The 54,815-nt window shown below is 37.4% G+C and carries 50 protein-coding genes; 23 read left to right on the top strand and 27 right to left on the bottom strand.

The window, feature by feature from the left end; all coding sequences use genetic code 11:
• Positions 1-106: 106 nt before the first annotated feature.
• The 3 genes from D0T56_RS05590 (at position 107) to D0T56_RS05600 (ending at position 5,208) form a co-directional block, all read left to right on the top strand.
• Positions 107-2,398 carry an NADP-dependent malic enzyme gene (locus tag D0T56_RS05590; protein WP_163319153.1) on the top strand — a complete coding sequence of 764 codons (2,292 nt, stop codon included), beginning with the start codon at positions 107-109 and terminating at the stop codon, positions 2,396-2,398.
• A gap of 231 nt (positions 2,399-2,629) precedes the next feature.
• Entirely contained in the window at positions 2,630-4,522 is a 1,893-nt protein-coding gene (locus D0T56_RS05595; protein WP_163319154.1) for a long-chain fatty acid--CoA ligase, read from the top strand.
• A 29-nt stretch (positions 4,523-4,551) separates the two neighbouring features.
• On the top strand, positions 4,552-5,208 hold the full coding sequence (locus D0T56_RS05600; protein WP_255491061.1) for a DUF1287 domain-containing protein: 657 nt from the start codon (positions 4,552-4,554) through the stop codon (positions 5,206-5,208).
• A 50-nt stretch (positions 5,209-5,258) separates the two neighbouring features.
• Here D0T56_RS05600 and D0T56_RS05605 read toward each other — a convergent pair whose 3' ends face one another.
• From D0T56_RS05605 to D0T56_RS05635, 7 genes are all read right to left on the bottom strand, one after another.
• Positions 5,259-6,899, bottom strand: coding sequence for a fumarate hydratase (locus D0T56_RS05605; protein ID WP_163319155.1), 1,641 nt, complete (start codon positions 6,897-6,899; stop codon positions 5,259-5,261).
• 84 nt (positions 6,900-6,983) lie between these two features.
• Complete coding sequence (locus D0T56_RS05610; RefSeq protein ID WP_163319156.1) at positions 6,984-7,901, bottom strand: hypothetical protein; 918 nt, start codon at positions 7,899-7,901, stop codon at positions 6,984-6,986.
• Positions 7,901-9,355 carry an MBOAT family protein gene (locus D0T56_RS05615; RefSeq protein ID WP_163319157.1) on the bottom strand — a complete coding sequence of 485 codons (1,455 nt, stop codon included), beginning with the start codon at positions 9,353-9,355 and terminating at the stop codon, positions 7,901-7,903. The genes D0T56_RS05610 and D0T56_RS05615 overlap by 1 nt, the downstream gene beginning before the upstream one ends.
• 15 nt (positions 9,356-9,370) lie before the next feature.
• On the bottom strand, positions 9,371-9,613 hold the full coding sequence (locus D0T56_RS05620; protein ID WP_163319158.1) for an acyl carrier protein: 243 nt from the start codon (positions 9,611-9,613) through the stop codon (positions 9,371-9,373).
• Between the two features lie 2 nt (positions 9,614-9,615).
• Positions 9,616-11,337: an HAD family hydrolase gene (locus D0T56_RS05625; RefSeq protein WP_163319159.1), complete on the bottom strand. Its 1,722-nt coding sequence runs from the start codon at positions 11,335-11,337 to the stop codon at positions 9,616-9,618.
• A 60-nt stretch (positions 11,338-11,397) separates the two neighbouring features.
• Positions 11,398-11,943, bottom strand: coding sequence for an OmpH family outer membrane protein (locus D0T56_RS05630; RefSeq protein WP_163319160.1), 546 nt, complete (start codon positions 11,941-11,943; stop codon positions 11,398-11,400).
• Positions 11,944-12,029: 86 nt separating this feature from the next.
• Positions 12,030-12,644: an OmpH family outer membrane protein gene (locus D0T56_RS05635; RefSeq protein ID WP_163319161.1), complete on the bottom strand. Its 615-nt coding sequence runs from the start codon at positions 12,642-12,644 to the stop codon at positions 12,030-12,032.
• Between the two features lie 192 nt (positions 12,645-12,836).
• Between D0T56_RS05635 and D0T56_RS05640 the strand changes: the two genes are divergently transcribed.
• The 4 genes from D0T56_RS05640 (at position 12,837) to D0T56_RS05655 (ending at position 17,210) form a co-directional block, all read left to right on the top strand.
• Positions 12,837-14,297 carry an aminoacyl-histidine dipeptidase gene (locus D0T56_RS05640; protein WP_163319162.1) on the top strand — a complete coding sequence of 487 codons (1,461 nt, stop codon included), beginning with the start codon at positions 12,837-12,839 and terminating at the stop codon, positions 14,295-14,297.
• 72 nt (positions 14,298-14,369) lie between these two features.
• Positions 14,370-15,095, top strand: coding sequence for a DsbA family oxidoreductase (locus tag D0T56_RS05645; protein ID WP_163319163.1), 726 nt, complete (start codon positions 14,370-14,372; stop codon positions 15,093-15,095).
• A gap of 30 nt (positions 15,096-15,125) precedes the next feature.
• A complete protein-coding gene (locus D0T56_RS05650; RefSeq protein ID WP_163319164.1) occupies positions 15,126-16,595 on the top strand; it encodes a choice-of-anchor Q domain-containing protein in 1,470 nt (489 codons plus the stop codon).
• 12 nt (positions 16,596-16,607) lie between these two features.
• Positions 16,608-17,210, top strand: coding sequence for a hypothetical protein (locus tag D0T56_RS05655; RefSeq protein ID WP_163319165.1), 603 nt, complete (start codon positions 16,608-16,610; stop codon positions 17,208-17,210).
• A gap of 8 nt (positions 17,211-17,218) precedes the next feature.
• Here D0T56_RS05655 and D0T56_RS05660 read toward each other — a convergent pair whose 3' ends face one another.
• From D0T56_RS05660 to D0T56_RS05670, 3 genes are all read right to left on the bottom strand, one after another.
• Complete coding sequence (locus tag D0T56_RS05660; protein ID WP_163319166.1) at positions 17,219-17,755, bottom strand: RsmD family RNA methyltransferase; 537 nt, start codon at positions 17,753-17,755, stop codon at positions 17,219-17,221.
• Positions 17,752-18,567 (bottom strand): DUF3822 family protein, encoded by an 816-nt coding sequence (locus D0T56_RS05665; protein ID WP_163319167.1) that lies wholly within the window; start codon positions 18,565-18,567, stop codon positions 17,752-17,754. Before D0T56_RS05665 ends, D0T56_RS05660 begins: the two co-directional genes overlap by 4 nt.
• A 332-nt stretch (positions 18,568-18,899) precedes the next feature.
• Positions 18,900-20,423 (bottom strand): peptide MFS transporter, encoded by a 1,524-nt coding sequence (locus D0T56_RS05670; protein ID WP_163319168.1) that lies wholly within the window; start codon positions 20,421-20,423, stop codon positions 18,900-18,902.
• 384 nt (positions 20,424-20,807) lie between these two features.
• Here D0T56_RS05670 and metA point away from each other — a divergent pair, with 384 nt between their 5' ends.
• Both metA and D0T56_RS05680 read left to right on the top strand, forming a co-directional pair.
• Positions 20,808-21,758 carry a homoserine O-succinyltransferase gene (metA, locus tag D0T56_RS05675; RefSeq protein WP_163319169.1) on the top strand — a complete coding sequence of 317 codons (951 nt, stop codon included), beginning with the start codon at positions 20,808-20,810 and terminating at the stop codon, positions 21,756-21,758.
• Positions 21,755-22,276, top strand: a complete 522-nt coding sequence (locus D0T56_RS05680) for a DUF4625 domain-containing protein (RefSeq protein ID WP_163319170.1) — start codon at positions 21,755-21,757, stop codon at positions 22,274-22,276. The genes metA and D0T56_RS05680 overlap by 4 nt, the downstream gene beginning before the upstream one ends.
• Here D0T56_RS05680 and D0T56_RS05685 read toward each other — a convergent pair.
• The gene (locus tag D0T56_RS05685) at positions 22,258-23,478 is read right to left on the bottom strand and encodes a hypothetical protein (protein WP_163319171.1); all 1,221 of its coding nucleotides are present in this window, start codon (positions 23,476-23,478) and stop codon (positions 22,258-22,260) included. The two genes, D0T56_RS05680 and D0T56_RS05685, sit on opposite strands and share 19 nt — an antisense overlap.
• A 142-nt stretch (positions 23,479-23,620) precedes the next feature.
• Here D0T56_RS05685 and D0T56_RS05690 point away from each other — a divergent pair, with 142 nt between their 5' ends.
• Entirely contained in the window at positions 23,621-24,112 is a 492-nt protein-coding gene (locus D0T56_RS05690; protein ID WP_163319172.1) for a hypothetical protein, read from the top strand.
• A gap of 45 nt (positions 24,113-24,157) precedes the next feature.
• Complete coding sequence (gene zupT / locus D0T56_RS05695) at positions 24,158-24,958, top strand: zinc transporter ZupT (RefSeq protein ID WP_163319173.1); 801 nt, start codon at positions 24,158-24,160, stop codon at positions 24,956-24,958.
• 116 nt (positions 24,959-25,074) lie between these two features.
• Here zupT and D0T56_RS05700 read toward each other — a convergent pair whose 3' ends face one another.
• Complete coding sequence (locus D0T56_RS05700; RefSeq protein ID WP_163319174.1) at positions 25,075-25,887, bottom strand: AraC family transcriptional regulator; 813 nt, start codon at positions 25,885-25,887, stop codon at positions 25,075-25,077.
• Between the two features lie 308 nt (positions 25,888-26,195).
• On the opposite strand from D0T56_RS05700, the gene D0T56_RS05705 reads away from it, so the two are divergent.
• The 4 genes from D0T56_RS05705 (at position 26,196) to fabD (ending at position 32,479) form a co-directional block, all read left to right on the top strand.
• Positions 26,196-26,972 carry a hypothetical protein gene (locus D0T56_RS05705; RefSeq protein WP_163319175.1) on the top strand — a complete coding sequence of 259 codons (777 nt, stop codon included), beginning with the start codon at positions 26,196-26,198 and terminating at the stop codon, positions 26,970-26,972.
• Positions 26,973-27,128: 156 nt separating this feature from the next.
• On the top strand, positions 27,129-30,812 hold the full coding sequence (purL, locus tag D0T56_RS05710) for a phosphoribosylformylglycinamidine synthase (RefSeq protein WP_163319207.1): 3,684 nt from the start codon (positions 27,129-27,131) through the stop codon (positions 30,810-30,812).
• 57 nt (positions 30,813-30,869) lie between these two features.
• Positions 30,870-31,571 carry a tol-pal system YbgF family protein gene (locus D0T56_RS05715; RefSeq protein WP_163319176.1) on the top strand — a complete coding sequence of 234 codons (702 nt, stop codon included), beginning with the start codon at positions 30,870-30,872 and terminating at the stop codon, positions 31,569-31,571.
• A 26-nt stretch (positions 31,572-31,597) separates the two neighbouring features.
• On the top strand, positions 31,598-32,479 hold the full coding sequence (fabD, locus tag D0T56_RS05720) for an ACP S-malonyltransferase (RefSeq protein ID WP_163319177.1): 882 nt from the start codon (positions 31,598-31,600) through the stop codon (positions 32,477-32,479).
• A 56-nt stretch (positions 32,480-32,535) separates the two neighbouring features.
• On the opposite strand, the gene D0T56_RS05725 is transcribed toward fabD, so the two are convergent.
• The 9 genes from D0T56_RS05725 to D0T56_RS05765 form a co-directional block, all read right to left on the bottom strand.
• On the bottom strand, positions 32,536-33,234 hold the full coding sequence (locus D0T56_RS05725; RefSeq protein WP_163319178.1) for a M48 family metallopeptidase: 699 nt from the start codon (positions 33,232-33,234) through the stop codon (positions 32,536-32,538).
• Between the two features lie 68 nt (positions 33,235-33,302).
• A complete protein-coding gene (locus D0T56_RS05730) occupies positions 33,303-34,061 on the bottom strand; it encodes a uroporphyrinogen-III synthase (protein WP_163319179.1) in 759 nt (252 codons plus the stop codon).
• Complete coding sequence (locus D0T56_RS05735) at positions 34,058-35,077, bottom strand: DUF4271 domain-containing protein (RefSeq protein WP_163319180.1); 1,020 nt, start codon at positions 35,075-35,077, stop codon at positions 34,058-34,060. Before D0T56_RS05735 ends, D0T56_RS05730 begins: the two co-directional genes overlap by 4 nt.
• A 105-nt stretch (positions 35,078-35,182) precedes the next feature.
• The gene (gene metK / locus D0T56_RS05740; RefSeq protein WP_163319181.1) at positions 35,183-36,451 is read right to left on the bottom strand and encodes a methionine adenosyltransferase; all 1,269 of its coding nucleotides are present in this window, start codon (positions 36,449-36,451) and stop codon (positions 35,183-35,185) included.
• 197 nt (positions 36,452-36,648) lie between these two features.
• A complete protein-coding gene (gene hisG, locus D0T56_RS05745; RefSeq protein ID WP_163319182.1) occupies positions 36,649-37,503 on the bottom strand; it encodes an ATP phosphoribosyltransferase in 855 nt (284 codons plus the stop codon).
• A gap of 141 nt (positions 37,504-37,644) precedes the next feature.
• Positions 37,645-38,085: a hypothetical protein gene (locus D0T56_RS05750; protein ID WP_163319183.1), complete on the bottom strand. Its 441-nt coding sequence runs from the start codon at positions 38,083-38,085 to the stop codon at positions 37,645-37,647.
• Positions 38,086-38,109: 24 nt separating this feature from the next.
• Positions 38,110-38,481, bottom strand: a complete 372-nt coding sequence (locus tag D0T56_RS05755) for a hypothetical protein (RefSeq protein WP_185153839.1) — start codon at positions 38,479-38,481, stop codon at positions 38,110-38,112.
• 78 nt (positions 38,482-38,559) lie between these two features.
• On the bottom strand, positions 38,560-39,108 hold the full coding sequence (locus D0T56_RS05760) for an RNA polymerase sigma factor (protein ID WP_163319184.1): 549 nt from the start codon (positions 39,106-39,108) through the stop codon (positions 38,560-38,562).
• Between the two features lie 35 nt (positions 39,109-39,143).
• Positions 39,144-40,205 (bottom strand): tetratricopeptide repeat protein, encoded by a 1,062-nt coding sequence (locus D0T56_RS05765; protein ID WP_163319185.1) that lies wholly within the window; start codon positions 40,203-40,205, stop codon positions 39,144-39,146.
• A 207-nt stretch (positions 40,206-40,412) separates the two neighbouring features.
• Between D0T56_RS05765 and serS the strand changes: the two genes are divergently transcribed.
• The 7 genes from serS to D0T56_RS05800 all read left to right on the top strand — a co-directional run bounded on the left by serS (position 40,413) and on the right by D0T56_RS05800 (position 46,458).
• Positions 40,413-41,684: a serine--tRNA ligase gene (serS, locus tag D0T56_RS05770; RefSeq protein ID WP_163319186.1), complete on the top strand. Its 1,272-nt coding sequence runs from the start codon at positions 40,413-40,415 to the stop codon at positions 41,682-41,684.
• 8 nt (positions 41,685-41,692) lie between these two features.
• Positions 41,693-42,082, top strand: coding sequence for a lipocalin-like domain-containing protein (locus D0T56_RS05775; protein WP_163319187.1), 390 nt, complete (start codon positions 41,693-41,695; stop codon positions 42,080-42,082).
• 261 nt (positions 42,083-42,343) lie between these two features.
• On the top strand, positions 42,344-42,862 hold the full coding sequence (locus D0T56_RS05780; RefSeq protein WP_163319188.1) for an SPOR domain-containing protein: 519 nt from the start codon (positions 42,344-42,346) through the stop codon (positions 42,860-42,862).
• 84 nt (positions 42,863-42,946) lie between these two features.
• Positions 42,947-43,705 (top strand): MBL fold metallo-hydrolase, encoded by a 759-nt coding sequence (locus D0T56_RS05785; RefSeq protein ID WP_163319189.1) that lies wholly within the window; start codon positions 42,947-42,949, stop codon positions 43,703-43,705.
• 80 nt (positions 43,706-43,785) lie between these two features.
• Positions 43,786-44,217 (top strand): dCMP deaminase family protein, encoded by a 432-nt coding sequence (locus tag D0T56_RS05790; RefSeq protein WP_163319190.1) that lies wholly within the window; start codon positions 43,786-43,788, stop codon positions 44,215-44,217.
• 23 nt (positions 44,218-44,240) lie between these two features.
• Positions 44,241-45,878: a S41 family peptidase gene (locus tag D0T56_RS05795; protein ID WP_163319191.1), complete on the top strand. Its 1,638-nt coding sequence runs from the start codon at positions 44,241-44,243 to the stop codon at positions 45,876-45,878.
• A 16-nt stretch (positions 45,879-45,894) separates the two neighbouring features.
• Positions 45,895-46,458 (top strand): 5-formyltetrahydrofolate cyclo-ligase, encoded by a 564-nt coding sequence (locus D0T56_RS05800; protein WP_163319192.1) that lies wholly within the window; start codon positions 45,895-45,897, stop codon positions 46,456-46,458.
• A gap of 59 nt (positions 46,459-46,517) precedes the next feature.
• Here D0T56_RS05800 and D0T56_RS05805 read toward each other — a convergent pair whose 3' ends face one another.
• The gene (locus D0T56_RS05805; RefSeq protein WP_163319193.1) at positions 46,518-47,702 is read right to left on the bottom strand and encodes a retropepsin-like aspartic protease; all 1,185 of its coding nucleotides are present in this window, start codon (positions 47,700-47,702) and stop codon (positions 46,518-46,520) included.
• Between the two features lie 197 nt (positions 47,703-47,899).
• On the opposite strand from D0T56_RS05805, the gene D0T56_RS05810 reads away from it, so the two are divergent.
• Positions 47,900-49,795, top strand: coding sequence for a recombinase family protein (locus D0T56_RS05810; protein WP_163319194.1), 1,896 nt, complete (start codon positions 47,900-47,902; stop codon positions 49,793-49,795).
• 69 nt (positions 49,796-49,864) lie between these two features.
• Here D0T56_RS05810 and D0T56_RS05815 read toward each other — a convergent pair whose 3' ends face one another.
• The 5 genes from D0T56_RS05815 to D0T56_RS05835 form a co-directional block, all read right to left on the bottom strand.
• Positions 49,865-50,134 (bottom strand): hypothetical protein, encoded by a 270-nt coding sequence (locus tag D0T56_RS05815; RefSeq protein ID WP_163319195.1) that lies wholly within the window; start codon positions 50,132-50,134, stop codon positions 49,865-49,867.
• A gap of 143 nt (positions 50,135-50,277) precedes the next feature.
• The gene (locus D0T56_RS05820) at positions 50,278-50,847 is read right to left on the bottom strand and encodes a hypothetical protein (protein WP_163319196.1); all 570 of its coding nucleotides are present in this window, start codon (positions 50,845-50,847) and stop codon (positions 50,278-50,280) included.
• 62 nt (positions 50,848-50,909) lie between these two features.
• Positions 50,910-51,968, bottom strand: coding sequence for a leucine-rich repeat domain-containing protein (locus D0T56_RS05825; protein ID WP_163319197.1), 1,059 nt, complete (start codon positions 51,966-51,968; stop codon positions 50,910-50,912).
• 405 nt (positions 51,969-52,373) lie between these two features.
• Positions 52,374-53,159: a DUF4145 domain-containing protein gene (locus D0T56_RS05830; protein WP_163319198.1), complete on the bottom strand. Its 786-nt coding sequence runs from the start codon at positions 53,157-53,159 to the stop codon at positions 52,374-52,376.
• Between the two features lie 525 nt (positions 53,160-53,684).
• Complete coding sequence (locus tag D0T56_RS05835) at positions 53,685-54,536, bottom strand: DNA adenine methylase (RefSeq protein WP_163319199.1); 852 nt, start codon at positions 54,534-54,536, stop codon at positions 53,685-53,687.
• Positions 54,537-54,815 lie beyond the last annotated feature (279 nt).

A 54,815-nucleotide genomic window follows, 5' to 3' on the forward strand; every position in this document is an offset into this window, starting at 1 on the left:
TCGATACTCTCAGGATGACAAAATTGAATAAAACGAAAAAGTCTAGACGGTTTCACAATATAAATTCTATTAGTCACATTAATCATACTTCAAAAATTGATGTTGTATGCCTAAAATAACAAAAGATGCGGCTCTCAATTACCATAGTAAGGGAAAGCCCGGAAAAATTGAGGTTGTGCCAACCAAACCTCACAGTACCCAAAACGACTTGTCATTAGCCTACTCGCCGGGGGTTGCCGAACCCTGTCTCGAGATAGAAAAAAATCCCGAAACAGTTTACGACTACACGGCAAAAGGCAATCTTGTAGCTGTTATCTCCAATGGCACGGCAGTGTTAGGATTGGGAGACATTGGCGCTGCTGCTGGGAAACCGGTGATGGAAGGTAAAGGTTTGTTATTTAAAATATTTGCGGGGATAGACGTCTTCGATATAGAAATAGACGAAAAAGACCCTGAGAAATTTATTCGAACGGTGAAAGCCATATCACCAACATTCGGAGGAATCAATCTGGAAGATATAAAAGCCCCTGAATGTTTCGAGATAGAGCGCAGATTGAAAGAAGAGTTGGACATTCCCGTCATGCACGACGACCAGCACGGAACTGCAATAATATCATCGGCAGCACTACTCAATGCTCTGATTATTGCCGATAAGAAAATAGAGGATATCAAAATCGTTGTAAACGGAGCCGGCGCATCGGCTGTTGCCTGCACTAAACTTTATATGAGTTTGGGAGCAAGGAAAGAAAACATCATTATGTGCGATAGCAAAGGTGTTATCAGCACAAGAAGAACAGACCTGAACGAGTCGAAAAAGCTATTTGCCACCGATAAAACAGCAAATACACTATCTGAGGCTCTCGTAAACGCAGATATGTTCCTCGGTTTGTCGGTTGCCAACGTATTGTCGGCAGATATGGTGAAATTGATGAACAAAAACCCCATCGTTTTTGCTTTAGCAAATCCTGATCCCGAAATACCATACGACGAGGCTATGGCTTCTCGCTCTGACATAATATTTGCCACAGGACGTTCCGATTATCCTAATCAGGTGAATAACGTGTTGGGCTTTCCTTATATCTTTCGAGGTGCGCTAGACGTCAGGGCAAAGGGAATAAACGAAGATATGAAACTGGCGGCAGTAAGAGCTATTGCCGACATTGTGAAGGAACCTGCTCCCGATGTTGTAAACTCGGCCTATGGACTTCAGAAACTTACGTTCGGACGAGAATATCTCATTCCAAAACCGCTCGACCCCCGGTTAATCACCAGCGTTTCTATGGCTGTGGCTAAAGCTGCCATTGATTCGGGCGAGGCTCGAAAACCAATAGAGGATTGGAGTGCATACGAAAACAAGTTGAGCGAAATGATGGGTTACAGCAACCGATTGATAAGACGTTTAACCTCTTTGGCAAAAAGTAACCCAAAACGTGTTGTGTTTAGCGAAGGCAACCACATCAACATGCTGAAAGCCGCTATTACAGCCTATAAAGAGGGTATCTGCATACCCATACTCATTGCAAATGTAGAGCGCATTAATAGGATTGCAGCAGAAAACGATCTTAGTCTTGATGGCATCGAAATCATTGACAACCGCAATGTAGAGGAAGACTCGACGCGTGACCGCTATGCCAAAATTCTGGCAAAAAAAAGGGAACGTCACGGATGGACATACATGGAGGCATTGGAAAAAATGAACGACCGCAACTACTTTGGCATGATGATGGTTGAAACGGGAGAAGCTGATGCCCTGATTACGGGAATATACAGCCAATTCCGTGAGTTTGGTCGCTCGGCTCTCGACATTATCGGGCTGGGTGAGGGTTACAAACATTTCTCGGCAATGCATATCCTGCAAACCAAGAAAGGGATATTCTTCATTGCCGATACGCTGATCAACCGTTGGCCTGCAACAGAAACCCTCATCGACATTGTGAAACAAACTCACGATGCCGTGCGTTTCTTCTCCACCGACCCTGTGATGGCAATGCTTTCGTTTTCCAATTTCGGAGCCGATCGTGATGGTAGTCCGCACGAAATAGCGATGGCTATACAACATCTACACGAACATAACCCCGAAATATGTATTGATGGCGAAATGCAAATAAATTTTGCATTGGATAAAGATCTGCGCGACAAGATGTTCCCGTTCAATAAGATCAAAGGCAAAGATGTTAACACCTTGATATTTCCGAACCTAAGTTCTGCAAATATCGTGAGTAAAATACTTATGGAGATGGGTATGTCGGGCGATACGATAGGCCCAATTCAAATGGGTCTGAACAAGCCTGTGCATTTCACAGATATGGAAAGTTCGGTACGTGATATCATCAACCTGACAACGGTGGCTGTGGTTGATGCTATTGTTCATGAAAAAACCGACACAAGAAAAATGTGATGTTATAAATATTCGCCGGTATTTGTCATCCTGAGCATAGCGAAGGATGGCAAATAATAGAAGTCATCTAGACTTTTTAAATTATACTTAATTTTTGAGTTTTTGTCATGTTGAACGTAGTGAAACATCTAAAAAACAGATCCTTCGATACTCTCAGGATGACAAAATTGAATAAAACGAAAAAGTCTAGACGGTTTCATAATATAAAAATAAACCAAGATTTAAATACTAATGAAAACTATTATCAACTTATTCAACGAAAGTGTAGAAAAATATAAGGATAAATCTTTTTTGTGGGAAAAGACAGCCGATCAATTTTCCCCGTTAACTTACGGACAGACAAAGCAAAAGGTCTATCAATTGGCATCAGGACTTCTCTCCTTAGGGATAAAAAAGGGAGATAAGGTTGCCTTATTGTCAGAGGGTAGAAACGATTGGATTATAACAGAGTTGGCAATACTACATCTTGGTGCTGTGAACGTTCCTTTGTCCATAAAATTGGAAGAAAGCAATGACCTGTTATTCAGGTTGAAACACTCGGAAACAAAATATATAATAGTATCGGGTGGTCAACTGAAAAAGATAAGGGCAATCATAAATGATTTACCCGACATTGTGAAAGTTGTAGTTTATGATATTAGCGCCGATCTGCAAGATAAAGAGATTTCATACACCGAAGTCTGCAAAATCGGCACGGATAATCTGGATAAAAACAGAGCACAAATAGAGGCTTCATCCCTGGATGTGAAAGGTTCGGATATTGCTAACATAAGTTACACCTCAGGAACCACCGCCGACCCGAAAGGAATACTGCTTTCGCATCGAAACTATACGGCAAATGTTGAACAAGCGATGTCGTTAATTAAAATTGACCCGGAAGACAGCAACCTGATAATTCTTCCGCTAGACCATTGTTTCGCACATGTTGCCGGGTTTTATACATTCATGGCATACGGCGCAAATGTGGCTACGGTTCAGAGGGGAAAAACTCCTGCCGAGGCATTGCGCAACATCCCTCTGAACATAAAAGAATTCAAGCCGACGGTTATTATGAGCGTTCCCGCTCTGGCTAAGAATTTCAGGAAAAATATAGAGGCAAACATAAAATCGAAAGGTGATTTTACGGTTAAGCTGTTCAATCATGCCCTTAAAACGGCTTATGCCTATAACAAGGAAGGATACAACAAAAAGAAAAATCCTTTCACAAAACTTTTGCTGAATGTTTATGACAAAATTCTTTTCTCGAAGGTGAGGGAAGCCTTTGGTGGTCGATTGAAATTTTTTATCGGAGGCGGAGCATTGTTAGATATTGAGTTGCAGCGTTTTTTCTATGCTATCGGTATACCCATGCTTCAAGGTTACGGACTTTCGGAAGCAACTCCTATCATCTCGGCAAATGCTCTGCATAGGCATAAGTTGGGTTCTTCGGGCTTTTTGGTAAGCAACCTTGAACTGAAAATATGTGACGAGGACGGAAAGGAACTTCCTCTGGGCGAAAAAGGGGAGATTGTAGTAAAAGGAGAAAACGTGATGCTTGGTTATTGGAAAAATGATAAGGCTACGGCTGATACCGTCAAAAACGGATGGCTATATACGGGAGATATGGGTTATATGGATAACGACGGATTCCTTTATGTATTGGGTCGATTCAAAAGCCTATTGATATCGAGCGATGGTGAGAAATATGCGCCTGAGGGCATCGAAGAATCTATTGTGGAGAAGACACCTTACGTTGATCAAATAATCTTGCACAACAATCAAGACCCATATACAGTGGCTTTGGCTGTTCCTAATGTTCCGAATCTGAAAGAAGCCGTAAAGAAAATACATCCTCATCTGGAGTGGGATTCTAAGGAAGCAAAAGAACAGGCTCTGATGTTGATACAAGAATCAATAGACAAGTACAAATCGAAAGGCGAATTTGCCGGGGAATTTCCCGAAAGATGGCTTCCTGCTGCCGTTGCCGTTTTGCCGGAACCATTTACCGAGCAAAATCACATGGTGAACAGTACAATGAAGATAGTGAGGGGTAAAGTTGAAGAAGTTTACAAAGATCGCATAGATTTTCTTTATACGCCCGATGGCAAAAAGATTATCAATGAGAAAAATATCAATAGCTTGTAAGATATAATTCTAAATCTAATAACTTCAATATGATGCGTTTACAGCTCTTTCTGTCTTTGATATTTGTTGCTCATTTCTCGTGTGCGCAAACTCCCAAAACGTTGAACGAACAGGAGGATATCCCGCCCACACAGAGCGATACTGTCATCGAGAAAGATTTTTATGCCAAGTTGTCTGATGCCGCATTGCAATTGACAAATGATTTTGTGATATACGATCCGGCATATTTCTCGATACCGTATCCGAACGGAGATGTTCCGGCAAACAAAGGTGTATGCACCGATGTAGTTGTCCGTGCATATAGGAAGTTAGGCATCGACTTGCAAAAAGAAGTACACGAAGACATAAAAAAGAATTTCAACTTATATCCCAGTCGCAAAAAATGGGGATTGACAAAACCTGACCGAAATATTGATCATCGCCGAGTGCCGAATCTTCAGGTATTCTTTTCCCGGTTTGGGAAGAGTCTGAAAGTAACTGATATAGCAGAAGATTACCTTCCCGGAGATATAGTAACATGGGATCTTGGCGGAGGCCCTGTTCATATAGGAATTGTTGTTGATCGAAAATCGAAAGACGGAAAACGATACGGCATCGTGCATAACATAGGAAGAGGTCAGGTTGCAGAAGACTGCCTTTTCAGCTGGAAAATAACAGGACACTACCGATATGATGGTAAGAAGTAAAAAAAAGCAGAATGATTTTCATTCTGCTTTTTTCATATTTATTTTTGATATTATCCGAAAGCGCAATTTCTTGGCTTCAATTGTTTGAAGAAGTCATTTCCTTTATCATCCACTAAAATAAATGCAGGGAAATCTTCCACTTCAATTTTCCAGATTGCCTCCATACCCAGTTCAGGATATTCCAAACACTCCAGACTCTTTATGTTTTCCTGAGCCAGAATAGCCGCCGGACCTCCTATACTACCCAGATAGAAGCCTCCATATTTATGGCAAGCATCGGTTACCTGTTGGCTGCGATTACCTTTTGCAATCATTATCAGGCTACCCCCATGCGATTGGAAAGAATCGACATACGAGTCCATACGGCCCGCCGTAGTTGGCCCCATCGAACCACTGGCATATCCGGTTGGTGTTTTTGCAGGCCCTGCATAATAGATAGGGTGATCTTTTATATATTGTGGTAAATCTTCGCCCCTGTCCAATCTTTCCTGAAGTTTGGCATGTGCAATGTCACGACCAACAATGATTGTTCCCGTCAAAGAAAGACGTGTTGAAACAGGATATTTGCTCAGTTCGTTCAAAATTTCTTTCATCGGGCGATTGAGGTCAATCTTCACGCCACCGTTTTCGCCGGCTTCACGCATTTCGGCAGGAATAAGGCGAGCCGGGTTATCTTCAAGTTTCTCCAACCAGATTCCATCTTTATTAATCTTTCCTTTGATATTCCTGTCAGCCGAACAAGAAACGCCCATCCCCACAGGACAAGATGCGCCATGACGAGGAAGACGAACAACACGTATGTCATGCGCAAAATATTTTCCTCCAAACTGAGCACCTAAGCCCAAGTTTTGTGCGGCTTCCAACAAACGGGCTTCCATTTCCAAATCACGGAAAGCACGTCCGCCCTCGTTTCCTGAAGTTGGCAAGCTATCGTAATATTTTGTTGATGCCAGTTTCACAGTCTTGAGGTTTGTTTCAGCCGAAGTTCCGCCAATAACAAAAGCTATATGATAAGGAGGGCACGCAGCCGTTCCCAACGATTTCATTTTCTCGATAAGGAATGGTTCAAGTTTTTCGGGAGTCAACAAAGCCTTTGTTTCCTGATACAGATAGGTTTTGTTGGCTGATCCCCCACCCTTTGCCACAAAAAGAAATTTATATTCATTTCCTTGTATAGCATACAGATCTATTTGAGCAGGAAGGTTACAGCCTGTGTTCACTTCGTTATACATATCGAGGGGTGCATTCTGAGAATAACGCAGATTGTCTTCGGTGAAGGTATTGTAAACTCCCTTAGAAAGAGCCTCTTCATCATTTCCGCCAGTCCACACGTTTTGACCTTTTTTACCCATAATAATGGCTGTTCCTGTATCCTGACAGAATGGAAGTATGCCCTTTGCCGAAATTTCGGCATTACGGAGGAAAGTCAATGCCACAAACTTGTCATTATCACTAGCTTGCGGATCAGACAAAATTTTTGCCACTTGTTCCTGATGTTCGGGACGAAGCAGAAATTCTACATCGTGAAAAGCATGTTGTGATAACAGGGTTAGTGCTTCCGGCTCAACTTTGAGGACTTCTTGTCCCTCAAAATTTGCGGTTGAGACGTAATCTTTCGATAATAAGTAATATTCTGTTGTATCTTTTCCCATCGGGAACGTTTCCTGATACTTGAAAGGAGGTGTTGCCATATATATTTATATTAAATAGATTAGTTGATACAATTGTGTGCAAATTTACAAAATATTCTCCGAAGCATTACTTTAATAACAAATTTAATCGGGTAGTGTGTGGATGATACTGTCTAGTCTCAGGCTTAGTTTTTTTGCTCCGTATTCATTCAAATGGTTACAATCTGCGAGATCATATTCGGTAAAGGATGTATCAGATAAATAATCATAAAAATAAGTATTATCATAGTCTTTTACCATTAGATTAGCAATATTCTTTGTCATCTCCCATTGGCTCTTATTCAGGTTTTCGTAATAACCCTTATGAGTAGGGGTTGTTACCAAAATCACTTTAATATCTTTACGCTTTGCATATTGAATAATATTCCGCAATATTTCTGTGTTTTCCCTGACACATTCAGGATCATCTATTGTATGTTTTTTAGCTATCCGTTTACCATCTTTCTCCAGGTTATTATTCAACTTGAAAGGCTTCTTTATCCAACCATTTTCTTCACAAGTAACAGGACTTTCATTGTTGAAAAAATACTTATACAGTCTTTTCAAATTTACGTCTAACTTATTGCCGGATACCTCCGTATAATCGGATATAGACTTTGCTTTTCCAACACGATAGTAGATCAGGTAATTTTTTATCCTCCACCACTCATCTATCGTTTCCAGCCTTTCGGTCATTGTACAATATGACATTGGCAAAATAATATATTTCAGATTATTCCACTGTTCATCATATTTCATCAGAATATCGTAATCAAAGTCTAAAGACTGAGAAACATAAGCAGCATTATAGCAATTATCGGAAAAAAACTCAGGATTAATCCCATACATAATATGGGATGCTCCCAACAAGAGCACCTCTATGTTCTGAGCATGTCTGTCTAAATATTCGGATTTATCTTTATAATCGTTGGGTATACTTCTCAAAGCAACCTCCATCCCAACAACAAGAATCATTATTGGCAAAAGAAATATAAACAGATATTTAATAAACTTCTTTTTCATCAGAACTGAGCATAAATAAATTCTTGTTCTTCTCCAACATACAAAAATATCATAACGATGAGCACATAATAAAATGCCCACCTTAAATATCTGCTTCTATTTTGCAAAATTACATACAGCGGGCACTCTTTTGCCCGCCCTTTCCATTCCAACATGAAGAAGACAAGGATAATAACCAATAGAATAGATAATTTTATTAACGATAAATACTCTATGTCAGCCACATTCACAACAAAATGTTGAGTCAATATTCCTGCCAGATAAGAAAAAGCATGAGATACACTATCTGCCCTGAATACAACATTGGTGAACATAATCAGAAGAAAAGTAGCTACCATATTTCGCAATTCTTTTCCGTTAGGCAATTTTTCTATTTTAGGTATCTTTTTATTCATTCTTCCTCTCAATATCAGAGGTATAAAATAGCATCCATGTAAAAAACCAAACAACACAAAAGTCCAGTTTGCCCCGTGCCATGCTCCAACAATTACAAAATTGATGATAGAAGCCAGAATTATGCCCCATTTATCGTAATCCCTGAATTTGATTGACAGAGGTGTGAATACATATTCCGTTAGCCACGAAGTGAGAGACATGTGCCAATTTCTCCAATAATGAGCAACATTTTGAACGAAAAATGGATAGTTGAAATTGATAGTTACATTTATACCCAACAGTTTAGCTATACCAATAGCCATATCCGAATAGCCTGAAAAGTCAGTATATAGTTGAACGGTATAAAGAAATGCGCCCAAAAGTAGTAAGTAAGAAGGTAAGTTGGCATAATCTGCAAAGAGGTGATTTGTTATCTCGGCACAATTGTCGGCAACAACCACTTTCTTAAACAATCCCCACAATATCTGCTTCAGTCCGTTTACAGACATGCTATAATCGAACTCACGTTTCTTTTCCAATTGAGGCACAAAAGTACGTGCTTTATCAATCGGGCCTGCAATAATACAGGGAAAGAATGCCACATAGGCAAAAAAATTAATCCAATTGGTTACAGGCTCTATTTTTCCTTTGTCTACATCAAGAATATAACTGATGGTGCGGAATGTATAGAAACTTATTCCTAATGGTAGTATAATCTTTAAAGTGTGGATATTAAGGCTTATCTCGAAAAATGCAAACGCATCAATAAATGAGGTTATGAAAAAATTTGTGTATTTGAAGTACACGAGACTCAGAATTCCATACAAAACTCCAAACCAGACCAAAACTTGCCTCTTCTTTTCGTTCTCGGTTTTTCCTATTTCGATACCAAGAAAATAATTAATGGCAGAAGACGCAATCAAAAGAAAAAGACATTTCCAATCCCATACAGCATAAAATAAATAGCTGCCTGCCAGCAACAGAATATTTTGTAACTTAATTCTGCCACCTGTTCCAAACCAATAGAGTATGAAAAAAGCAACAAAAAAGAAGAGAAAGCCTAAAGAATTAAGTTCCATATGCTAAGGAAAAGACTATTGTATTTTTTCAGTTATAGAATTTATCATTTCCCCGACATTGTTCCACGATTGTATTTCTTTCGATTTGAAACGTATATCGAAATGCTTTTCAACAGCTACAACCAATTGTATGTGTGTCAACGAATCCCATTCCTCCACATCATCGGCAGTGGACGTATCTGTCAGATTTATTTCGTCATTATCAAGAATATCCTTGAATATTTCGTTTACTTCTTCTAAAACCTGTGATCTTTCCATTTCTATTTTTTTGAAATAAAACATTCTTTTTCGATGTATGAATCTACATCCAGAAACCAAAATCCATATTTAGCCTCAAATCCCAAGTTGAGATAATGATCCCGAACCATCTGATTTTTAGGTGTAGGTATATATTCGCCTTTCAGCCAACGGAATCCTTTTTCCTTAGCCAATTTAACTATCGTATTCAAAGTGAAATTCTCCATACCTCTTTTCAATACCCGACAGCTCATCAGCCATGTGTCAATAAACAAAGTGTCTTGATCTTCGGCTTTTAGCAGGACGATACAGATCAACCCATTGTCACCAAACTTGTCTTCCAATGTAAAGGTCTGAGAAAAAAAAGTATTGTCATTTGCAATGCGGAGAATGTCGGAATCAGTGTAACGAACTGTCCTCAAATTGAACTGATTGGAACGTTGTGTCAATTGGGCAACCCTCGGTTCATTAAACTTGTTAAAAGGTTCGACCAACGAAACCATATCCAAACTTTTCAGGAAATCGTCTTCGTTCGTAAAACGGTCTTGCTCAATTATCCTTTTTGCCTCTGTCTGATATTGCTTTGTCCTTTCCCCGTCTTGAGCCGAATAGCTGACAGTCTCGAACAGGTTTAAAGAATACAGATATTCCAGATAATCAGCAGGGTCTTCGGGCAACTCCGGCACTGTTATTTCAGGTATATTTTCCCTTACAATACATCTTTCGGCAGGATTGTCATCCAAAAATACCATAGAATCGAAACCTATATTCAAAATACTCTGTATTCGCCTGATATTATCCGCTTTGTTTTCCCAATTAGCAACGAAAACAGCTATATCGTCTAGTTTCAACACCATATCAGGATGTTTTTCGAAAGGCTCTTTTGCAACCGATTCTGTATTTTTGCTACAAACCGCCAAAATTATTCCTCGTTCTTTCAGTTTCTTTATCCAATATTGAAACTCTGTAAATGCTTTGCCAATACCTAACGATCCTATCTGGATGGATTCTATCCCATCGTCACCAATCACACCACCCCAAAGAGTATTATCAAGGTCGAGGATAAGGCACTTTTTTATTTTCCCAAAAAAAGCCTCTATTATGTCCATAGTTTCTTTCGCCACAAAAGGCAGAGCATCTATGGATATCAGCATTTCTGTGTTGACATAAATTGATGCCTGATAAAAAACGTCTTTTCTTATCTGGTTCTGAATGGAAGATATGTCACAGACAAAAAAGTTTGGATGTTGCAATGCGAATTCATTCAATTGGTAATTCAACTTACGAAGCTGAAAAACAAAAGACGATTCTACTTTATTGGCAAAACTACCGAAAACAGCATCATCTATTTCGGTATAATTAAAGTATATTATTTTCGAATTTAGCCGAGACTCAATAGAATCGACCAATCTATCCAATAGCGAAATACGATCATCAGACAGAGATAGACGTTCTTTTTCTCCAATTTTATTATATTTCAACAATAATTTGTGCGAAGACTGATATATCACAACTATTTCCGGCTGAAATTTATACAATTCAGAATCCGGAGTTAACACTTGATATTCAATCTGATTAAAATCCGCTTCAAATATCTGCAAATCAAAACCTGAATCAAAACCTGTCGCACGCAAACATTGCGAGTAAAACTGTGTGGCAGAATCGCCAAGTATGGCAATCTTCACAACTTTTTTACCGGAAAAGTCTAATTTCAGATTCTTTTTTAATTGATTGAAACTCTTCATTGTTCGTATAATCGGATTTCAAAATTAACGTTTTTATTTCAGATTTCGAAAAGTTACTAATCATTTGCCTTTTGTTTCTTTATATCTCTGATTTATATATTTTATGAATTCCGATGTGATATTGTATTTCTCCTTAGCATACAAGATATTATCAATTCCGGTGTTGGTGAATACCATTTCATAATTTTTATCACTCACGTATTCGGCAAGATATTTGCGGACAGAATCGGCTAATGTGGCATTAAGACTCTGTTGTTCAATAGACAATTCTTCATCTAGTTGCTTGCCCAATTCTTCCAGATCCGTGCCCATCTTCAGAATCCTGTCGTACTCTTTCTGAGCACGTTCTGCATTGAGGAAGGTATTATTATCTATTTTCTTCTTAAACTCAGTTTGTACAGCTTCAAGAGTCTTTTCTTTTTGGCTGATCATCGTTTTCGAAGTTTCTATCTTTCGCTGCAATGTCTCATTTATTTCTTTCGCATAGTCATAATGGATGAGAACCGAATCAACGTCAATATAAGCAATCGGTAATTTTGCATCCTGTTGAGCCATTGCAGAAACAGAACATAGCAGGGCAATAATTAATAGTTTTGTGTGTTTCATAAATAAATTAGATATATCTGATTAAGCAAAAAAGAGCTTCTTCATTTCTGAAAAAACTCCTTTTTGTTCATTATTTGTATTTTAATTTAGTCTTTTTTAGCCGGAGATGTATATCTACTGTTCAACAAAGCTAAAACAGCATCCGTAATATCATAGCCTTCTTTTGCATAGATAATATTACTTAAACCTCCTGTGTTGCTGAATATTACCTGATAATTTGCTTGGAGGTTGTATTCCTTAATGCAGTTGCGGATAGAATCTTCTAGCTGAGTATTCATTTTATGTTGCTCAACAGCTAGTTCTTGCTCAAGGCGTCCTGCTGTTTTTTCCAGCTCTAGTCCTACTTTCTGAATTCTTTCGTACTCAACTTTCGCTCTTTCTTCGTTCAAAAATCCATTATTCTGTAATTTACGTTGAAATTCTTGTTGTTCTGAGACAAAGTTCTTTTGTTTCTGATTTACAGAAGCTCTCGACGACTCAAACTTACGCATCAATGTTTCGTTTATGTCCTTTGCATAAGTATAATTGACCAATACGGAGTCAATATTTACATAAGCCACAGGAAGTGTGAAAGACGAATCGTTTTCAAATTTCACAGATGGTGTCAAATCATTCTTGCTACCGGATTTAAAAAACAAAACGTATAAAACAATTACAGCTACAAAAAGAATAGCATTAAGCACATAAGGTAAATTCTTCATTTGAATAATTAAGATTAGTGATCTTTCTATTAAAACATGACAAAGATATATTATTATGTGAATATAAATCGTTGTTGATACAATTAAAAGATGTGAAAATTCTTTGCTAAATAGCTTTCTTAATACTACTTTTAGCAAAATAAATTGTTTAAACAAGATAAACGGAACAATAAAACTCAAAAAAAGACAGATATGACAATACATGATTTGAAACCTTCGGTTGTGTGGAAATACTTCTACGAACTGACTCAGATTCCACGGCCATCGAAAAAAGAAGAGAAAGTGATCGCCTATCTTCTCAACTTTGCCAAAGAGCATAATCTTGAAGCGAAAAAAGACCATGCAGGCAATGTACTTATTACAAAACCGGCCACAAAGGGCAAAGAAAACCTGAAAACGGTTATTTTGCAGGGGCATGTCGATATGGTTTGCGAAAAGAATAACGATGTGACGTTCAATTTCGATACAGACCCTATCCAGACTTATGTTGATGGAGATTGGCTAAAGGCTAAAGGCACAACTTTGGGTGCCGATAATGGTATGGGAGTAGCTGCCGCATTGGCTATATTGGCTTCCGACAATATCGAGCACGGACGCTTGGAGTGTCTTTTCACTATTGACGAGGAAACAGGATTGACAGGAGCATACGCTCTCGGAAAGGATTTTCTGACAGGTGAAATACTGATAAACCTCGATACGGAAGAAGAAGGAGAGATTTATATCGGCTGCGCAGGCGGTAAAGGTACAACCATAACATTCAAATATGAAGAAGAAGAACCTCCTTCGGGATATTATTGGTTTAATGTTGCCATAAAAGGACTAAATGGCGGACACTCAGGCAGTGAAATACATAAAGGATTGGGCAATGCGAACAAAATACTTGCCCGCTATCTTTGGGAGGTATCTCGCAAAATGGATTTACGATTGGCTAAAATATCGGGCGGAAACCTTCACAATGCAATAGCGCGTGAGGCCTCGGCTTTGGCGGGTGTGCCCATGGGTGACAAAGAACGGGTGGCCGTGATGCTAAATATATTTGCAGCCGAAGTTCAGGGAGAGTTATCAGTTATCGACCCCAATGTACAATTAACTATCGATACTACCGATCAACCTGAATTTGTATTCGACAAAAATACCACTCGTAACCTATTGAACGGACTTGTAGCTTGTCCTCATGGTGTATTGGCAATGAGTCAGGATATACCCGGATTGGTGGAAGCATCAACTAATCTGGCATCGGTGAAGATGAAAGAAAACCAAACTATTGTGATAGGAACCAGTCAACGCAGCTCAACCGAGTCACTTAAAAACTATGCCGCCAATATGATTAACGCCGTATTCACTCTGGCAAAGGCAAAGGTAGAACATGGCGACGGCTATCCCGGATGGAAACCAAACCCAAACTCCGAGATATTGAAGGTTGCAGAAAAGGTTTACGAAGACCTTTATAAAGTTGAACCCGAAATAAAAGCCATACATGCCGGATTGGAATGTGGCTTGTTCCTTGAAAAATATCCATATCTGGACATGGTTTCTTGTGGTCCAACTATCACCGACGCACATTCTCCGGCCGAACAGGTGAATATTCCTTCGGTTGCTAAATGGTGGGATTTTCTATTGGAAGTTCTGAAAAACGTTCCCGAGAAAAAATAATGTCATAAAACTTATTTTATAAACTTTTCAAAGCCTCTTATGTATCAGGAGGCTTTGAATTTATTGGGTGATATGGAAAAAATGAAGATAGAAATATGGTCTGACATTGCATGTCCATATTGTTATATAGGAAAAAGGAAGATGGAGAAGGCTTTAGCAGCATTTCCATTTTCCGATCAGGTAGAAATAATCTGGCACAGCTACGAATTAAATCCCGATCTGCACAAAACAGGTGTAGATAAGCCTTACTCCGATTATTATGCCGAAACTTTCGGTCTGACTGCCGATAAAACCAATGCTGCCTTGAACAAGGTTGCTAATCTTGCAAAGGAAGTAGGACTGGATTATCATTTCGAAAAACTAATAGCCACAAACACATCCGATGCCTTACGCCTGGTGAAACTGGCAAAGAAATATAATCTGGCAACCGAAGCCGAAGAAGTATTATTTAAGGCTTATTTTACCGATGGAGAAAATATTGGCGACCAATCTACGTTAATAAGGTTAGGTGTTGGTATTGGACTTCCCGAAACCGAAATTGTATTGCTGCTCAACGGAGATAGTTTTCTGGACGAAATAGAAAAGGATATCCGTCGTAGCGAAGACATTTTGGGATTGGAGTATATTCCTTTCTATCTGTTCAACAATAGAGACAAGATAGAAGGCTCCATTGCCGACGACGATTATCTTAAAATATTAACTAAAGCATTTGACAACTGGAAAATAAATGGTGTATCCGATGTCAGCGGAGATTTCATCAGCGGGCAAGCCTGCTCCATTGATGGAAAATGCGACTGAAAAGTTTTCTGTAACTATCAAAACTTTTATATGAAAAGTATTAAATATATTGTTCTCATTATCACTCTATCTTTCATCTTTGCTTCGTGCGAAGACGACACGTTTTCAATATCAGACGATTCGGGTATGCGGATCGAGTTTTCGTCCGATACACTTCGCATAGATACTATATTTACAAGCCTTGGCTCAGCCACAAGACGATTGAAGGTCTACAACCACAACAACGACGGACTGAAACTTGAGTCCGTAAAACTGATGGGCGCAGGTCAGACCGGGTTCAGGATGAATGTGGACGGAATAGCCGGCGATGAAGTGAACAATGTGAATGTATACAAAAAAGACAGTATATTGATTCTTCTGGAAATAACAGTCGACCCATTAAATTCAAATAGTCCTTTGCTAATTCGTGATTCGATACAATTCAAGTTTAATGGTAATACCCAATACGTTCAGTTGGAAGCCGTAGGGCAAGATGCCATTGTATGGAACAAAAAAACGATTAGCGAGGATACAACTATCACTGCTGAAAAACCGTATCTGATATACGATACCCTAACCATCGAAAAGGGTGCTACATTTAACATTGAGAAGAATGTCCGCCTGCATTTTCACAACGGCGCAAAGATGGTAGTGAATGGCAAAATCAATTCTAAAGGAACACTCGACGAGCCGGTATACTTCCGTGGAGACAGGTATGACAGGGTTATGAGCAACGTTCCATACAATAACATTCCCGGGCAGTGGGATGGCATAGAAGTAGATTCGCTTAGTTTCGGCAACCATTTTGAGTATACGCATATCAGGGGAACATCGAACGGTATACTTTTCCGTCATTCCGATACGTCGGAGGTTAAGGCTACCTTTCTCAATTCGGTTGTGCACAACAGCCTTACGGATGTAGTTTCAGCAACCAACTGTAAGATAATTGCCCAGAACTCACTGTTCTCTAATGGAAAAGGTGCTACGGTGCGGCTGATTGGCGGCTCGTATCAATTCACGCATTGCACCGTTGTCAATTACTATTCGTGGTGGGGTGGGCATGATAAGGCTTTGATAATAGGAAATATCATTGACGAGATGTCAGAAACTCCGGAGATAGTTCCGTTGGGCAGATGCGACTTTTTCAATTGCATCGTATCAGGCAGTGGCGGTTCAGAGATTGCCTTTCAGAATAAAATAAAAGGCAATGTCGCAAATGTTCAGTTTGAACATCTCTTCAGAAATTGCATCATCAAGAGCAAAGGTGAGGATGATAAGAATTTTATAAATACAATTTGGAATGAAGACCCTAAATTCGTAAATATCAATGACGACAAGGATGATACGAATTACAACTATAATTTCAATTTAACAGCCGAATCTCCTGCCATCGATAAAGCAGATATAACATATTCGTTATCTTTGCCTCTGGATATGAACGGAGTTTCACGCCTAAGTGATAATAGACCGGATATAGGTTGTTATGAGTGGGTTGAACCGGAAGAAGAAATAAAACAATAAAATACAATTAACGTGAGATCAACAATTTTAGCCGATTTAGAAAAAGACAGGAAGTTCAAAAGGTTCAGCATGCCTCAATCTTTTATCTACAAAAACATCCTGATTATTGCTCCCATATTACTAATATTTATCGGACTTTTAGGAATCTTGTTCTTGTTTAAACAAGACCTGCTGATTTCTTATTACACCATATTTTATGCCGTATGTTTTGTATTGGGCACTATCTGGTTAAAAGCCATCAAACAATTCATAACCAACAAGGCGATCAATAAGAACGGATCGTTTCTTGCATGTTGGGCAATACAACTGGACGAAGATAAGAGCAATGCTTACTTCTTGTTCACCACCGGAAACCATAGGCACGACAGGATATATGTTAATACCATCAGAAAGAAAATGAATGATGAAAAGAGCTTATATCTCGGCAAATTGAAACCGGGACACACCATTTCTCTGACAACCCGGTTGGAAGCCAATGACGACGTCTATGTGGCTGCATTAGCCAAAAGCACAATAAAACGTAAAAATGCTAATTATACAAGCAACGAACCGTTGCCTGTGCTTTTTATCGACGAGAAAAATGTAGTTCCGATTCCCGGTAAGTATATGTCTTAGCCGTTTTTTTACCCTTTCTTGAAAACACTGAAATTGACACTGCCGTAAACACGTTTCTCACTGAAAAATGGCAAGTGAGAGAAGTCGTAGTCTTTCGAATGTTCCATTACAAACAAGGCTCTATCGTTCAGTATGTCTTTTTCCAGAACTTGTTTCGGTACATCAGCCAAAAACTTCAGATCGTAGGGAGGGTCGGCAAAAACAAAGTCGAATTTTTCACGGGTAAGCAACAAAAACTTAAATACATCCATCTTATTGGTGTATAATTCATCTGCACCCAGTTCTTTCTTTGTTTTTTCTATGAAAGAAAAGTTTAATGGGTCTTTCTCTACGCACCATACACGGGGACAACCTCTCGACACCAGTTCGAAACTGATGCTGCCCGTTCCTCCAAACAAATCGAGTGCCACGGTTTCTTCCCAATTGATGTAGTTGCTGAGCGAATTAAACAGGTTTTCTTTCGCAAAATCGGTTGTAGGTCTTGCTTTAAAATTTTTAGGTAAGGTCAGTCTCTTGCCTTTATATTTTCCACTAATGATTCTCATATCGACAAAAGTAATAAATCTAGTGGGGTATTTCTTGCTTCTTCTGCCAAAAACTGCACTTCGCTGGGTATTCCCAGCATAGATACATTTTTTACATATTTAGTCAGGTCGGCTGCAATCCTGAATTTATCTGTCGAACTGCCAATCAAAAACAAAAAGTCTTCAAGTTGGTCAAATCCGCACTTTTCCCACATGTTCAATATATAATACACTGCATCCGAGGCGTTTGTGTCTGTGTACGTAACAGCATGTTTCAACCGTGAGTTGCTAAAACAAAAAACATCTGTCATTCCGCCACAAAAATTTATGTAAATCTGAGAAACAGAATTCACCACTCTAGCCTTATCCCGGAAGTATGGGATCAGTATGCCCGTATAATGAAAAAAACGAGGGTTGAACAGGCTGCGTGCCATAAACTTATGCACGTCTTCATCAAAACTATACAGCAAAAAATTGTTGTCAATAGTTTTTTCATCAGTCAATACCTTTCCCTCATTTCCATAATGCACAAAATCGAAGAGTTCCTTTTTGCGATTCTTCTCGTAAAGATATTCAGGAACCAGGTCGTAGAGAGGGGTTACATACACTACATTCACCTGTTTGTACATGTATGTCAGGTAGTTGTTATCGAAAATAATCTGCTGTACACTAGCTGTCAAATCCGCATCTTTCGAAAACGGAAATTCCTTATAATTATAACTACTTCCAACCCCGGGCTCGAAAATAATGAATGACAAGCCATCTCTTTTTATCCTGATCGACAAAATATATTTGCCGGGATGAGTGAGGTCTATGTTATCAGGAAAATCCATTCTGCTAAGTTTTTATTTATTGAAACCGTCTAGACTTTTTCGTTTTATTCAATTTTGTCATCCTGAGAGTATCGAAGGATCTGTTTCTTTAGATGTTTCACTACGTTCAACATGACAAAAACCAAAAAATTAAGTATAATTTAAAAAGTCTAGATGACTTCATTTTATTGAATCAGTAATAAAATAGGATCTTTTTTTATTCAACATATCATCTTCCGATAGGCAGGCTTCATATTGTCATTGCTTGGGCGCAAGATAAGAAATCCCCACATCGAAAGATGATATGTCGAGTTTAAATGACCTTTTTTCGTGTCAATTTTCAGATATAAAAGTTACTTCGTAACTCGTTCGAGCCACTTCATCATAATGAGCATTGTGAACATTGAAATACAACAAGCCACAACAAACACCGTCCATGTTGCCCATATTGGAATACTCTTGTAAAGGATCACACCGATAAATAGCAACTGATTTCCCAAGGCTGTAGCACCGAGCCAACATCCTTGCATAATACCCTGATACTGAGGTGGTGCAACCTTCGATACAAAGGCAATTCCCAACGGACTGATAAATAGTTCGGCTATGGTTAATATCAAATATGTCCCGATCAATAAGAATGGAGTAACCCGCAACGCGTCTGGCAAACCACCTGCTGCGCTTCTTTCAGCATCTGAAGGAAGATTCATAGACCCTACGGCCATCACAATAAAGGCGAAAGCCGCAATACCCATTCCCACGGCTATTTTCTTTGGGGTAGAAAGTTCTATTCCTTTAGCTTTGAGCCAACCAAAAAATGCGATTACAAAAGGAGTAAGACATACTACGAACAAAGGATTAAACATTTGAAAAAGCTCCGCCCCTTCGAGAGTAGTGAAACCTAAATCAAGTTTCAGCATTCGTGTATAATCATTTGCAAACAAGGTTAATGTTTGACCATTTTGATGGAACGAGAACCAAAAGAATATTACTACCGCAAATACTGCAAAAAGAGCATATAGCCTTTGTTTTACTTCCTGAGCATCCATTTCTACAACCTTTGCAGCTTCGGCTTTATCCAGTTTTTTCGCAGCCGGATCGGGCAGTCCTTTTTTATTTACAATAAATACCACCAACGATATCAGCATAGCAACTATTGCTATCCCGAAAGAATAGTGATAGCCTGTCAAAAAAACATCCAAATAGCTATTGGCAAATTCCGTCAAATTGGACGAAGTATTTCCCACTTCCTTAGCCAATTCGGCAAAACGAGCTGAAGCCTCCGGAGTCATTTTTCCGGCAAGCCATTGATTACACAATCCGGGAAGGTCGGCATTGAAGGCAAAACCGTTGCTTTGCACCCACCAGTTTCTTAATCCCACAGCAATAAGGGGAGCCACCATTGCTCCTATATTGATGAACATATAGAATATCTGAAATCCTGTTTCACGCTTATCGGCATATTTAGGATCGTCGTACAATTGCCCTACTACTGCTTGCAGATTACCCTTAAACAGTCCGTTGCCAAAAGCTATTGAAAAAAGTCCCAGGCATGTAATTGTCAAAATAAGAGGCATATTGCTAACCGGTGTGTCGGTAGGAATAGCCAATATTACATATCCTACGGTCATTAATACTAAACCGACAAGGATAGTCTGTTTGTATTTTTTTGTTTTATCGGCAATCACACCTCCCACCAAGGCTAGCAGATAAATGAGTGCATAGAAAACCGAATAGATGAGAGAACCCGTAGACCCCTCAAACCCGAATTTATAATTCAGGAACAGTAAAAGGATAGCCATCATGATATAGAAGCCAAAACGCTCTCCCATATTCGATAACGAGGCGGCTAACAAACCCTTAGGATGATTTTTAAACATAAAAAAGATATTTATTAGTTTATAATTAGATTAAATTTTATATTGAAAATATTATATGTGATTTATTTTTAGCCGATTATATTAAACACTTCGTTGCATTAGCCGTACAGTATCTACTGCTGATTTTATTCACGGAATATAACTGGCGCATAAAAATATGAAAAAAAATGTCGTTATTCGGTTAAAAATATCATTTTATTAGCAAACAATACACATTTTTAGTTCATAACACAGTATTTTATACGAAATTGCAGAATGATTAGATGCTTTTTCAGACATTTTTTCTATTATCAAATTTCTAACGGTTCAATTCTTCGGATTATACTGCATTTCTAAAAAAACACTACCTTTGTGCTTTCAACACAAAGAAAGGAGAATAAATTAATGCCTGTTACATTACCAGATAATTTACCAGCAATAGAACTCTTGAAAAAAGAGAATATATTTGTAATGAGCCAATTGCGAGCTAGTAGTCAGGATATCAGACCGCTAAAGGTGGTGGTGTTGAATCTGATGCCGATGAAAATAGCCACGGAAACAGATTTGGTGCGCTTGTTGTCGAACACTCCGTTGCAAATAGACCTTAGCTTGGTAAAATTGTCTACCCATCAATCGAAGCATACTCCCGAAGAGCACATGCTAACGTTCTACAAGGAATTTGACGAAATAAAAAAAGAGAATTATGATGGAATGATAATAACAGGTGCTCCGGTTGAACATCTGAATTATGAGGATGTTAACTATTGGAACGAATTGTCTGAAATATTCGATTGGGCACGTAAGCACGTTACGTCCACATTCTATATATGTTGGGCTGCGCAAGCTGCGCTGTATCGTTTCTATGGGATTCCGAAACATAATCTTCCGGAAAAGATGTTCGGGGTTTTCAAGCATACGATAAACGATCGCAACTATCCTCTGTTCAGGGGGTTTGACGACGAATTTTATGCCCCGCATAGCCGTCATACGGAAATTAGGAAAGAAGATATTGAGAAACATCCCGAATTGAAGCTGCTATCCGAATCGGAAGAAGCTGGAGTTTATATAGTTATAGGACGAGGAGGGCGTGAATTTTATGTGACGGGACATTCCGAATATTCATTATACACGCTTCATAACGAGTATGTTAGGGATAAAGAAAAAGGTTTGGATATAGTGATGCCTAAACATTACTACAAACACGACGACCCCGATCAGAAACCTATTTCGCGATGGACTGGTCATGGTAACCTGTTGTTTAACAACTGGATAAACTATTACTTGTATCAAGAAACTCCGTATAATTTGTCGGAAGTGGAAAAAATGGACTCAATTAAAACATTGGATAATAAATGAAGCGTTTTAGCAACAAATATATATCGTTAGTATTGGCTATTCTGTCAATATTCATGTTGGCGTGCAATAGCGATGAGGTGGGTGACGATAACACGCCGCCAAAAATAGTGGGGTTCAGCGTTGGAAATCAGGATACTGTATATGTAAATTATCCAAACAATCTGTTCAACATAAAGATGTCAGACAACGACGGACTTTCTTCCATTTTCATCAGAATAGATCAACAAAATGAATCGGGTGGAAGATTGAATGAGAAAGGCGACAGCGTGTATATGGTGTATCAGGCTTCTTTTGGCAGCAAGGATCTGTTCGGAAAAAAAGAGGCCGATCTATCCGGTTTCATTTCAATCACCTCCATTACAGATACCATAACGATAGATGCACTTAGAAAAGACTTGCCTATCATTACGGGTGACTACAAGATGGTTATAAAATGTATGGACATGGCAGGAAACAGGGATTCGGTTTTTCACGATGTCAAGGTCTACTACTTTTCCAATCAGGCTTCGGGCGAATAGTTGTCCTCTCTTTTCCTGACAATCATATAAGCGTGATATTTGCTGTTTTCTGTTATCGGACAAAGTGACAAGTAACCCTCCGTTATTCGACTTTTTCTGACATTTAGTGGCATATTTTCCGACATTTCCTGATGTTTTTTCAGAATTTCATCCTTTTTCAGGCTGAAATCTATCTGAAAAAAGGCATTAGAATCCGCACCTATATAATTTTCAAATAGCTTCAGGGAAAGATACCCCATATTGTATCTCATATTCACCTCAAGGCAAGGGTGCACCAGATATTTCCCGTCTTTTTCTATGATCATCATATCCACACCTATGCAACCCTGATAATATGCAGAAACGTATTTTTGTAGAAGTTCTATTAAAATATGCTTTATGTTATCAAATATACTTTTATCCACATAAGCGGTTAATTTTCTCTCCAATTCGGACTGACAATCAACAATATTACCGATATACGCTCCTTTGTTATTAGTGGAAAAGACCGAATATCCCTCAAAATTGACAACGTTTTCGGTCACCATAAACTCCATGGCAAAATCCATTTTCTTGTTCAAAACGGGTTCGATACTTACCTCTCCCTGTTTTTTTAACATTCCTGTCAATATTTGCCTCTCGGTGCGGGTCAACTCTATTTCGGGCAACCAAAGTAAACCTCTGCCCGACGAAGAATACGGAGCCTTAGCCAGAAAACGCCCGTGTTCTGAAGAAAGTATATTTTCTACTTCCGAAAGGCTTGATACAAACCTAGGGATTATAAAGTTATCGCCTCCCGTTTTTTCGATAATTTCTTTCAGAATGAGGTTGGCAAAATTTCTGCTGCACAAGTGCCTGTAATTCCTATCCCATTTCGGGATATTCAAATCCAATGAGTATTTTTCAGACAATTGTTCCCAAAAAAATATAGCCTGAGGCGAAACGCCCCATAAAATAACCTCCTGACATTTTAACTCGTGGTGATATAGGGGAATATCTTTTTCTGAAAACACATTTATTTTACGGTCGAAAAGATTGAAGATTGAATCGCAATACCGTTTATCGTCTTCATTCCACACGAAAACCCAATCAGAATCAGAGGCATACCATGCCGGAAGAAGTGCCAGCTCTTGTTGCATTGCCACAACATTGGCAGGAGCCATATAATATTGAGATTCGTTTAAGACAGCAGTTTCATGTCCCGGATTGAAAAAGTGGATCATCAGTTATATTTCACATTATTTTTGCGAATATAGAAAATTTTATAGAATATATTTTAAAAGACCTTTATGTTAGTCTATATTAACATTACAAACAGATGCAGAACATTTATTTGAGGTAGATTTGCCGTTCATAATCGCTTATATGAACCATACGAACAGATACATTTGCACAATTTTTAATATCCTGATATTGTCGTTTTCCGTCACATTATCGGGGCAAATCGGTATAAGCGACGAATCGAAGAAAATGTTGTTAAAATCAGTAAATCCGTTCAATAATCAGGGCGCCGATCTCTTTAAGCAACAACTGAAACCTCAAAACAGCGTGTTGGAAAACAAATATCTGGATGCTTACAACAACATGAAAGCAAAGTCGGTACTAAACAATACGGATGTGGATAAGTATAAAATAGACAAACACGTTTACACTTATTCCAGTAAAATACCGGCAAATCTCATCCCGCCCGGATCGTATGTTCCTGTGTATATGGGAGGTCATTTTCATTTGGTGTCAACAGCCGGAACTCTAATGTCTCCCAGTGGCTTAAGCCTGACCGGATGGAGTCCGCCACGATTGTCAGACAAATCGAAAACCATTCTGCGAAACGTTTTCGGAATGGAAGTAGAAGATTAACATTCCTTTATTTTTCAAGATTTATTTCACTATCTTTGCTTAATCATGGAGGGTCAACATATATTTTTTGCATTTATATTGACTGCGATTGCCGGATTGTCGACCGGTATAGGCAGCCTTATAGCATTGGTGGCAAAGCACACCAATACAAAATTCTTGTGCGCATCTCTCGGATTTTCGGCAGGAGTGATGATATATGTTTCATTCATGGAAATGATGCCCGGCGCATTAACCCAATTGACAGATGTGTTTGGCGAAAAACCTGCCACACTGTATATGATTCTGGCTTTCTTTGGAGGTATAGCTTTCATTAATCTGATTGATTTTGCCATTCCTGAAACAGCAGTCAACCCTCACGAAATTACAGGTGTGGAAGACATGAAAAATGAAAAAAACACCCTGAAACGAACAGGTTTGTTTGTTGCCATATCCATAGCTATACATAACTTTCCGGAAGGCATTGCCACTTTTACATCGGCTCTAGGCTCTCTGGATGTTGCTATCCCTATCACTGTTGCCATCGCCATACACAATATACCGGAAGGAATTGCCGTGGCTGTGCCCATCTATCATGCGACGGGAAGCCGAAAAAAGGCTTTTTGGTATTCGTTCTTGTCGGGTTTGGCAGAACCCTTTGGGGCATTGATAGCCTATTTGTTCCTCTTGCAGTTTTGGAGTCCGGCCGTAAGCGGTATTGTTCTGGCAGCAGTAGCCGGAATCATGGTATTCATATCATTGGATGAATTGCTGCCCAGTGCCGAAAAATATGGAAAGCACCACATCTCTATAATGGGGTTGATTAGCGGAATGTTGATAATGGCCGTTAGCTTATACTTATTTATTTAAAGAATGTTATAAAGCCTTACTTTATATTATTTATGTAAAAAAAATAATACCTTTGTACACTGATACTGAGACACTGAAAAGGCTCTGTCACTTGTAGAGTGACGGAGTTTCTTTTTTTATAGATATTGTTTAGTTCTGTTTTTTCTTCTGATTTCGGATGGAGAACACCCCAGATTTTTGTGGCAAAATTCATTGAAATGAGATAAGGTGGCAAAATTATAATTTGTGCTTATCTCTTTCAGGCTTTTGTTTGTTTGGCAAATGTCCTGATACACCTGTTTTGCCTTGTGATTTCTCACCCAATTGTATGCCGACATATTGAATACCCGTCTGAAACGCTTGTTAAACCCCGAGTAGCTATAATTCATCTTCTCAGCCAGTTGACGCACAGAACGAACTTCCGGCAGATAAGTATGCACCTGCTCCGAAAAAAGAAAATCATTGCTCCAGTCCATTCTGAGAAAAGCCTGTAGTTCTTCTTGCGAACAGGATATTTTGAGCAGATAATCCAGTTCTTTTACCTTCAAATGCCAGAGATAGTTGTCGTTGATATTCTTTATCCGATAACTTTGTAAAGAAAGTGCGTAGCTGAAAACCATGTCATTCATGGTCAATACCTCTATGCTGTTTTTGTGTGCAACATCTGATTGCAATTTATTGGAACACAGATAGAAAAACATATTCAATTCGTCAGTTAAGTTTATACAAATCAACAAACATTTTTCCGCAGATTCTATCTTAGCATCACAATCGGAGGGCAGGAAAAACATGTCTTTTGTTTTGATCTTGCTATTCTGATAAATTGTAGATAAGATATTTGCACTTCCGTGCACCACCATTATTATACTGTTTTTGTTTTGTCCCAAATCATACTCCTGACCTATATCCACAGCTATGAATTCTATCGGTCGCATTTTTCCGAACTCCATATTTTTTGTTTTTAAGTGTTTGTGTAACAACATGTTTAACTAAAGTTTTACAGTAATTTTTGCTATATTTTCAAATTAACAATCGTAATTACTTATTTATAAGCCGTTTATAAGAAATCATCTGTCATTTCATCGTTAGTGTTTTTTTCGTGTTTCACTAAAAGTTCGTTTTCTGTTTTATTCCTTTTGTAAAATATTCTTTTTCAGCCATATAACCATCATTCCGTCACTCTACAAGTGACAGAGAGGCAGTATCTTAAAATTCAACACATTAATAAAAAAGCAGAACTCAACAAATAACAAAAATTATGAAAAAGAACATTTTGATTTTATTTATGTTTTTAGCTGTTACGACGCTAAAAGCACAGGTCGGAGTAAACACAGAAAACCCTCAGGGAATCTTCCACATCGACGGGCAAAGAAACACGAGTGGAAACACGAACTTTTCGGACGATGTGGTAGTGGACACACAAGGTCGAATTGGAGTAGGAACAAACAGCCCTCAGACCAAAGTTGACATAAAGGCTGCAACAGCAGGAACAGGTTTCCGTTTGCAGGACGGAACGCAAGGAAACGGGAAAATACTAACCTCTGATGCTAATGGTAATGGCAGTTGGGCTGCAAACGGTATACAGACTGTTTTGCCAGTATGGAGTCTTTCATTAGATTCAATTTCCATAGAAAAAAAGGGAGTAAGTACTGGAACAACGATAACTCTACCTCCCGGTAAGTGGTGGATACATGGCTCCTTTCTAGTTAAATTTAATAAACTAAATGAAATATCATACTTTGTAAGATCCAGTTTTACAGATGGAGTGATTCCTGTAGGTACTGAAAATTGTCCTGTAACTACAGATATTGTTCAACGATGTCATATTTCAGGCGCAGTAGGTCTAAAAGCTGATTTTTCTTTAATCGGTGGAGGTATTACCCTTGACAATCAAACCAATTCAACCAAAACATATACTGTTACAATGGAGTTGGTAAGTGGAACATCAAAGCCACTTGAAAATCTTAAATTTATACGTTTTGCCCAAGGTCTGTGGGGAGAAGACAATATGATTGCCATAAAAATACAAGACTAGAAACAGAAAAAAGAATCTCTCAGTATGTGCCAACAACACTGAGAGATTTTTACTTTCATTTTAATCCCATAACCATCATTTTTATTCTTTATTTATGATACTTTTCACTAACTTTGCGTGCGTATTTTAAAAAAATAAAATAACACATAAAAAATGATGGTTGCTTTCTTCCAAACTTCTGCAAAAAACATTATTGCAGTTCAAACAAAAACTTCTCTTAATTCATCTGATGTCGAAAAACTTACATGGCTGTTTAGCGGGGCTACAATGCTTGCAGAAACACAATTGGACGGTTGTTTCGTTGGTCCTCGTAAAGAAATGATTACTCCTTGGAGTACGAATGCTGTTGAAATCACTCAAAATATGGGTGTTGAAGGCATTGTTCGTATCGAGGAATATTTTCTTTCCGAAAAAGACGCTAAGTTCGACCCGATGCTTCAAGAAAATTATAACGGACTGAATCAGGAAATTTTCACAATAAATAAAACTCCGGAACCTATTGTCGAAATTGCAGATATTGCAGCCTACAATGAAAAGGAAGGATTGGCACTGAGTGAAGACGAAATAGAATATCTAAATGGCCTGAGCAAAAAACTAGAAAGAAAACTAACTGACAGTGAGGTTTTTGGTTTTTCTCAGGTGAACTCGGAACATTGCCGCCACAAAATATTCAACGGTACTTTCATAATTGACGGAGTGGAAAAGGAAAGTACACTGTTTAAACTTATAAAGAAAACATCGCAGCAAAATCCGAACAGGCTAATATCTGCCTACAAAGATAATGTTGCCTTTAGCGATGGTCCTGAAATTGAACAATTTGCTCCTGCCAGCGGAGATAAACCGGACTATTATAAGACCAAACAAATTAAATCTGTTATATCGCTTAAAGCGGAAACTCATAACTTCCCCACAACCGTAGAACCATTCAACGGTGCTGCAACCGGTTCGGGTGGTGAAATCCGTGACCGTCTGGGTGGGGGAAAAGGTTCGTTACCCATTGCCGGAACTGCCGTATATATGACCTCTTATCCTCGCACAAAAGAGGGAAGAACATGGGAGCAAAACATGGACGAAAGAAAGTGGCTGTATCAGACTCCCGAAGAAATCCTGATAAAAGCATCGAATGGTGCATCAGACTTCGGAAATAAGTTTGGTCAACCTCTTATTTGCGGTTCGGTATTAACCTTTGAACATCAGGAAAATCAGAAAAAATTTGCTTACGATAAAGTTATTATGCTTGCCGGAGGTGTCGGTTTTGCCAATAAGCGTGACGCATTGAAAGGCGAACCCGTCGCCGGAGAGGATGTTGTAATTCTGGGAGGCGACAATTACCGCATAGGCATGGGCGGAGGAGCCGTATCTTCGGTCGATACAGGTCAATATTCGAGTGGTATTGAACTGAATGCCGTTCAACGTGCTAACCCCGAAATGCAAAAACGTGCTTCGAACGTTATCCGCACATTGACCGAATCGGACAATAATCCGATCGTATCTATTCACGATCATGGCGCAGGAGGTCACCTGAACTGCCTTTCGGAACTTGTTGAGCATACAGGCGGAATTATCGAGGTTGATAAACTTCCCGTTGGCGACCCTACCCTATCATCGAAAGAAATTATAGGAAACGAAAGTCAGGAGAGAATGGGTATGCTTATTCCTTCCGATGCTGCGGAAATGATAGAACGAATAGCAGAACGGGAACGTTCTCCAATGTATGTTGTTGGAGAAACGACTAACGATATGAAATTTGTTTTCGAACAAAAAGATGGTAAACGCCCTATTGATTTGAGTTTGGAAGATTTCTTCGGAAAAGCACCAAAAACAATCATGCGAGATAATACTATTGAGGAAACATACAGTAATACTGATTACGATCTTTCAAAACTGGATGAATACATTAAAAATGTACTTCAATTGGAAGCTGTTGCTTGTAAAGACTGGTTAACAAACAAAGTCGACCGGTCGGTTACAGGAAAAGTTGCACGCCAACAGACTCAGGGAGAGATACAATTACCTCTGAGCGACTTGGGTGCAGTGGCTTTAGACTACAAAGGCCGTGCAGGTATAGCTACTTCCATCGGGCATGCGCCTCAAGTGGCTATGATTGATCCCGAAGCCGGATCAGTTATATCAATCGCAGAGGCTTTAACAAATATTGTCTTCGCTCCATTGGAAGGAGGATTGCAGGGTGTTTCGTTGAGTGCCAACTGGATGTGGCCATGTAAAAATCCCGGAGAAGATGCACGTTTGTATAATGCGGTGGAAGCATGTTCTAATTTTGCCTGCGAGTTAGGTATCAATATCCCTACGGGTAAAGACTCGTTGTCTATGACCCAGAAGTATGGCGAAGAGAAAGTTTATTCGCCGGGAACGGTTATTATTTCAGCCGCTTCGGAGGTGAAAAATATCCGAAAAATAGTATCGCCCGTATTGGCATATATAAAAGGTACATACCTTTATTATATAGATTTTTCTTTCGACTCATTGAAACTTGGAGGTTCGGCATTTGCACAAACACTTGGCAAATTAGGGGAAGAAGTTCCGACAGTAAAAGACACCGAATATTTCAAGAACGCTTTTGCGGCTGTTCAAGAGTTAATAGACAGGGGACTTATCCTCGCAGGGCACGATATATCGGCCGGAGGATTGATAACCGCAATGCTCGAGATGTGTTTTGCAAACCCTCAGGGAGGATTGGAAGCCAGATTGGACAAATTGCATCACTCCGATCTTATTAAAATCCTGTTCTCCGAAAATCCGGGTATTTTGATTCAGGTGAAACATCATCACCTTGTTGAAAAAATACTTGAAGACTTCGGACTTGGTTATGCTATCGTGGCACGTCCTATCGAAGAACGTAAGTTGATTATTCAAAAAGATTCTTTCGCTAAAGAGTTCAATATTGACGAGTTGCGTGATGTTTGGTACGAATCTTCATACTTGCTCGACAAGAAACAAAGTGGAGAAAATTTAGCAAAAGAACGTTTCGATAATTATAAGAAACAACCTTTAAAATTCAATATAAATCCTAAATTTAGCGGTCGTTTTTCCAGCTTGGATATTACTCCGAACAGAACAGGAGCGTCGGGAATAAAAGCCGCCATAATCAGGGAAAAAGGTACAAATGGAGAACGGGAAATGGCGTATTCCCTTTATCTTGCCGGATTTGATGTTAAAGACGTACACATGACTGACTTAGCTTCGGGCAGAGAAACATTGGAAGATATAAATCTGATTGTTTTCTGTGGAGGATTCTCAAATTCGGATGTAATGGGTTCTGCTAAAGGATGGGCCGGAAGTTTCATGTACAACGAAAAGGCGAAGAAAGCATTGGATAACTTTTATGCCCGCCAAGATACATTGAGCCTTGGAGTATGTAACGGTTGCCAGTTGATGATGGAATTAGGATTGGTTTATCCGGAACATGACGAAAAGCCTAAAATGGATCATAATATTTCACACAAATTTGAATCAAGTTTTGTCAGTGTGGAAATTCCTCAAAACGAATCGGTGATGTTCGGCTCGCTATCGGGTAGTACGTTAGGTATTTGGGTTGCTCATGGCGAAGGTCGTTTCCGTTTGCCAAAGGCCGAATCGGAGTACAATTTTGTAGCTAAATATATTTATGATGGTTATCCGGGCAATCCGAATGGTTCAGATTATAATACAGCCGGAGTTTGCTCGAAAGATGGTCGCCATCTGGCTATAATGCCACACTTGGAACGTTCTCTATTCCCCTGGCAATGTGCTTATTATCCGTTCGAATATCGTAAAGATGATGTTACGCCTTGGATAGAAGCATTTATTAATGCGAGAAAGTGGATAGAAAAAACGAAATAAGGTAGCAGATCTATCACTACTTAAGCTTAGTTATCAATAAACTAAAGAATTTTCAACATGTTCAAAAGTCTTTTTGGGAAGAACAAAAACAAGGAGAATGATCCTATCAGTCTCAAATTGAAAGAGATTGATGCATATTTTACTGAAAAAGATTACGAGAAAGTAATTTCCGAAGCAAAGGAGATTTTAGATCAGGTTTCGAAAGATAAAAAAGCTGATTTGATAAGAACATTGGCTTTGTCTTATTCGAGAATTGAAGATTATGGCAATGCAAGCCTTTATTTTCAGGAATTGTGCAAGGATACCAACAACTCCGATTATGTGTTTAATCTGTGTATGACACAGATACTCAATAATGAACCGGAAAAAGGACTGGAAACTTTGGAAGATGCAATCAGCCTTTATCAACAAAAAGGCAAGCGTGAAAATATGCCGATTGCCCACATGATTTTCTATACTCTTACAGCATTGTCCGAGACTGAGCAGCATAATTTAGCTTTTGAACAATTAGACAGGCTTGCAATTGTATACAAAAATCTGTCGATTACCGATCCTCATTTCTTACGGACAAGAGGTTATATGCCGATATCTGCAGTTCTGGAAAAAGCGCATATAATTTTAGAGAATCAAAGTCAAGTTGATAGTATTGAGTGGCTTAACGAATTTGCTTCTCATCTGGACGAAAACGGACAGTTGGAAATAAACGATATTATACTCGAATTTGAAAAAGATGTACATAACAATATCGAAACTGAATAAAAACTTATCAAAACATAAATAATAAAATGAAAGCATTTGTTTTTCCTGGACAAGGAGCCCAATTTGTAGGAATGGGTAAAGACTTGTATGAAACATCAGACATAGCAAAAGAATTATTCGAAAAAGCAAACACTATTCTTGGATTCCGCATCACGGACTTAATGTTTAACGGTACGGATGAAGATTTACGTCAGACAAAAGTGACTCAACCTGCTATTTTTCTTCATTCTGTGATTTTAGCAAAAACATTGGGCAGTGAATTCAACCCCGATATGGTTGCAGGCCATTCGTTGGGCGAGTTTTCCGCATTGGTGACAGCAAACGGATTGTCGTTTGAAGATGGTTTGACTCTTGTCTACAAAAGGGCTTTGGCTATGCAAAAAGCATGCGAAATGAATCCGTCTACAATGGCTGCGATACTTGGTTTGCCCGATGCTAAAGTGGAAGAGATATGTGCCTCAATTACAGATGAAACGGTTGTTCCTGCCAACTATAATTGCCCGGGGCAAATCGTAATTTCGGGAACAAATGCCGGCATAGATAAGGCTTGCGAATTGCTGAAAGAAGCCGGTGCTAAAAGAGCATTGAAGCTTAGTGTTGGCGGTGCATTCCATTCTCCATTGATGAATCCTGCTAAAGAAGAATTGGAAAAGGCTATCAATGAAACTAAATTTGAAAAGCCAATCTGCCCGATTTATCAGAATGTATCGACAGTGGCAGAAACAGAGCCGGAAACGATCAGGAAGAATTTGATCGCTCAATTAACTGCTCCCGTGAAATGGACTCAATCGGTAGAACACATGATCGCCGACGGAGCAACTGAATTTGTGGAACTTGGACCCGGATCAGTTTTGCAAGGTCTTGTGAAAAAGATAAATTCGACAGTGGCCACAAGCGGCAAGCAATAAATAGAAGTTATGAGATAAATACAGACGGGGCAAGATTTAAATTTTGCCCCGTTTTTTTACCAATATATTTTATATTCCTTCAATTCTTTGGTTAGCTTTCTTGCTTCATTGTTAGAAACCGAATCTAACAGAGTCCAGAACTTATCGCTATGATTCATTTCTATGGTATGGCAAAGTTCGTGCTTAATTATAAAATCGATTAGATATTCGGGCAATAACATGCATATACAAGACAGGTTTATGTTCTTTTTCGAAGAACAACTCCCCCACCTGGTTTTGCTTTTGTTTATTTTTACTTCCGTAAATTGGAAATTATATGCTTCTGCAATTTGAGCCACTTTGGCGGGGAATATTCGTTTTGCCTCGTATCGCAAGGCTTTTTCTATCATGTGGCGGACAAGTCCTTGTGTCTCTTCTGCTTTAAAATCCGTTTTTAGAGGGCATGTTATAGACAAGACACCATCTTTTAGATTCATATAATAATTTAGCAAAGAGTTGTTGGTTTCAAGTTTCAGTACAAAAGTGAGAGTTTTGAATTCAACGCCAACATAGAATTGAGGTATATCTTTAGCTTTCAGAGTCAGCAATTTAGGCTTCAACTCAATCAATAGTTTCATTGCTTTTTTTATACTATATCCATCTGGGATAGTAACCTTGATATAATCAGGCATCTTCCGAGCAATCAGCCGTTTAGCTCTACTGCTCTCTACAAAAACAATGTGTCCTAGCTCCTTGTCTAAAATTTCATTATTCATATACAGAAAAAATAAGCTCAACTCTTTTTGGAAGAATTAAGCTTGTCAAATATCTTGTTTATAGTAAGCTACTTCTTTTTATGATTTTCTTTTATAAACGCATCCAGAGCAGCAGTCATTGACGGGAATCCGGGTTGCGGAGCCTCGCAGTCAAGCCTGAGTCCTGCGTCTTTTATGGCCTTTGCTGTTGTGGCACCAAAGCAGCCGATATAAATATCACCTTGCTCAAAGTCAGGAGAATTTTTAAATAATGAAACAATGCCTAACGGACTGAAAAATACGATCATATCGTATGATGATATATATTCTCCCGGTATTTCTGTACTTACCGTGCGATACATTATAGCCTTTGTATAGTCAACCTTTTTCTCGTCCAATATGGCTGTAATATCATCATTATGAACATCAGAAACAGGCACGAGAAATTTTTCCTTATTATGCTTTGTCAACGGAGAGGCTAATCCCTCCATCTTACCGGTTGTGCTGAAAAAGATTTTCCTTTTTCTATATACGATATATTTTTGCAAGTAGAGAGCAACAGACTCTGAGATACAAAAATATTTCATCGATTCAGGCATTGTTATCCTCAATTCTTCGCACAATGAGAAGAAATGGTCTATTGCCAGTTTGGCTGTGAATACGATTGCCGTATAATCCTGTATATTTATTCTTTGTTGCCTGAATTCTTTGGCATCCAGACCTTCCACCTTTATGAATTGGCGAAAATCCATTGTCAGATTATATTTTTCGGCTATATCAAAGTAAGGGGATTTTTCGGTCGCTGGTTTTGGTTGTGATATTAAAACTTTTTTAATCTTGACACTCATAATATCCTGCTAATTATATCCTGTTCATATATATAATTCAACCCTTGGTATAACAATATATAGGGTAAAATTTCGACACTGCAAAGGTAGACAATCAAAAACAAAATATTGACATTTTGTTGTAAAAAAAAGGTAATTATATGATAAAAAATAAGCAAACGTTGCAAAACAAACAAGATAAGAGCAACAATTAACACAAAAACGTGATATTGAGCAGAATAGATTAAGAATAATGCCGGAATAAACAAAAAGATGCCCAAAACAAAGATTACACCTACATAAAGATGGATAAAATTCCCTATTGCATTTCGGCAATTAAAGGCATATCCGATAAAGTTATATAACAAATATTTAGCGAAAAAAAACAAGGATAATGCTCCCGCAAAAAGGAATATTATGGGAATACTATCTTCAAGTATGTCAGACCCTAACGACTTATCATTGTCTGAAAAAAACACGAACATAACAATGCTTACCATGAACATTGTTTGCAAAAAGAGAAATATATTGCTCCACATTTCGGATGTGGTGGTTTCTGAATATAAATGTGATTCGGAACGGCCTTGTAGCAAGTGACTCAGATTATTTCCTTTGAATAAAGTAAATCCGGATCTGAATTTTATAGCGAAACACACTAAACAAACAAGAAATATAGTGAGAAAACCGTCGACCTTCTCGAAAGAAAAAGGGCGTTTTATTCCCGGATATCCCACTTCTGTTGATGTTGGGCTTGAAGATGTGTGCAAATCTGCATATTCCCAATCCTTATTACGTAGGGATAGGATTTTAGAACCTTCGCCCAGATAGTCGTATTGAACATATAGAGAATCTGACCTGTTTGCTTGTTGGTCTTCTATAACATCAAAATTTTCAGTGCTTTTTCTTGCTGTTACACTATCAGATTTATGTTGTACTGTTGTCTGGGAATCGGGCAATACATCTATTTCACTTTCCGTTTGAACAGGAAGTGATGGCAACGAATCATTGTTTTTATTATCGACCGGGTCTTGATACATCAATACAATTTTTATAAAAAGACAGAGATATGAAAGAAAATATCAGGACTGCAAAAGTAATAAATCTTTACAATCCTGATATCTTTTTATTTATAAGAATTTACCCTAGATGCCAAATTCTTTTTTTACGATATCCACAAAATCGAGTTTCTCCCAGGTGAATAGTTCAACTTCCTTAACAACAGGAGTTGGGGAGTATCTTGATTTGAATTCTTTTGTAACTGTTTCGGGCTGACGTCCCATGTGGCCATAAGCTGCTGTTTCGGAATAGATTGGGTTTCTTAGTTTCAATCTTTCTTCAATAGCTTTGGGGCGCATATCAAAAATAGCTTCTACTTTTTTAGCTATTTCCCCGTCGGTCATATTCACATTGCTTTTCCCGTACGTATTTATGTAAATATTCATCGGTTTAGCTACCCCGATTGCGTAAGATACTTGTACCAAAACTTCGGGAGAAACTCCTGCTGCCACAAGGTTTTTAGCGATATGGCGAGAAGCATAAGCTGCCGAACGGTCAACTTTTGAAGGGTCTTTTCCTGAGAAAGCTCCTCCTCCGTGAGCACCTTTTCCACCGTATGTGTCTACAATGATTTTACGTCCCGTAAGGCCTGTATCTCCGTGAGGACCTCCGATAACGAATTTTCCCGTCGGATTTACGTGATAGATGATTTTGTCATTGAACAATTTTACAATATCATCTCTGAATTTATATTTTGCTTTAACCCTAGGAATCAGAATATTAATAACATCTTCACGTATTTTAGACTGCATATCTTCGTCTGTTCCAAAATCGTCGTGCTGAGTAGAAATCACAATTGTGTCGATACGCAAAGGGTTTCCATTGTCATCATATTCTATTGTTACCTGAGATTTTGCATCCGGGCGCAAATATGGCATCAACTCGATTTCATTTTTGCGTATTGCTGCAAGTTCCAACAACAAGGCGTGTGAAAGGTCGAGCGCCAAAGGCATATAGTTGTCGGTTTCGTTTGTTGCGTAACCAAACATCATACCCTGATCGCCGGCACCTTGATCCATTGGGTCGGCTTTTTGGTCTACTCCTCTGTTTATGTCGTCCGATTGTTCGTGAATAGCCGATAATACGCCACACGATTTAGCTTCGAACTGATATTCGCTTTTTGTATAGCCAATACGCTCAATAACTTTGCGTGCTACATCTTGCACGTCAATGTATGCTTCCGATTTAACCTCACCGGCCAAAACAACCTGTCCGGTAGTTACCAGAGTTTCGCATGCAACTTTCGATTTTGGGTCATAAGCCAGAAACTCGTCCAATAATGCATCTGAAATTTGATCTGCCACTTTATCGGGATGCCCTTCCGAAACGGACTCCGACGTAAATAAATAACTCATTATATTAAAATAATTAAATGATGAATATTAAGTTTATTATTGACGTGAAGTGGATTTGTCTTTCAAGAACTACTATTATGAAGTAATGTTTTTTAGCATTTTTTCGTGTGGTTGCAAGCAGACAAATCTATCCACAAATAATGGTTGCAAATATAGATTTTTTTTCTGATATGTGCTCCATTGCTCCTTATAATTTTCTATAAAATCATTTTTTCTATGGGGAGAATTAATATACCTTCTGCTCCTAATGCTTTGAGTTTGGTAATTATTTCCCAGAATCTTTTTTCTTCAATCACCGATTGCACCGAGCACCATCCGTTTGATGCCAATTGTGTTACTGTTGGACTGTTCATCCCGGGAAGAAGATCTATTATATCCTGCAATTTCGACTCGTGGGCATTCAGCATAATATATTTCTTTTTATATGCTGTCTGAACGGCATCAATTCTGAAAATAAGATCGTCAAGTATAGCCGATTTTTCTGCTTCAAGATTCTTATTTTTGATAAGTAAGGCTTCCGAACGCATAACTACTTCAACCTCTTTCAGTCTGTTGCTAACCAACGTGGCTCCGGAACTCACAATATCAAAGATTGCCTCAGACAGTCCAATACTTGGAGAGATTTCCACTGAACCCGTAATCTCGTGTATTTCGGCTGTTATATTCTGATCTTTCAAAAATGTTGATAATATGTGAGGGTATGAAGTTGCTATTTTTTTATCATTAAACCAGCTTACGTCTTTATAATCAATATCTTTAGGAATAGCCAGAGACAAGCGGCATTTGCTAAAACCTAATCGTTTTGCGACTTCCGCATCTTCGTTTTTTTCTACAAATTCATTTTCACCAACAATGCCAACATCCGTAACTCCGGTTGCCACCGCTTGCGGGATATCATCATCCCTAAGGAACAAGACTTCCACCGGAAAATCGTTTGCCCTTACCAATAATGTTCTTTTTGTGTTATTCAGTTTTATACCTGTTTCTTTGAGTAATTCCATTGTTTCCTCAAACAGGCGTCCTTTCGATTGTACAGCTATTCTTAAAGTCATAGAAGTAGATTGTTATGATGAAATAAAAGATTGCCCACAAATGTAATACTTTATGGGCAATCTTTTATCAAATTATTCAAAATATAGTCAATTATTTACACTCAAAACAATCAAAGAGATGTAAACAGGCTAAATTTTATATCATTTATTCGATTGATTTACGATTTTTTTCACAAATTGCTTTTCAGCCATTTGATATTTGTGTATTTTTTCGGCCGACAATATTGTTTTCATCTTTTTGTAATATTCTTTATCCAATTCGGCTTCTTTTATTTTGCAATCGACCTGCAACTCATTATACATTTCATAATCAACGTTTGTGGCATTAGCACCTTTTTGTCTCAGCTCTCTGTTTTTTCTTCTAGCCTCCCTGTTTATTTCAAATTTTTTGGTCAGCAACTCATCACACAATGGTATAAAGGCTTTCGATTCCTGATCTGTCAAACCAATTTCCTTTACAAGGAAATCAATCCTTTCCTTTTTAAATTTCTCGACGTCAAATTTTCCACGCCTTTGTTGTTGCTGTGCATTTACCCCGAAAAACACGGTCAAGGTTAGTATTATTATTGCTATTCTTTTCATACTCAAAATGTTCTTATCGTTTACTTATTCTGCAAAAGTTTCGTAATATGATGTGTTTCTCGCTTCATCTTGCAAGAAAAGATAAAAATCGTCAGCTTCGCTTGCCGATGATGTTGTAGCCATCATGGTTTCGTTTGCCGAAGATTCCGATTCTGCAAAACCTTTATCTTTTTGGATTGTCTTATTGTTGAAAAATCCAACAGTGACGAGGACCCCGACAAAAGCCGCTGCAACAGCCGATATTGGTAATATTTTTTTCCAAAGAGGTGTCACATTCCTTTTTTCTGTATTATTTTCATCCGGCAACCGTGACATTATTTCCGCATTGAATTTTTCGAAATAATTTTCGGGCACATTAAACGGATTTTTTTTATTCATTTCATCTAAACCAGACATAATGGAGATATTTTAAAGAATGTTCTTTTTCTAGTTACTATTAACACTACTATTGAGACTCAATATTTGATAAAAGGTTTAATTTGATGTAGATAAAAAATCTTCAATTTTTTTCACTGCATGATGATACGATGCTTTGAGGGCTCCAACTGATGTGTCGAGAATCTCAGACATTTCTTCATATTTCATTTCATCAAAATATTTCATATTGAATACTATCCGTTGTTTTTCGGGTAGTGTCAGCACTGCTTGTTGTAGTTTTTTCTGAGCTTCGTCTCCGTCAAAATAAACATCGCTTTCCAATTTGTTTTGCATAAACGAATCGTCATCAATAGGGATGTTTTGATGTTGTCGTTGCTTATTCAGGAACGAAATTGCCTCATTTATAGCTATTTTATAGAACCATGTCTGCAATTTCGATTCGCCTCTGAAGTTTTCGAGGTTAGTCCAAACTTTTATAAATGTATTTTGCAAAACATCATTGGCGTCGTCATGGTTCATGACGATTTTTCTTATTTGCCAATATAGTTTTTCGCTATATTCTTGCACAAGTTTTTCAAAAGCACTTCTTCTTGTTGCTTTATTTTGCAAATTGGCGATCAATATTTTTTCGTCAAATCCAGACATTAAGGTTATTTGTTTTCTATATTTATTTTACCTGTCTAATCTTCGTCTACGGCTTCCGTGTTGTCGTCCAGATCAGAGTCGTCACCAAAATCGGCTTCTTCATCTTCAGCGCCCTGACCATCTTCAAACCAGGCGATGAAATTGTCAACCTTTTTATGATTATTATTCCACCAGGTCAACGATTGGGGGGAGTGACATGCACTGATATACCGGCAATAGGTTTCGAAGTAACCGGAGTTTAAAATTTCGGAGTAGATGGGCACAAAAAAGTCCCAGATAGGGCCCGATTGAGTATCATTCTGTATTTGCCCCAATGTGAAGAATATACTTTTAGATACTTGTTCAAAAAAGCGATATTTAGATTCCGGATCATCATCAACAGGTTTAATGCGCTGAATATAAGCATATAATTTTTGGCGATCAATGCCTTCTTCCATTTCCAGACCGGGAGAATTTTCGTCTATTGTCTGATTAATCAGATCATACATTTCCCCGAAAGCATCTTTCGAGCGTTCTGTATTTGGTTCAAGCAGAAGGAAAAAGTGAAATGACAAAAAGCTTTCAACCCATTTATTCGTATCATTTAAGGAGTATGCGTACAGCAAAAATGTATCGGGATGAGTGGGGTCTATCTCTATTGCTTTCCTTAGGTTATTTATAGCGAGTTCATAATTTCCTTGTTTAAAATAGCTATATCCTAAATTGTAATGCAACAGATATTCATCTTTATACTTCGAAATAGCTTCATTCAACAACTTAATGGCCTGGTCTTCTTGCCCTAATTCGGACAACGCCGTACTTTTAACGCAATATGCGTCAATAATTAGGAGTTGATAATTGGCGTTGATAACCTTTGTACTGTATTTGAGGGCATTGTCATAATCTTTCAAATATAAATAAGACAAGGACATTTCGTATATTGCCGACATTGATGTAGAATTGAGTTTCAATGCCTCTTCATAATACCTGATAGCTTCCTTATATTTTCCCCGTTCATGCATACCAACCCCTTTACGAATCAGTTTGTCTGAAGATGCCTGAGAAAAGGAATTTAAAGAAAGACAGAGTAATAGGGCTATTATATAATATTTTTTCATTTTATGTTCGTATAATTTCGTCTACAAAAATAACAAATTCTATCAAATTGCTTGAATTTACGGCGTTTCGTTTCATTTTTTTATAAATAACTCTTTATTTATTCTCAAAATCGGATTCCTGTCTTTATTTTTTATAAATTTTATTCTATAACTTTGTATTTCGTTTAAATTTGTACAATCAAAATACCTAAAATAATTTAGAAAGAAATGCTGACACTAAAAGCCATTAACGACAACCCCGAAGAGATAATCAAAAAATTGTCAAAAAAACATTTTGATGCTAAAGAGATTATCTACAATATTATTGAGACTGATAAAGATAGAAAAGGTTTACAAACCAAGTTGGAAAAAGGCTTATCGGAAATAAACAGTATATCGAAATCCATAGGTATTTTAATGAAAGACGGCAAAAAGGACGAGGCTCAGCAAGCCAGAGAACAGGTTGCCGAAATTAAAGAAAAGAATAAAACCCTTGAGGATCAACTGAAAAAAGCAGAAAACCAACTGCAAGAAATGTTGGTTCAGATACCTAACGCCCCATCGGATGAAGTTCCGGAGGGTAGAACGGCAAACGATAATGTAGTGGAACGCACTGGCGGAAATATTCCTCAATTAGAAGACGGTGCCCTACCCCACTGGGATTTGGCGAAAAAATACGATTTGATAGATTTTGAACTGGGTGTAAAAATTGCAGGAGCAGGTTTTCCCGTATATAAAGGTAAGGGGGCACGCTTGCAACGCTCGCTTATCAACTTTTTCTTAGATAAAGCTCGTGATGCGGGATATCTTGAAATACAACCTCCGTATGTGGTTAATTCTGATTCCGGTTATGGAACAGGAAATTTACCCGACAAAGAAGGACAAATGTATCATGCCACAATAGATGACTTGTACCTTATTCCAACCGCCGAAATTCCCGTGACAAATATATACAGGGATGTGATTCTGGACGAAAAGGATTTACCTTTAAAAAACACAGCATATTCGGCATGTTTCCGCCGGGAAGCCGGTTCTTACGGTAAAGATGTAAGAGGCTTGAACAGGCTGCACCAATTTGACAAGGTTGAGATTGTGCGTATAGATACTCCCGAACATTCTTACGAATCTCTGAAAGAAATGGTCGACTATGTGCAATCGCTTGTTGAAGAGTTGGAATTGCCTTGGCGTATTCTTCGTTTGTGCGGAGGAGATATGAGTTTTACATCTGCCCTGACATTCGATTTCGAAGTGTATTCGGCAGCACAGGAACGTTGGCTTGAGGTTAGCTCCGTTTCCAACTTCGAGAGTTTTCAGGCAAATCGTCTCAAATGCAGATATAGAGGTGAGGACAAAAAAACTCAGCTTGTGCATACGCTTAACGGTAGTGCTTTAGCATTGCCACGAATTGTAGCTGCACTTCTCGAAAACAATCAAACTCCAGAGGGTATCCGCATACCTAACGCCTTGATTCCATATACAGGCTTTGATATAATAAATTAAAAAAAAGTATGAAAAATACTCCATATATATACTTGCTGATCTTGGCTTTCTGTTCATGTTTTTTCGTTTCTTGTGAAGATTACGAATACACCGAAATAGAAAAACAATGGCAATTGCGGGAAAAGAAAATCAACGATCAGACAATTCCTGTCGATACTGTTTTTTATAGTTTCAGGAAAGGGGTATTCAGGCATTTACTATTGACTTCCGAAACTACCTCGGTCGAAAGTTTCGGGGTATATAACAAAGATGGAAATTCGCTTCAAATAGAGCTTAAAACCCGTGAAGTATATGTAGATTGGGATGAAAACACAAGGTCATTTCAAATCGAGAAACTGAATGGCTCCGATTTAATCATGGAGTATAACGACACGACATACATTTTTCGAAAATATTGATATCAGTATAGTTGTAGGGGCGTAAAATCTTACGCCCGAATATCAGGGCGAATGTTTTTCGCCCCTACGATGCTTATTATCAGAATTTAAATCAACTATTTTCAACTACCGATTCGTTTCAATTTATATTGAATAGTTAACATTGTAGACAAAACAATTAGAACTGAAACGATGTTATATTATAAAAATAATAGAATATTTTAATATCTTTGCAAGAGTTAAATTAACATGTAATGTCGATTACTTATAATAAATAAAACTATGAATAAATTATTAGCGATTGGATTATCACTATCAATGGTCGTATTATTCTCGGCTTGTAAGCCTAAACAAAGCGCTTATAAATCGGTCTACGAAGCTGCGAAAGAAAGAGAACTGGAAGAAGAGAAAGCTGCGGAACCTGTAACCAAGAATGCATATCCCGCATATACTCCAACAGAAGACGCAACATCAACCAGAGTTGAAAAAGTGAAACCTGTGTCGGATGCAGATGCTTCGGGTCTAAAAAAATATAGCGTTGTTATTGCTTCATTAAGCGTGAAACCTAATGCAGACATATTGAAATCGAAAATAGAAAAAGATGGTTACAACGTTATATTGGCTCAAAACGAATCGGGTTTGTATCGTGTGATAATCGCAAGTTACGACAACAAGTCGCAAGCGGTGGCTATGCGTAACGAAGTTAGAGAGGAATACTCTTCAAAAGGAGATGTAAGTTACCTGAAAAGAGTGTACAACATACCTTTCGACGATTTATGGATTCTTGAAAGACAATATTAAACGAAGCTATAAAATAGTACAAGCAAGCTAAAAAAATATGGCTATTTCAAAAAAGAGGAATAGCCATATTTTCTGTTTATGAATATGAAGATTACATTTTTAGGAACAGGAACATCGACGGGCGTACCCGAAATAGGTTGCACTTGCGATGTATGCAAATCGTCGGATGTAAAAGACAAAAGGTTGCGGGCATCGGTGTTGATCAATATGGATGGCAAAAACATATTGATAGATTGCGGACCCGATTTTCGTCAGCAGATGTTGCAACAACATTTCGATAAATTGCACGGGGTTCTTCTCACGCATGAGCATTACGATCATGTGGGAGGAATTGACGATTTGCGCCCTTTTTGCAAATTCGGAGACATTGATATATATACCGAACCTTATGTAGCTGATGCGTTGAAAAATCGGATACCCTACTGTTTCGAGGATAATAAATATCCGGGGATTCCCAATATATCCATAACCGAAATAGGTATGGATAAGTTTTCAATCGAAAATATTTCTATAACCCCCATCAGGTTGATGCATCATTTACTGCCTATAACCGGATTCAGGATAAATAACTTCGCATATCTGACAGACTTGAAAACTATACCGGAAAGCGAGTTTATTAAACTGCAAAACCTTGATGCTCTTGTCATTAATGCTTTACGTATAAAAGAGCACATTTCGCATCAAACATTAGAGCAAGCCCTTGTTAACATTCAAAAAATAGCACCTAAAAAAGCATATCTTACACATATATCGCATCATCTGGGATTGCACGAAGCAGTACAAAGCAAACTTCCGGCAAATGTTTTTCTTGCTTATGATAGCCTGATTATAGAATCGGAATAAAAAATATGCAGATTCTTTGCAAGCAGATACACGATAACAAATAGATTTTAAGTAAATTTGCACGGGTTAATCCGAAAAAAATGGAAAAGAACAAGCAACAGCTATTAGACATCCGATATTTAAAGATGGCTACTATTTGGGCCGAAAACTCGTATTGTACAAGAAGGCAGGTAGGAGCGATAATAGTTAAAGATAAAATGATAATATCCGACGGGTATAACGGAACACCGGTCGGTTTCGAAAATATCTGTGAAGATGAAAGTGGTATCACCAAACCATACGTCTTGCATGCCGAAGCCAATGCTATAACCAAGGTGGCCTGTTCTCACAACAGTAGCGAAGGTGCAACTATGTATGTAACGGCATCACCCTGCATAGAATGTGCGAAACTGATTATACAAGCCGGAATAAAACGGGTTGTATTTAAAGATCAATATACCAAAACCGACGGATGTGTGTTGTTGGAAAGGGCTCATATAGAATTAGTTCATATACCTGAATTGGAAAAATAAAATATTTATTTAGACAAATATAGATGGATTTTCAAAAAAAAATATCGATTTGGTTGCCCCTCATAATAGGAGCATGTATAGCTATCGGCATCCTTATCGGGAGCACCTTTTCTATCTTCAATTCGAGGAAAAGTTTATTCAACAGAGGCGATAAGCTGGAGGCTGTGCTTGAATATATTAATGAATCTTATGTTGACACGGTTAACATACAAGAACTGGTTGAATCATCAATACCTCAGATTATTGCTGGTTTGGATCCCCATTCCAGCTACATTTCGGCAAAAGAGATGGAGCTTACGGGCGACGACTTATCGGGTCATTTCAGCGGAATAGGTGTTCAGTTTTTCATTCTGAATGACACGATAACAATAGTGAGCGTTATAGATGAAGGGCCATCAAAAACCGCCGGGATTGAAGCCGGAGACAGGATTGTCTATGCCAACGACAGCTTGCTTGCCGGTGTAGGCATCACAAATGAACGTGTTTTCGAACAACTCAGAGGAAAAAAAGGAACAACTGTAAATTTAGGTATCAAAAGATATAATGAAAATGAGATAAGATACTTTACCATTGAACGGGACGATGTTCCGGACAATAGTATTGAAGTTGTATTTACACCTATAAATGGTGTGGGATATATCAAGTTAAGTAAATTTTCGAGTACTACGAAACGAGAATTTTTGTCTGCCATATCGCAGTTGAAAAGTCAGAACATAAAGAGTTTTGTTATAGACCTGCGTCAAAATTCGGGTGGATTGTTACAACCTGCTATCGATTTGGCCAACGAATTTTTACAAAAGGGTCAATTGATTGTATACACTGAAGGAAGAGCCTATAAACGAACCAATTACTCGGCTCTGGGTACGGGAACTTGTCAGGACGATCAACTGATTCTCCTGATAGACGAAGGAAGTGCTTCTGCCAGTGAAGTCTTTGCCGGAGCAATACAAGACCACGACCGAGGTTTGATCATTGGGCGTCGCTCATTTGGTAAGGGATTGGTACAAAATCCATTTCCATTTCAAGACAATTCTGTATTACGCCTCACCATTGCCCGTTACTACACGCCTTCTGGCAGATGTATTCAAAAACCATACGAAAAAGGACATAGCGAAGATTATAGTCAAGACTTGATGAACAGATACTTAAGAGGAGAATTTGACTCTCAGGATAGTATAAAATTAGACTATTCTTCAATTTTTTATACCGATGCCGGCAGAAAAATATACGGACATGGCGGTATCATGCCCGATGTGTTTGTTCCTCGCGATACGGTTGGGATAAATTCGTATTATACAAAATTGATGAACGGAAACGCCGTATATGAATTTGCTTTAGAATATACAGATCAGAACAGAAAACAACTGAAGTCTTTCAAGTCGTGGAAAGATATGCTAGCCCACTTAAACAGGCAGCCGTTGGTTCAGGATTTGGTTTCTTTTGCCGAAACTAACAAGAAAATCCGTCGACAACCACTGTTGGTGAACGAAACTCAAGATTTATTGCAAAGAATCATAACATCATATATTATTCGAAATTTCTTCGGAAACGATGGTTATTATCCTGTAATTCTGAGGAATGACATTGTCTTGAAAAAAGCCTTGGATCTGGCAAGTTCAAACAAAGCAATCCCCGAAGAGGTCAAAAAATATAACTTTTAGAAAGGAAAAATACAACTTGAAACTCACGAAAGAAAACATACGCAAAGAGATATCCGTAATAAAAAAGAAACTGACATCGGACGAACTGAAATTTCAGTCCGATGAAGTTATTTCTGTGCTGGAAGCTACCGATACATTCTGCAAAGCCAGAAATATAATCATTTACAACAGCTTGCCCGACGAGGTGCATACTGATTCTATTCTGAAAAGATATGCGGGTGACAAACGCTTTTTCTTGCCTGTGGTTGTAGACAACACAACATTAGCAATCAGGGAATATGCGCCGGATATGAGTTTCAGCACATCCAACCTCGGCATAAAAGAACCGCAAGGCGAAAATTTCACTGACTGGAAAAAGATAGATTTGATCATCGTTCCCGGGGTAGCATTCGACCGCCAACTAAACCGTCTGGGAAGGGGCAAAGGGTATTATGACCGCTTTCTGAAACAGGTAAAAGCACCTAAAATAGGGATATGCTTCGAGTTTCAGTTGTTGGATAAGATTCCGATAGATGAACACGATATACCTATGGATATGGTGGTTACGGAAAACGAAATTATCTGCGACGGTATCTATTAAGTTAGAGGCTAGTAAATAAGAAAAACTCGTATCTTATTTACTGGCTAGAAGCCTTTAAATCATGGAGTATTACTTACTTTTTTTAATTCTTCTTGGGTTTCCTCGTGTCCAAATGCAGTTGCCTTTTTTAAGTAAGTTTGATAATTCTTGTTATCCTTTTTAGACTTATAATATGTAGCGATAAAATAAAGGGCATTACCAATTGTTTTATCTTTTACATTTTTCTTTTCCAAATCTTTCAATGTAAAATTACTTCCATATCTTCCCGCAATATAAGATTTATATGACAATGTCATAACTTCTATTGCTTTATCATAATCATTCTTGAGAAAATGGCAGAAGGATAAATGAAAATACAACAGATTAAGCTCTTTTGGAACTTTCAAAGCAAGGTCGCCATATTGATTCAAAGCATTCTCACCTATAAAAATCGCTTTATCGTAATCTTCTTTCTTAATATAGAGAAACATCTCTTTTACTACAATCAAAGTTCTGGTATCAATCCATTTTTCGACGCCATGTTCTTTAACGTAGGAAGCCTTAGTTTTATCATGTTCTTGTTTAGCCAAAGTATAGCAAAGTAGAGCCCTATCATATTCTTCATAGTCAAAAAATATCTCTCCTATATAAAAAAGATCCACACTGTCAAATACAGATACATCCAAATTTAGAGCTATAAAAAACGCTATTAAAGCAGAGTCATTATCTTCATCATCTTTATATTTTTTTGCTTTTCTAAGCCATTCACGGGCTTCTGCAGATTTATCCTTTGTTTCGGTAGGCTTCTTTTTTTGACTTGTACTTTTATCTTTTTCAGTTGTAGATGTAGCCTTGCCTGACTTGGGGGTAGTCTCTTTTTTAGACTTAGTATTTTTTCTTTTAGTTGTAATAATTAACTCGTCACCATCCAATTTTATTGTTCCTAATTGTTTAATAGCAGATTGTCCTAATAATAAAGGAGCTTTCAAACTATGTACAACAGAGGCTTCCACATTTGTCAAAACTTTATTTCCTATCTTTATTTTCCGTAGAATAATATTAGTGTTATCAACAATACTACCATCTGCAATTTGGGATTTAGAGGAACCTACGAAATCATCCGCATCGATATAACCGTTTTTTATCATGAACATAACCTCAGTCAATGAAATTGAAACATTACTGGCTCCGGTATCAAAAATAAAACGCAGCTTAAGTCCGTTTACTTCACAAGGAATCGTATAAATTCCACCCTCTTTTTGCATCTTTATGCGGGTTTGCGAATTTAAAATAAGTGGAAATAACAATAGTAGCAGGAAATAAATAATCTTAATGCTTCTCATTTTCTATATTAAAAATTTTAAATCACCCCTTTTGTGGAAGGAAAAACTATTTTGTAATTTAAAATTGCTTTCATATTTTTGTATAAGAAATCTGCACAAAAATACGATAAAATAATGACATGAAAGCAGCCTTATTACTTAGAGTTTCCACCGAAGTACAGGATTTAGAAAGCCAAATAAAAGACTTGCGCCCTGTAGCAGAAAGTATGGGGTACGAAGTTCCCGAAGAATACATTTTCGGAGAACATATCACAGGAAAAGACGATATTCGAAAAGGAGAGCGACAATCTATTACCAAGCTAAAGAAAGCATGTAAGACAGGGGATATTTCGGTAATATTTATTCACGAAGTATCACGATTAAGTAGGAGTAGTATTGATGGACGTTCCTTTGTGCGTGATTTCAACGAAATGAAGATACCTATTTATTTCAAAGATAGAGGTCTTTGGACTTTAAACAGGGACACATTAGAAGAAGACAGTACGACAAAAATGATAGTAGGTCTTTTCTTTGACTTTGCAGAGCAAGAATTGAAAACATTGAAAAGCAGAACTAACAGAGGACGCAGAAATGCAGCTAGTAAAGGACTGGCAACAGGTGGTTATTTAAATTACGGGTACAAAAAAGATGTAGAGAGTGGAAAAGTCATTATAGATGAAACAGAAGCCATATTTGTGAAAGAAATGTTTTCAAAATATGCCACAGGAGAATATAGTTTGGGAAATCTGACAAGACATGCAAATACATTGGAGTATCCAACCAGATATGCTAAGAATAGCAAAAAAGGAACATTCATTACAGCTAGCGGCTATACCAAATCAACACAAAATCTGAAATGGAACAAGGGGGTACTCAGCAGTATGCTCAACAATAAAATATACATCGGGGAACACCATTTTCAGGATGTGACCAAAAATGTTCCTGCCATTATTGATAAAGAATTATTTGATAGAGTTCAAACAAAATTGGCTTCTAACCCTAAATTTGTTGAGAAATCGAGGAATTATATACATTTACTGCAAAAGAAAGTTGTTTGCGGACATTGTGGTAATTTGTTAACTGGACATATTGGTTCTGACAATGTAAATGGATATTACTTATGTTCAAGTTATTTTGGTTCAATGACGAAATGCGGAAATACCACCCTTAATTATGAAAAATTCGAGACTATTGTTTGGCATTTTATCAAGCATCATTCCGATATATTTATGGAACTGAATGAAAAAGAAAAAGAGGACAAAATAGCTAAACTCGAAGAAAAGAAAAAGGAAAATCTAGTAGCAATAACATTGAAAGAAAGGCTTGTTCAACAAGAACAACAGAAAGTTAAAAGTCTGCTTGAATTGGTAAAATCAAGTGGCGGTGCATTCAGTATGTCGGACATTGTAAATGACAAAAATGAAATTGACAATACTGTGGCTAATTATGAGCAACAAATAATCAAACTCAATTCCGAAATAAAGTTAATAAACAATAGGATTAACCAAATTCGAGATGTTCAATTTTCGAAAGAAACGATTGCTAATATAGAAGCCGACAGAACACAAATGAAGAAGGTTATTAACGAAGTGATAGACCATATTACAGTGTACAAAGTCAATAACAGCGCAGTAGTTATGCAAGTTGAAATGTACAATGATTCGACAATATATAATATCCTGTTAAATCAAAGAAGTAAGCGCATATTCAAGTATTGGTACATCGAAGAACACGTTGCTGCATTTTTAATGGGTAAGCATAGGGCATCAACACTGAAAGAGTGCGATAATTTTTATTTTTACAATCCCGAAGCACTTACTCACGATGGTTTTCCATATTGGGGATATTATCTTTTCGAAGAAATGTGCGCAATTTTAGAACACGCTGGCTTATATGTTGAATATATGCCTGCTAAGCCATTTATCAATCCAAAAAGTAAAAAACCCGATATTATACCTACTGACGAAACAGAATTCAGAGAATATATGACGAATAAATTTGGTACAGAGTTTAATTCAGAGGATATGTATATGTAAAATAGTTTCGGCTTAATCTGACAGTTAGTAATAAAAACGAGTAGCTATTGCTAGCCACTCGTAGTAGTTTTAGTCGCCGCTTCCGTTCTGAAAGGCAGCAATCTCTTCAGGCGTGTATCGGGAGAGAAATTGACGGATTTCATCTTCCCTAGCTTTGAGTTCTTCCTGTTTCAGAGAAGCAAGAACTTCCTCTAAGTTTTTCATCCACACTTCGTAGTTCTTTATAAGTGTCTCGCACTTATTAGTGTAATACTTGGCATTGCCGTCCAATGAGAACCAATTACCATACAACTCAATCTGAGCCTTGCGACTTCCGTCGCCTAAATTAATTAAAGACATAAATTTTAATTTAATGTAAAACAGATTTGTTCAATAAACGATTAAATCTCTTTTATATCTGTTTAATTAATAGGCTAAAACCGTCACAAAGATAAATACTAGTTATGTAACTAACAAACTAGTAACAGGTATTTTTTCAAATACTAATTAGTTTGATTAAAGAATGCTATTTCTTTTTCAAAATCTCCTTTGATATGAGAGAGGAATAAACTATATACTTCTTCATCTGTTTTTAGTTTCTCAATATATGATTGAAAGAACTGCCTTAACTCTATCTCTAACTGTCTAGGATTGACGATTAAACAGCCTCGTTCTGTACTAAAGGATTTAGACGAGCCTGTATAACAAAGTTGTCCTGAATTTTTAATGTTATTTTCGTGTAATAATCCATTTCTAAATTCGTCATAAGCTCTCTCTGACAATACTGTTTCTAGAGAGAAATTATTCTGTAACAATTTAGTCACTCTATATTTTACTGGATTCTTTTCTTTAGGACTTATCCTTACCGAATATTTTGCTAATGCGTCAATCATTGAAAATTCGATAATTGCAGAGGCATAAGCGTTATTTTGGTCATTCAATAGCTTGATAGCTTTTAGAAAATATTCCGTCATTCTTTCTTCAAATGCACTGATAAGAGAGTTTTTGTTTGTTAAATCTAAATCTTTCAAAAGGACACTTGGCGAAAAATGAATATTGTCGTTGATGTTCATATCTGTATGTTTTTTTATTATACAACGGCAAATATAGGTGATTATTTGCCGTTTATCATTATTTATTTAACAATTACTTTCTGACTTTCATTATCTACTCTTACAATATAGACACCTCTATTCAAACCTATCTCTGTATATCCGTTAATATCGGATTGATATACTATTTGTCCAGACAGACTATAAATTGATATAGATGTTTGTTCTTTTACATCAATAGAAATACCGTTTAAAATTGGTTGAATAGAAATATTGTCTTTGCTGATAGAGTATATTGAACTTTCTTCTTCTTCAATGATATTATCAAATCCCCAAGCCCACCAATAGGCAGAATAAGACTCTTTAGGTACATATAATTTACATGACGTTTTGTCTATCCACTCAAAACTATTAGATTGGATAGTTGGAGGAGTCGGATTTTTAGAGTGTATTTTCTTTAATCCGGTACAACCACTAAAAGCATATGATGAGATAGAAGTAATATTAAAGGGAATAGTAATACTTGTTAATCCTGTACAACCTTGGAAAGTGCCAAATCCAATAAAAGTAACATCACTTGGAATAGTAATGTCTATCAATCCTATGCAATCTTGGAAAGCCCATCCCCCAATAGTAGTAATACTATTAGGAATAGTAATGCTTGTTAAACTACTACAACCAGAAAAAGCAGAACTATATATTGAAGTAACACCATCAGGAACAACAATGCTTGTTAATCCTTTACAGCCATAAAAAGCACCATCCTCAATACGAATAATATTATCAGGAATAGTAACACTTTTCAATTTTGACAATAAACGAAACATACTCTCCCCCAAAATATTATTTGAAGTATAATAGTAATAAGTTTCACCTGAAACAGTAGAATAACGAGTAGTATAATATCCCCCTCCTTCAACAATATTTGCTCCTTTAATATTAAGAATAGATAAATTAGTCATTCCCCTAATAGTCTTAATATCATCTCCGTTTAGATTGCCTGTTAATGTTAAATCAGTGATGTCATTAGTTCTTGCTCCTAACTGTGATTTTAAAGACCCTGCTTCAACATGTAATGTAATTGGAGGAACATCCTGCGCATGTAAATTGAATTGCAGCAATAAGACTATTATTACTACCATTGATTTGAAAAGATACTTTTTTAGCATAATCTATTTGTATTATTTGTGTCTTTTTGTTCCCTCTAAAGACTGTTATAAAAATAAAGAAAGCGCAGGAACATTAAGTCTTATCTGTCTTAGAGGCATCGCCAAACGCCAGTTGCACAAATAGAAACAATGTCCTGCGCTCTTATTTATATATAAAAATTATATACAAACAGAACGCAAGTGCTTGTTATCTACTAATCTTGTGCAACGTTGAAAATTGGCGATTTCCTAAGACAAGAATAATATCTTAAACACTTTCGTAAATTAAATAAGTTTACTAGCTATCAACGTTTTGATTTGCTAGATTCAAAGCAAAGGTAATAAATAACCATAGATTTTTTATGTTTTAATAATCTTACTATTAGAGACTAGTCATATTTATTTAAGTTTCCTGCTTCTTTTTAATTCTTCTTGAAGAGCTTTCATTTTTACTGGCTTAACAAAAATTTCATGAATAATTGATAAAAACAAATCGTGTAATCCATATGCATCATTCTTTGTAAATTCATGGAGGGTTATATCTTCATCTGGATGTGCTCCTTGATTACCTATATCTTTTATTATTTTTGCGTTTTCATGAAAGACTTCGGATAAATCAATTTTCAGAGTGTTTTCATTTGATTTTAACCATTCTAATTGTTTATATAATGAATTTCCTTTTGCTCCGAGAATGTCTTTTACCAATATTTGTATTGCTCGTCTAAATAATATTGCAGAAGCTAGAAATTTGGAATTTGCCAAACAATAATCCGCCTCGCTCGCTGTTCCCTTTAAAGAAATATATTCACTAGGAATGTCTTCATTTATATAATTTTCGTTAGAAACAGGAATTCTATAAAGCATATATAATCTATGAATATAATTATATGTTCTGGAATTACCATTCACATTTGCAATTTGCTCTACGAACTGAACTGTTTGTAAAAAGCTTTTCTTCCTACAATTTGGGCATTCTATATAAATGTTAATGAAACGGGGCAGATTTGTATCAGTATAATATGGAGTTTCATAACTTTTAGAATATACTTTCAGAAAAACATCTCTTTTACAACAATCACATATTCCTGGTAATTCCTGCGAAATAGAATCAGTATCTAATTCATAAATGCATTCATAGTTTTCTTTAATATATTGTTCAAATTCCTCTAAATTAATTAAATTCATAGTTTTGCTTTGCTTATTTGTTCCTTATCTGATAACAGACAAACTTAATTATAAATAATTTCACAAATATATGAATTTAGTTAAAAAAATTACTAGAATACCTCTCATATAATCTTTTAACCGCTGTAATATCAAAATTACAACCTCGCCTTGTCCTAAATCCGTTTTGATTCAATTGTAAGACAATTTCACTCCATTTAGAGCCACTATTTCGCATTGTGGTTATAAGCGTACCTGCTTTCTTGTTTGCATCGTTTGAAAGTGCATTTTTCTTCCTAGTATTTTCCAAAAATTCAAATGTAATTTTTCTAAATTCCAAAAGTAAACAGGGTATTTGACATTTGGTTTTTGAATTTGACATTTGGAATTATAGACGCCTTGTAGCGTCTTTTTTTATTATAGTAAAGTTATATTTTTGCTGTAAATTAAGTATGATGTTTACTTTCTATGGCAATATAGAGAGGGTGTATTTTGTTGCTTTTTGCGAAGTATATATATATAAATAGCCCTAAATAGGGCTATTTTTCATTTCACAAACTTATACAACATCATATCAGTGTAGCCAGGAGTTTTATTGAGTGTCACATTCTGAGTATTTAAGACAGAATTATTGAATGGGTTGGAAAACCCTTTGTTTTTCTCAAACCACTCGCACAACTCAATCAATGAACTCTTGTTCGATGTGAAGAAAAAATAATTCGCCCCGACCAGAACTTTAAGTACATCAAGATAATCTCGAAGTTTCCAATATTTATCCGAGCCATAAGTTTTGGTATCAGTGGAAAGATATGGCGGATCAACTATAAAAATAACTCCCTCCATATCTTTATATTGATTATATAATTCTCTGTAATCACAATGTACTATCTCTAAGCCAGCCAAATACTCATCCGGATTAAAATCATAATCGCAAGATTTTACATTGTTGTAAAAGTTTTCTTTTCGCAACTCATCAATATTCACAACATATTTTGCAGAAAACATAAGAGAGGACGACAATGTGATATAATCCACATATCCGGATTTATCAGCGAGTTCTATCCGTTTCAATATCTCAGACCTTTTGTTATGCTCTATCTTCGTTCCTTTCGGATAACCCTCCAGAATTTTGCGAATATCGCTTAATAGCTTGTTAGTTTGGTCGATGTTGCGAAGTCGTTCCGAGTAATTGTCAAAATCATTGTAAACGACTTTCGCATCCGGGAATATAGACTTAGCCAAATGGGACAGCAAACCACTTCCCCCGAATAAATCAACAATAACTTTAACTTCTTGTTTTGATTTGAGATCATTCATCGCAACAACAAATGAACTTGCAAATCTCCTTTTTTGTCCCTGAAATGGCAGGGGCGATGTTTTAAAAACTTTCTTTTTCATAACCTAAAACAATCTTTTTTTAATTGGTATTTAAATGCTATTTAATTATTACTTTTGCAATCTCACCACATATCAATAAAATGCGACACAGCGTAACAAAAAGGCATATTAAGCCCTCAGTTATGCGTGTCCTCGCATCTATTATTTTATGGTAGGTTAGTATGAGGTAGGATTCTACTAACGACTGGGGGCTTTTTTTACCCCTTTACAAAAACCTCCTTACAGGCGTTTTGGGCGTTTCTTCCTTGAAATTCTTGAATAACCCAATTTTAGAATCAT

This window comes from Dysgonomonas sp. 520, assembly GCF_010501095.1.
GTDB lineage: Bacteria > Bacteroidota > Bacteroidia > Bacteroidales > Dysgonomonadaceae > QVMP01.

Bases quoted from the DNA above. Each gene is read 5' to 3' on its own strand.
- D0T56_RS05590 (WP_163319153.1), top strand. From the start codon at position 107: ATGCCTAAAATAACAAAAGATGCGGCTCTCAATTACCATAGTAAGGGA.
- D0T56_RS05595 (WP_163319154.1), top strand. From the start codon at position 2,630: ATGAAAACTATTATCAACTTATTCAACGAAAGTGTAGAAAAATATAAG.
- D0T56_RS05600 (WP_255491061.1), top strand. From the start codon at position 4,552: ATGATGCGTTTACAGCTCTTTCTGTCTTTGATATTTGTTGCTCATTTC.
- D0T56_RS05605 (WP_163319155.1), bottom strand. From the start codon at position 6,899: ATGGCAACACCTCCTTTCAAGTATCAGGAAACGTTCCCGATGGGAAAA.
- D0T56_RS05610 (WP_163319156.1), bottom strand. From the start codon at position 7,901: ATGAAAAAGAAGTTTATTAAATATCTGTTTATATTTCTTTTGCCAATA.
- D0T56_RS05615 (WP_163319157.1), bottom strand. From the start codon at position 9,355: ATGGAACTTAATTCTTTAGGCTTTCTCTTCTTTTTTGTTGCTTTTTTC.
- D0T56_RS05620 (WP_163319158.1), bottom strand. From the start codon at position 9,613: ATGGAAAGATCACAGGTTTTAGAAGAAGTAAACGAAATATTCAAGGAT.
- D0T56_RS05625 (WP_163319159.1), bottom strand. From the start codon at position 11,337: ATGAAGAGTTTCAATCAATTAAAAAAGAATCTGAAATTAGACTTTTCC.
- D0T56_RS05630 (WP_163319160.1), bottom strand. From the start codon at position 11,943: ATGAAACACACAAAACTATTAATTATTGCCCTGCTATGTTCTGTTTCT.
- D0T56_RS05635 (WP_163319161.1), bottom strand. From the start codon at position 12,644: ATGAAGAATTTACCTTATGTGCTTAATGCTATTCTTTTTGTAGCTGTA.
- D0T56_RS05640 (WP_163319162.1), top strand. From the start codon at position 12,837: ATGACAATACATGATTTGAAACCTTCGGTTGTGTGGAAATACTTCTAC.
- D0T56_RS05645 (WP_163319163.1), top strand. From the start codon at position 14,370: ATGGAAAAAATGAAGATAGAAATATGGTCTGACATTGCATGTCCATAT.
- D0T56_RS05650 (WP_163319164.1), top strand. From the start codon at position 15,126: ATGAAAAGTATTAAATATATTGTTCTCATTATCACTCTATCTTTCATC.
- D0T56_RS05660 (WP_163319166.1), bottom strand. From the start codon at position 17,755: ATGAGAATCATTAGTGGAAAATATAAAGGCAAGAGACTGACCTTACCT.
- D0T56_RS05665 (WP_163319167.1), bottom strand. From the start codon at position 18,567: ATGGATTTTCCTGATAACATAGACCTCACTCATCCCGGCAAATATATT.
- D0T56_RS05670 (WP_163319168.1), bottom strand. From the start codon at position 20,423: ATGTTTAAAAATCATCCTAAGGGTTTGTTAGCCGCCTCGTTATCGAAT.
- metA (WP_163319169.1), top strand. From the start codon at position 20,808: ATGCCTGTTACATTACCAGATAATTTACCAGCAATAGAACTCTTGAAA.
- D0T56_RS05680 (WP_163319170.1), top strand. From the start codon at position 21,755: ATGAAGCGTTTTAGCAACAAATATATATCGTTAGTATTGGCTATTCTG.
- D0T56_RS05685 (WP_163319171.1), bottom strand. From the start codon at position 23,478: ATGATCCACTTTTTCAATCCGGGACATGAAACTGCTGTCTTAAACGAA.
- D0T56_RS05690 (WP_163319172.1), top strand. From the start codon at position 23,621: ATGAACCATACGAACAGATACATTTGCACAATTTTTAATATCCTGATA.
- zupT (WP_163319173.1), top strand. From the start codon at position 24,158: ATGGAGGGTCAACATATATTTTTTGCATTTATATTGACTGCGATTGCC.
- D0T56_RS05700 (WP_163319174.1), bottom strand. From the start codon at position 25,887: ATGGAGTTCGGAAAAATGCGACCGATAGAATTCATAGCTGTGGATATA.
- D0T56_RS05705 (WP_163319175.1), top strand. From the start codon at position 26,196: ATGAAAAAGAACATTTTGATTTTATTTATGTTTTTAGCTGTTACGACG.
- purL (WP_163319207.1), top strand. From the start codon at position 27,129: ATGGTTGCTTTCTTCCAAACTTCTGCAAAAAACATTATTGCAGTTCAA.
- D0T56_RS05715 (WP_163319176.1), top strand. From the start codon at position 30,870: ATGTTCAAAAGTCTTTTTGGGAAGAACAAAAACAAGGAGAATGATCCT.
- fabD (WP_163319177.1), top strand. From the start codon at position 31,598: ATGAAAGCATTTGTTTTTCCTGGACAAGGAGCCCAATTTGTAGGAATG.
- D0T56_RS05725 (WP_163319178.1), bottom strand. From the start codon at position 33,234: ATGAATAATGAAATTTTAGACAAGGAGCTAGGACACATTGTTTTTGTA.
- D0T56_RS05730 (WP_163319179.1), bottom strand. From the start codon at position 34,061: ATGAGTGTCAAGATTAAAAAAGTTTTAATATCACAACCAAAACCAGCG.
- D0T56_RS05735 (WP_163319180.1), bottom strand. From the start codon at position 35,077: ATGTATCAAGACCCGGTCGATAATAAAAACAATGATTCGTTGCCATCA.
- metK (WP_163319181.1), bottom strand. From the start codon at position 36,451: ATGAGTTATTTATTTACGTCGGAGTCCGTTTCGGAAGGGCATCCCGAT.
- hisG (WP_163319182.1), bottom strand. From the start codon at position 37,503: ATGACTTTAAGAATAGCTGTACAATCGAAAGGACGCCTGTTTGAGGAA.
- D0T56_RS05750 (WP_163319183.1), bottom strand. From the start codon at position 38,085: ATGAAAAGAATAGCAATAATAATACTAACCTTGACCGTGTTTTTCGGG.
- D0T56_RS05755 (WP_185153839.1), bottom strand. From the start codon at position 38,481: ATGTCTGGTTTAGATGAAATGAATAAAAAAAATCCGTTTAATGTGCCC.
- D0T56_RS05760 (WP_163319184.1), bottom strand. From the start codon at position 39,108: ATGTCTGGATTTGACGAAAAAATATTGATCGCCAATTTGCAAAATAAA.
- D0T56_RS05765 (WP_163319185.1), bottom strand. From the start codon at position 40,205: ATGAAAAAATATTATATAATAGCCCTATTACTCTGTCTTTCTTTAAAT.
- serS (WP_163319186.1), top strand. From the start codon at position 40,413: ATGCTGACACTAAAAGCCATTAACGACAACCCCGAAGAGATAATCAAA.
- D0T56_RS05775 (WP_163319187.1), top strand. From the start codon at position 41,693: ATGAAAAATACTCCATATATATACTTGCTGATCTTGGCTTTCTGTTCA.
- D0T56_RS05780 (WP_163319188.1), top strand. From the start codon at position 42,344: ATGAATAAATTATTAGCGATTGGATTATCACTATCAATGGTCGTATTA.
- D0T56_RS05785 (WP_163319189.1), top strand. From the start codon at position 42,947: ATGAAGATTACATTTTTAGGAACAGGAACATCGACGGGCGTACCCGAA.
- D0T56_RS05790 (WP_163319190.1), top strand. From the start codon at position 43,786: ATGGAAAAGAACAAGCAACAGCTATTAGACATCCGATATTTAAAGATG.
- D0T56_RS05795 (WP_163319191.1), top strand. From the start codon at position 44,241: ATGGATTTTCAAAAAAAAATATCGATTTGGTTGCCCCTCATAATAGGA.
- D0T56_RS05805 (WP_163319193.1), bottom strand. From the start codon at position 47,702: ATGCAAAAAGAGGGTGGAATTTATACGATTCCTTGTGAAGTAAACGGA.
- D0T56_RS05810 (WP_163319194.1), top strand. From the start codon at position 47,900: ATGAAAGCAGCCTTATTACTTAGAGTTTCCACCGAAGTACAGGATTTA.
- D0T56_RS05815 (WP_163319195.1), bottom strand. From the start codon at position 50,134: ATGTCTTTAATTAATTTAGGCGACGGAAGTCGCAAGGCTCAGATTGAG.
- D0T56_RS05820 (WP_163319196.1), bottom strand. From the start codon at position 50,847: ATGAACATCAACGACAATATTCATTTTTCGCCAAGTGTCCTTTTGAAA.
- D0T56_RS05825 (WP_163319197.1), bottom strand. From the start codon at position 51,968: ATGGTAGTAATAATAGTCTTATTGCTGCAATTCAATTTACATGCGCAG.
- D0T56_RS05830 (WP_163319198.1), bottom strand. From the start codon at position 53,159: ATGAATTTAATTAATTTAGAGGAATTTGAACAATATATTAAAGAAAAC.
- D0T56_RS05835 (WP_163319199.1), bottom strand. From the start codon at position 54,536: ATGAAAAAGAAAGTTTTTAAAACATCGCCCCTGCCATTTCAGGGACAA.